Source organism: Gemmatimonadaceae bacterium, from assembly GCA_036496605.1.
Taxonomy (GTDB): Bacteria; Gemmatimonadota; Gemmatimonadetes; order Gemmatimonadales; family Gemmatimonadaceae; genus AG2.
Map to the genome: position 1 here is coordinate 1 of DASXKV010000054.1, position 57,671 is coordinate 57,671.

At 63.7% G+C, this 57,671-nt stretch carries 52 protein-coding genes and 1 other RNA gene (1 of these 53 running past the window's edge); 20 read left to right on the forward strand and 33 right to left on the reverse strand.

All coding sequences use genetic code 11. The features are described from left to right. The 17 genes from VGH98_21250 to VGH98_21330 form a co-directional block, all read right to left on the reverse strand. On the reverse strand, nucleotides 1–605 hold a 605-nt coding region (locus VGH98_21250; protein ID HEY2378521.1), incomplete at its 3' end, for a GTPase domain-containing protein. A 14-nt stretch (nucleotides 606–619) separates the two neighbouring features. Continuing rightward, nucleotides 620–1,105, reverse strand: a complete 486-nt coding sequence (locus VGH98_21255) for a roadblock/LC7 domain-containing protein (protein HEY2378522.1) — start codon at nucleotides 1,103–1,105, stop codon at nucleotides 620–622. Between the two features lie 303 nt (nucleotides 1,106–1,408). After that, nucleotides 1,409–1,996, reverse strand: a complete 588-nt coding sequence (gene recR / locus VGH98_21260) for a recombination mediator RecR (GenBank protein HEY2378523.1) — start codon at nucleotides 1,994–1,996, stop codon at nucleotides 1,409–1,411. 13 nt (nucleotides 1,997–2,009) lie between these two features. Further along, entirely contained in the window at nucleotides 2,010–2,333 is a 324-nt protein-coding gene (locus VGH98_21265; protein ID HEY2378524.1) for a YbaB/EbfC family nucleoid-associated protein, read from the reverse strand. A gap of 90 nt (nucleotides 2,334–2,423) precedes the next feature. After that, nucleotides 2,424–4,187 (reverse strand): DNA polymerase III subunit gamma/tau, encoded by a 1,764-nt coding sequence (gene dnaX, locus VGH98_21270; protein HEY2378525.1) that lies wholly within the window; start codon nucleotides 4,185–4,187, stop codon nucleotides 2,424–2,426. A 116-nt stretch (nucleotides 4,188–4,303) separates the two neighbouring features. Beyond that, an RNA gene (gene ffs / locus VGH98_21275) (signal recognition particle sRNA small type) lies at nucleotides 4,304–4,400 on the reverse strand. Nucleotides 4,401–4,541: 141 nt separating this feature from the next. Further along, nucleotides 4,542–4,808, reverse strand: a complete 267-nt coding sequence (locus VGH98_21280) for a hypothetical protein (GenBank protein HEY2378526.1) — start codon at nucleotides 4,806–4,808, stop codon at nucleotides 4,542–4,544. 90 nt (nucleotides 4,809–4,898) lie between these two features. After that, on the reverse strand, nucleotides 4,899–5,882 hold the full coding sequence (locus VGH98_21285; protein HEY2378527.1) for a YihY/virulence factor BrkB family protein: 984 nt from the start codon (nucleotides 5,880–5,882) through the stop codon (nucleotides 4,899–4,901). Next, the gene (locus VGH98_21290; GenBank protein HEY2378528.1) at nucleotides 5,879–6,379 is read right to left on the reverse strand and encodes a YtxH domain-containing protein; all 501 of its coding nucleotides are present in this window, start codon (nucleotides 6,377–6,379) and stop codon (nucleotides 5,879–5,881) included. The genes VGH98_21285 and VGH98_21290 overlap by 4 nt, the downstream gene beginning before the upstream one ends. A 24-nt stretch (nucleotides 6,380–6,403) precedes the next feature. Then, nucleotides 6,404–7,888 (reverse strand): sigma-54 dependent transcriptional regulator, encoded by a 1,485-nt coding sequence (locus tag VGH98_21295; GenBank protein ID HEY2378529.1) that lies wholly within the window; start codon nucleotides 7,886–7,888, stop codon nucleotides 6,404–6,406. Continuing rightward, nucleotides 7,885–8,559: a hypothetical protein gene (locus tag VGH98_21300; protein HEY2378530.1), complete on the reverse strand. Its 675-nt coding sequence runs from the start codon at nucleotides 8,557–8,559 to the stop codon at nucleotides 7,885–7,887. The genes VGH98_21295 and VGH98_21300 overlap by 4 nt, the downstream gene beginning before the upstream one ends. A gap of 20 nt (nucleotides 8,560–8,579) precedes the next feature. Then, on the reverse strand, nucleotides 8,580–9,980 hold the full coding sequence (locus VGH98_21305) for a class II fructose-bisphosphate aldolase (protein ID HEY2378531.1): 1,401 nt from the start codon (nucleotides 9,978–9,980) through the stop codon (nucleotides 8,580–8,582). Nucleotides 9,981–10,077: 97 nt separating this feature from the next. Next, nucleotides 10,078–11,466 (reverse strand): glucose-6-phosphate isomerase, encoded by a 1,389-nt coding sequence (locus VGH98_21310; protein ID HEY2378532.1) that lies wholly within the window; start codon nucleotides 11,464–11,466, stop codon nucleotides 10,078–10,080. 16 nt (nucleotides 11,467–11,482) lie between these two features. After that, entirely contained in the window at nucleotides 11,483–12,259 is a 777-nt protein-coding gene (locus tag VGH98_21315) for an MBL fold metallo-hydrolase (GenBank protein ID HEY2378533.1), read from the reverse strand. Between the two features lie 75 nt (nucleotides 12,260–12,334). Next, complete coding sequence (pyk, locus tag VGH98_21320; protein ID HEY2378534.1) at nucleotides 12,335–13,738, reverse strand: pyruvate kinase; 1,404 nt, start codon at nucleotides 13,736–13,738, stop codon at nucleotides 12,335–12,337. Nucleotides 13,739–13,765: 27 nt separating this feature from the next. After that, nucleotides 13,766–14,914 carry a transaldolase gene (gene tal, locus VGH98_21325; GenBank protein HEY2378535.1) on the reverse strand — a complete coding sequence of 383 codons (1,149 nt, stop codon included), beginning with the start codon at nucleotides 14,912–14,914 and terminating at the stop codon, nucleotides 13,766–13,768. A gap of 45 nt (nucleotides 14,915–14,959) precedes the next feature. After that, the gene (locus VGH98_21330) at nucleotides 14,960–16,240 is read right to left on the reverse strand and encodes a PQQ-dependent sugar dehydrogenase (protein HEY2378536.1); all 1,281 of its coding nucleotides are present in this window, start codon (nucleotides 16,238–16,240) and stop codon (nucleotides 14,960–14,962) included. A 200-nt stretch (nucleotides 16,241–16,440) separates the two neighbouring features. Between VGH98_21330 and VGH98_21335 the strand changes: the two genes are divergently transcribed. From VGH98_21335 to VGH98_21345, 3 genes are all read left to right on the forward strand, one after another. Beyond that, entirely contained in the window at nucleotides 16,441–17,286 is an 846-nt protein-coding gene (locus VGH98_21335; GenBank protein ID HEY2378537.1) for a DUF4097 family beta strand repeat-containing protein, read from the forward strand. Nucleotides 17,287–17,359: 73 nt separating this feature from the next. Beyond that, entirely contained in the window at nucleotides 17,360–17,776 is a 417-nt protein-coding gene (locus VGH98_21340) for a hypothetical protein (GenBank protein ID HEY2378538.1), read from the forward strand. 2 nt (nucleotides 17,777–17,778) lie between these two features. Beyond that, complete coding sequence (locus VGH98_21345) at nucleotides 17,779–18,174, forward strand: hypothetical protein (protein ID HEY2378539.1); 396 nt, start codon at nucleotides 17,779–17,781, stop codon at nucleotides 18,172–18,174. Between the two features lie 7 nt (nucleotides 18,175–18,181). On the opposite strand, the gene VGH98_21350 is transcribed toward VGH98_21345, so the two are convergent. The 5 genes from VGH98_21350 to VGH98_21370 form a co-directional block, all read right to left on the reverse strand. Further along, nucleotides 18,182–18,649 carry a hypothetical protein gene (locus VGH98_21350; protein ID HEY2378540.1) on the reverse strand — a complete coding sequence of 156 codons (468 nt, stop codon included), beginning with the start codon at nucleotides 18,647–18,649 and terminating at the stop codon, nucleotides 18,182–18,184. Between the two features lie 84 nt (nucleotides 18,650–18,733). Then, nucleotides 18,734–20,089, reverse strand: a complete 1,356-nt coding sequence (locus VGH98_21355; GenBank protein ID HEY2378541.1) for a SusD/RagB family nutrient-binding outer membrane lipoprotein — start codon at nucleotides 20,087–20,089, stop codon at nucleotides 18,734–18,736. A 16-nt stretch (nucleotides 20,090–20,105) separates the two neighbouring features. Next, a complete protein-coding gene (locus VGH98_21360) occupies nucleotides 20,106–23,402 on the reverse strand; it encodes a SusC/RagA family TonB-linked outer membrane protein (GenBank protein HEY2378542.1) in 3,297 nt (1,098 codons plus the stop codon). A gap of 275 nt (nucleotides 23,403–23,677) precedes the next feature. Then, nucleotides 23,678–24,121 (reverse strand): nuclear transport factor 2 family protein, encoded by a 444-nt coding sequence (locus tag VGH98_21365; GenBank protein HEY2378543.1) that lies wholly within the window; start codon nucleotides 24,119–24,121, stop codon nucleotides 23,678–23,680. Beyond that, on the reverse strand, nucleotides 24,122–25,648 hold the full coding sequence (locus VGH98_21370; GenBank protein ID HEY2378544.1) for an alpha/beta hydrolase-fold protein: 1,527 nt from the start codon (nucleotides 25,646–25,648) through the stop codon (nucleotides 24,122–24,124). It abuts the gene before it with no gap. 294 nt (nucleotides 25,649–25,942) lie between these two features. Between VGH98_21370 and VGH98_21375 the strand changes: the two genes are divergently transcribed. Continuing rightward, entirely contained in the window at nucleotides 25,943–26,425 is a 483-nt protein-coding gene (locus VGH98_21375) for a hypothetical protein (protein ID HEY2378545.1), read from the forward strand. Between the two features lie 90 nt (nucleotides 26,426–26,515). Here the strand turns inward: VGH98_21375 and VGH98_21380 are convergent, their stop codons facing one another. After that, complete coding sequence (locus VGH98_21380; protein HEY2378546.1) at nucleotides 26,516–28,327, reverse strand: glycoside hydrolase family 3 N-terminal domain-containing protein; 1,812 nt, start codon at nucleotides 28,325–28,327, stop codon at nucleotides 26,516–26,518. A 136-nt stretch (nucleotides 28,328–28,463) separates the two neighbouring features. Here VGH98_21380 and VGH98_21385 point away from each other — a divergent pair, with 136 nt between their 5' ends. Next, a complete protein-coding gene (locus VGH98_21385) occupies nucleotides 28,464–30,029 on the forward strand; it encodes a glycosyltransferase family 39 protein (protein ID HEY2378547.1) in 1,566 nt (521 codons plus the stop codon). On the opposite strand, the gene VGH98_21390 is transcribed toward VGH98_21385, so the two are convergent. Both VGH98_21390 and VGH98_21395 read right to left on the reverse strand, forming a co-directional pair. After that, a complete protein-coding gene (locus VGH98_21390; protein HEY2378548.1) occupies nucleotides 30,017–31,054 on the reverse strand; it encodes a Gfo/Idh/MocA family oxidoreductase in 1,038 nt (345 codons plus the stop codon). The genes VGH98_21385 and VGH98_21390 overlap by 13 nt on opposite strands. A gap of 155 nt (nucleotides 31,055–31,209) precedes the next feature. Then, nucleotides 31,210–34,314 (reverse strand): hypothetical protein, encoded by a 3,105-nt coding sequence (locus VGH98_21395; protein ID HEY2378549.1) that lies wholly within the window; start codon nucleotides 34,312–34,314, stop codon nucleotides 31,210–31,212. A 165-nt stretch (nucleotides 34,315–34,479) separates the two neighbouring features. Here VGH98_21395 and VGH98_21400 point away from each other — a divergent pair, with 165 nt between their 5' ends. The 6 genes from VGH98_21400 to VGH98_21425 all read left to right on the forward strand — a co-directional run bounded on the left by VGH98_21400 (nucleotide 34,480) and on the right by VGH98_21425 (nucleotide 39,816). Then, the gene (locus VGH98_21400) at nucleotides 34,480–35,082 is read left to right on the forward strand and encodes a hypothetical protein (protein ID HEY2378550.1); all 603 of its coding nucleotides are present in this window, start codon (nucleotides 34,480–34,482) and stop codon (nucleotides 35,080–35,082) included. 45 nt (nucleotides 35,083–35,127) lie between these two features. Then, nucleotides 35,128–35,463 (forward strand): hypothetical protein, encoded by a 336-nt coding sequence (locus VGH98_21405; protein ID HEY2378551.1) that lies wholly within the window; start codon nucleotides 35,128–35,130, stop codon nucleotides 35,461–35,463. Between the two features lie 360 nt (nucleotides 35,464–35,823). Continuing rightward, nucleotides 35,824–36,171: a hypothetical protein gene (locus VGH98_21410; protein HEY2378552.1), complete on the forward strand. Its 348-nt coding sequence runs from the start codon at nucleotides 35,824–35,826 to the stop codon at nucleotides 36,169–36,171. Between the two features lie 69 nt (nucleotides 36,172–36,240). After that, on the forward strand, nucleotides 36,241–36,591 hold the full coding sequence (locus tag VGH98_21415; GenBank protein HEY2378553.1) for a hypothetical protein: 351 nt from the start codon (nucleotides 36,241–36,243) through the stop codon (nucleotides 36,589–36,591). A gap of 464 nt (nucleotides 36,592–37,055) precedes the next feature. Continuing rightward, on the forward strand, nucleotides 37,056–37,334 hold the full coding sequence (locus VGH98_21420) for a hypothetical protein (GenBank protein ID HEY2378554.1): 279 nt from the start codon (nucleotides 37,056–37,058) through the stop codon (nucleotides 37,332–37,334). Between the two features lie 145 nt (nucleotides 37,335–37,479). Continuing rightward, nucleotides 37,480–39,816 (forward strand): M14 family zinc carboxypeptidase, encoded by a 2,337-nt coding sequence (locus VGH98_21425; GenBank protein HEY2378555.1) that lies wholly within the window; start codon nucleotides 37,480–37,482, stop codon nucleotides 39,814–39,816. A 69-nt stretch (nucleotides 39,817–39,885) separates the two neighbouring features. On the opposite strand, the gene VGH98_21430 is transcribed toward VGH98_21425, so the two are convergent. Further along, nucleotides 39,886–41,331, reverse strand: a complete 1,446-nt coding sequence (locus tag VGH98_21430) for a carboxylesterase family protein (protein ID HEY2378556.1) — start codon at nucleotides 41,329–41,331, stop codon at nucleotides 39,886–39,888. Nucleotides 41,332–41,491: 160 nt separating this feature from the next. On the opposite strand from VGH98_21430, the gene VGH98_21435 reads away from it, so the two are divergent. Next, nucleotides 41,492–41,719, forward strand: a complete 228-nt coding sequence (locus VGH98_21435) for a hypothetical protein (GenBank protein HEY2378557.1) — start codon at nucleotides 41,492–41,494, stop codon at nucleotides 41,717–41,719. A 9-nt stretch (nucleotides 41,720–41,728) separates the two neighbouring features. On the opposite strand, the gene VGH98_21440 is transcribed toward VGH98_21435, so the two are convergent. Next, nucleotides 41,729–42,355, reverse strand: coding sequence for a hypothetical protein (locus VGH98_21440; GenBank protein HEY2378558.1), 627 nt, complete (start codon nucleotides 42,353–42,355; stop codon nucleotides 41,729–41,731). Here VGH98_21440 and VGH98_21445 point away from each other — a divergent pair. Further along, nucleotides 42,338–42,556 carry a hypothetical protein gene (locus VGH98_21445; protein HEY2378559.1) on the forward strand — a complete coding sequence of 73 codons (219 nt, stop codon included), beginning with the start codon at nucleotides 42,338–42,340 and terminating at the stop codon, nucleotides 42,554–42,556. The two genes, VGH98_21440 and VGH98_21445, sit on opposite strands and share 18 nt — an antisense overlap. A gap of 10 nt (nucleotides 42,557–42,566) precedes the next feature. Continuing rightward, nucleotides 42,567–45,053 (forward strand): ATP-dependent helicase HrpB, encoded by a 2,487-nt coding sequence (gene hrpB, locus VGH98_21450; GenBank protein ID HEY2378560.1) that lies wholly within the window; start codon nucleotides 42,567–42,569, stop codon nucleotides 45,051–45,053. Between the two features lie 7 nt (nucleotides 45,054–45,060). Here the strand turns inward: hrpB and VGH98_21455 are convergent, their stop codons facing one another. The 4 genes from VGH98_21455 to VGH98_21470 form a co-directional block, all read right to left on the reverse strand. Continuing rightward, nucleotides 45,061–46,044 carry a hypothetical protein gene (locus VGH98_21455; GenBank protein ID HEY2378561.1) on the reverse strand — a complete coding sequence of 328 codons (984 nt, stop codon included), beginning with the start codon at nucleotides 46,042–46,044 and terminating at the stop codon, nucleotides 45,061–45,063. A gap of 109 nt (nucleotides 46,045–46,153) precedes the next feature. Next, nucleotides 46,154–46,675, reverse strand: coding sequence for a plastocyanin/azurin family copper-binding protein (locus tag VGH98_21460; protein HEY2378562.1), 522 nt, complete (start codon nucleotides 46,673–46,675; stop codon nucleotides 46,154–46,156). A 107-nt stretch (nucleotides 46,676–46,782) separates the two neighbouring features. Continuing rightward, nucleotides 46,783–47,028, reverse strand: coding sequence for a hypothetical protein (locus VGH98_21465; GenBank protein HEY2378563.1), 246 nt, complete (start codon nucleotides 47,026–47,028; stop codon nucleotides 46,783–46,785). Nucleotides 47,029–47,046: 18 nt separating this feature from the next. Then, nucleotides 47,047–48,192, reverse strand: a complete 1,146-nt coding sequence (locus VGH98_21470) for an FAD-dependent oxidoreductase (protein ID HEY2378564.1) — start codon at nucleotides 48,190–48,192, stop codon at nucleotides 47,047–47,049. Nucleotides 48,193–48,295: 103 nt separating this feature from the next. Between VGH98_21470 and VGH98_21475 the strand changes: the two genes are divergently transcribed. After that, nucleotides 48,296–50,710: an ABC transporter permease gene (locus VGH98_21475; protein HEY2378565.1), complete on the forward strand. Its 2,415-nt coding sequence runs from the start codon at nucleotides 48,296–48,298 to the stop codon at nucleotides 50,708–50,710. Between the two features lie 12 nt (nucleotides 50,711–50,722). Here VGH98_21475 and VGH98_21480 read toward each other — a convergent pair whose 3' ends face one another. Further along, the gene (locus tag VGH98_21480) at nucleotides 50,723–51,328 is read right to left on the reverse strand and encodes a hypothetical protein (protein ID HEY2378566.1); all 606 of its coding nucleotides are present in this window, start codon (nucleotides 51,326–51,328) and stop codon (nucleotides 50,723–50,725) included. 264 nt (nucleotides 51,329–51,592) lie between these two features. Between VGH98_21480 and VGH98_21485 the strand changes: the two genes are divergently transcribed. Continuing rightward, nucleotides 51,593–51,937, forward strand: a complete 345-nt coding sequence (locus VGH98_21485) for a PadR family transcriptional regulator (GenBank protein HEY2378567.1) — start codon at nucleotides 51,593–51,595, stop codon at nucleotides 51,935–51,937. Further along, nucleotides 51,934–54,648 (forward strand): ABC transporter permease, encoded by a 2,715-nt coding sequence (locus VGH98_21490; GenBank protein ID HEY2378568.1) that lies wholly within the window; start codon nucleotides 51,934–51,936, stop codon nucleotides 54,646–54,648. The genes VGH98_21485 and VGH98_21490 overlap by 4 nt, the downstream gene beginning before the upstream one ends. A gap of 185 nt (nucleotides 54,649–54,833) precedes the next feature. Here the strand turns inward: VGH98_21490 and VGH98_21495 are convergent, their stop codons facing one another. Next, a complete protein-coding gene (locus VGH98_21495; GenBank protein ID HEY2378569.1) occupies nucleotides 54,834–55,391 on the reverse strand; it encodes a YceI family protein in 558 nt (185 codons plus the stop codon). A 119-nt stretch (nucleotides 55,392–55,510) separates the two neighbouring features. Here VGH98_21495 and VGH98_21500 point away from each other — a divergent pair, with 119 nt between their 5' ends. From VGH98_21500 to VGH98_21510, 3 genes are all read left to right on the forward strand, one after another. Beyond that, nucleotides 55,511–55,945, forward strand: a complete 435-nt coding sequence (locus tag VGH98_21500; GenBank protein HEY2378570.1) for a helix-turn-helix domain-containing protein — start codon at nucleotides 55,511–55,513, stop codon at nucleotides 55,943–55,945. 174 nt (nucleotides 55,946–56,119) lie between these two features. Beyond that, nucleotides 56,120–56,650 carry a (2Fe-2S)-binding protein gene (locus VGH98_21505; protein ID HEY2378571.1) on the forward strand — a complete coding sequence of 177 codons (531 nt, stop codon included), beginning with the start codon at nucleotides 56,120–56,122 and terminating at the stop codon, nucleotides 56,648–56,650. A gap of 9 nt (nucleotides 56,651–56,659) precedes the next feature. Continuing rightward, nucleotides 56,660–57,671 carry the 5' portion of a molybdopterin cofactor-binding domain-containing protein gene (locus tag VGH98_21510; GenBank protein HEY2378572.1) on the forward strand. The gene runs 1,358 nt beyond the window's last position, so the window shows 1,012 of its 2,370 coding nt (coding positions 1–1,012); its start codon is at nucleotides 56,660–56,662; its stop codon lies off the right edge, out of view.

Consider the following 57,671-nt stretch of genomic DNA (forward strand, 5'->3'; position numbering starts at 1 on the left):
ACCGCCTCGAAGTACTGCGCGCGCTCGATCCATTCGCCGGTAGCCAGCTGTTCGACCAGGTTCTCGCCGGCGTGATACGGATCGGGCGTGACCCGCATTTTCGCCGAATCGGCGACTTCCCAACCAGGATTCAGCGCCGCCTGAAGATCTCGGATCGGCGACGCATTGGGCAGATCACGTTTGTTGTACTGAATCACGAACGGCATCTTCGTGAGGTCGTAACCGTACTCGGCCATGTTGTCATAGAGGTTCTGCATGGCCTCCTGATTCGCTTCCATGCGCTCGATCTGCGAATCGGCGACAAACACGATGCCGTCGACGCCCTTGAGAATCAACTTGCGGCTCGCGTTGTAGTAAACCTGACCGGGAACCGTATAAAGGTGAAAGCGTGTCTTGAATCCGCGAATGGTGCCGAGATCGACAGGTAGGAAATCAAAGAACAGCGTCCGTTCGGTCTCCGTCGCGAGCGAGATGAGCTTTCCTCTCGTGTCGGGTGAGACTTTTCCGTAGACGTGCTCGAGGTTCGTGGTCTTGCCGCCGAGGCCCGGCCCGTAATACACGATTTTGCAGTTGATCTCGCGCGAGGCGTAATTGATCATCGACATGCTGTCATTCTCCCTTACTGAAACAGCTTGTCGATCTCGTCGTCCGCGCCGGCGAGAATGTTGGGTTGCGAGCCGTCGCGGCCTGCGCGCTTGAATACTTCCTCGAACAGTTTCGAGAGCTCGTCCACCGTCGCCTTCATCTTGAGCCGTACGAGGCCTAACGTCGTGCGATTGTCGAACAGGACGACGAGAATGACGCGTCGCGCAACATCGGCGAGGTACATCGATTCCTTCTCGCCCTGGTGAAAGAGCGAGTTGAAATCGTTCTCGCCGATCAACTTGGCGAGTTGATCGTTGGCACTGAAGTCGGCGGCGGTGAGGGTCGCGAACGCTGTCGGATCGAACTTGGGTTGTTCCCCGACGGTGGCGACGAGCTGGCCTGTTCTATCCACCAGCAATGCGCAACGGGCATTGCTGTCGAATAGAAATCGCTCGAGCGATTTGGTTATGGCACCGAAGTCATCCTCGGTGAACGACCAGCTTCCTGCGCCAACGGGCATTTCGTCCCTGTCGTCGGTAAGCTCAAGTAAGATTCGCCTGCATGCGCCTTAACAGCCGCTGAGCACGACGGCGCAACAACGGCCGTCGCTCCCAACTCACGTACTCCGTGAGCAGGCGCGCCGTATCGACGCTGGGGTGCCCGCCGATGTAGCCCAGTGCCGCCAATCGGCGGACGGGGTTCCGGCTAAACAAGTCACGGCGGCTCTGCCGGATTTGGGTGCTCCAAACCAGCAGGCCGATAATAAGACCGCCGAGGAACCCGGCGGTCACCGCTTTGGCGTCTTCCCACTCGGACCGACCCCTCACATGCTCCTCCTTGCAGCCAGGGCCTGCGCAATTGTTACCCCGTCGGCGTACTCGAGGTCGCCGCCCACGGGGAGCCCGCGCGCAATTCGCGATATGGTGATCGGTCGTGAGGCGAGTTGACGTTGAACGTAGAGGGCCGTGGCTTCGCCTTCGAGACTCGGGTTTGTCGCGATGATCACCTCCTTGATCTCGTTCGTCGCAACGCGACGAACGAGTTCGTCGATTTGCAGATTCTCCGGACCGATACCGTCGAGCGGTGAGAGCCGACCACCAAGCACGTGGTACAGCCCACGGAATTCGCCAGCGCGCTCGATGGCGCCGATGTCCGATGCCTCCTCGACAACGCAGATCAGAGACGGGTCACGGCGCGGATCGCTGCAGATCGCGCACAACTCGCCCTCAGTCAGGTTGAAACAGCGTTCGCAAGGGTGAACGCGCTCGCTCAACGTCGCGAGTGCGTCGGCCAGGCGGCGACTCTGCTCAGCAGGCTGCCTGAGCAAATGATAGGTGAGCCGCAGCGCCGTCTTGCGGCCAATGCCTGGTAGCTTGGCGAGCTCGGAAGCGAGATCGTCGATGGCGGACAAAGGGGACCTTTGCCTAGCCTCCAAATGGAAGCTTGAAGGGCAGATTCAGTCCGCCCGTCAGCTTGCCCATCTCCGCCTGCGCCTGATCCTGGGCCTTCTTCTGCGCATCCGCGAGCGCAACGACGATCAGATCCTCGAGCATTTCAGGATCGGATGCGTTGATCACGGACGGATCGAGCTTGATGCGACGAATCTGGCCAGTGCCACTCACCTCGGCGCTGACTAGGCCACCACCGGCGGTACCGGTTATGGTGAGCTGCTGAAGATCTTCCTGGATCTTCTGGAATTTGCCCTGCATCTCCTGCGCTTGCTGCAGGATTTTCATGAAGTCGCGCATGTGGCAGAAGGGGCTAGAGTCCAGAGGCTAGAGCCTAGAGAATTGTTCGAGGTATGCTAGCCCCTAACTCCCTAGTCCCTAGCCCCTCTCTCAGTCGATCACATCCAAATCCAACGCATCGATCGCGGCGCCGAGAGTGGGATCGCGGCGTCGCAGTGCATTCAATCGATCACTGCGGACCATTTCATCGGTGACGCGCGCCGGAGCGACGGCGGCACGCTGGGGATCCTGACGCAGGCGCACCGCACGGGCATCGGGGAATCGTTGACGAACCGCCGCGACGATATCCGCGCGGCCCGATTCGACGGCGGCGGCAAGGTATTCGTGCGACGCATCGAGCTCGATCGTTACGTCGCCGGACGCGGTGACGGTAATCGGCAGCGCATGTTGGAGAGCCGAGGCAAGCATGCGCTTCCCATCGCTGCGGAGCCACGCCACAATCTCGTCCCATCCGCCGGCGAGTCGTGCGACGTCGAGGGGCTCGCGCACCACGCCTAACGGCGAAGCCTGGACGCTCGTCGCTACAGGTGCGACATCGGCAAGCGACGTCGCCGGCTTTGTGAGAACCGGACGCTCGTCAGGCACACCACGGGACGACCGCGCTGTCGGCGGCTCGCCGGCTGGCTTTGGCGCCGAGTCCCGTGAGGGTCGTCTCACGGCACCGGGCGCGGGGCTCACGACCGGGCGGCGCGCAGGCGCTGCCGGTGATTCGCCTCCCTCGCCGCTCAGGCCGCGCAGCAGATCCTCGATTTCCACAGTGCGATCCAGGAGCGCGAAACGAACCAGCAGCGTCTCGACGAGCAATTGCTGCTGGCCGCTCTTGCGGAAGCGCGGTTCCAGCTCGCCAATGGCCGATAGCATTCGCAGCAGGTCCGCAGCGGACCAACGTGCGCGACGCTCGACCAATTGTTCGCGCACCCGCTCGGGAAGCTCGGGAGGATCACCACCGAGCAGAATCGCGAGCTGCGCGCGAAGCATATCGGCGAGTCCGCTCAGAAAGAGCGCGAAGTCGATTCCTGAATCGGCGAGTCGTCCAACGAAGGTGAAGACATCCCCCGCGCGCCGATTGAGGATGAGATCGAGCAGGCCGAGAAACTCATCTTCGGGCACCAAACCCAACGCATCGCGAACACGCTCGGCCGTCACCCGACCGTCACCCATCGCGAGCACTTGATCGGTGAGGCTCAGCGCATCACGCATCGATCCGTCGGCAGCGCGCGCGATGGTGGCGAGCGCTTGCGGTTCGGCCTCGATCGCCTCATGAGCGAGAACGGTCATGAGTCGATCCTTGATTTCGCCGGGCCCAATGCGCTTGAAATCGAAGCGCTGGAGACGGCTCAATACCGGCGCCGCCGACTGGGCGATCTTCTGCGGCTCCGTGGTGGCGAAGACAAAGACGACACGCGGCGGCGGCTCCTCGAGAATCTTGAGAAGCGCGTTCCATGCCTCACGAGTGAGCATGTGCGCTTCGTCGACGATGTAGACCTTGTAACGCTGGTCGCCGGAGGGCGCGTACATCGCACGCTCACGCAACTCGCGTGCGTCATCGACGCCGCGATTCGACGCGGCATCGATTTCGACGACGTCGAGACTCGAGGCGCCGCTCCAGATTCGCTCGCAGGACGTACAGACGCCGCACGGCTCGCCGTCTTCGCCGCGATGTTCGCAGTTGAGCGCCATCGCGAGCACGCGCGCGAGGGTGGTCTTGCCGACGCCGCGCGGGCCGCAGAGGAGATAGCCGTGCGCGACGCGACCGCGCGCAATCGCCCCCTTCAGCGTCGCCGATACGTGTGACTGTACGGCGACGTCACTGAAGCGCTTCGGGCGGTATTTGCGAGCGAGAGCGAGGGCCATGGGCGTGGGGCGTAGAGCGTGCGGGGAGCCTGGGCGGAATTTACTCCGCGACACGAAGCCCAAGCAAAAAAACTCGCGCGGGGATGTCGCTCAGTGAGCAATCATCCCCGCGCGAATGCCCCAGGCCGACCGAAGCGACAGGAGACACTTCATGCCGCTGCTACCTTCGGGGTCCTGACGGAGTTAGAAGGCTCTCGCCCTCCGGGACCTGGGACCTTGGGAATATAGCGGGAGTTTCCGGTGGCTGGAAGTTGTGGCTGGTGGTTGGTGGTTGGTGGTTGGTGGTTGGTAGCTCGTATCGAATCACCAATCGCCAACAACCAATTCACCAACGACCAACGACCAACGACCAATTCACGGCTTGATGACCGGCTTCGAGATCTCCGTCTTCCTGCTGCCGATCACGGGCCTCTTGACGATCAACGTTTCTTCCTTCACGCCGATCGATGGTGTCGTCACCGTGTCCTTCACCGTGCCCACGCTCGGCAAATGCAGCGTGTCGTTCTTCACTTTCACATCGATTTCGCCAGGCCGCTCGATGACGAGCTTGCCGTCATCCGTCCGCTTGCACGCGGCGACGAAGCCCAGAGTGGTCAGAGCGAGAAAGGCTATGGTCCGCATGGTCATTCTCCGTCGGAGGGAAGGCTCACCTCGCTAGGAGGCAACCTTTGGACCACGATCGACCTGCCGAGTGGTGGGGACTCCAGCCCCTCAGCTGAACACTTCACGCTGAAGACGTCGCATCCGTCGAAGCTCGTACACCTGACCAACCTCGCCACCCAGGATGAAGATCAGAGCGGCGTAGTAGGTCCAGAAAACGATCACGACAATCGCGGTCAGCGTACCTGTGTAGAGGGAACCGGGATTGAACGTGCGGACGTATGCGCTGAAGATCCACCGTGCCGACTCGAAGAGCGCGCTCGTGAACAGTGCCGCCGTCCACGCGCTGCGCCAGCGCACGCGGCGAACGGGTAGGTACTTGTAGAGCGAGAAAAACATCCACGCGATGAACACGAAAGCGAGCGCGCGTCCCGTCCAGTATTCCAGCCCGCCCATGACATCGTGACGCAAGCCGAGGCGGCCGAGGAGCTGGACGCCGCTGCGTGTCACGATCGAGAGATACGTGTTGAGGGCCGTGCTCGCGACGAAGAGCAGCGTCGCCACAATCGTGAGCTGGATGTCGAACAGTTTACCCTGGATGATGCCGCGTTCGTGCTCGATATCGAACACGTCGGCGAGCACGGTACGCAACGAGCCGAAGAGGCGCGTGGAAAACCAGATGAAGCCGATGGCGCCGTAGATCGTGAACGACTTCCGCGTGCGCAGAATATCAGTCACGAGTTTGTGAATCGGCGACGTCGGGGACTCTTCGTGCGCCGGCAGGAGCCGATCGATGAAGAACGACACCGCGCCCGACGAATCGACCTGGCCGCGATACAGAATCGGCAGCAGGTACGTCACGCCCGCGATGAGGAGTAGAAAAAACGGTACGGCCGCGAGCAGAATGTTGAATGCAATTCCGCCAGCGAGGAATAGCACGTTATCCTCCGAGGCGTTGTCCCAGACCCGTTTCGCGTAGTCACGAAACGTCCAGGCGAAGCTGACGATGGCGGGCCGCTTGCGCGATCTTGCGCTGGCCCGTGACGCGCGCGGTGAGGGCGTGCCCGCGTCAGCGGGAACGCCAGCGCTGCTCACGCGTCCTCTGTCTCCTCGTCCGTCCGCGGCGCGGTGGCCGTCGCCTTCGACCGGCGCGCCGACATCGAACGGGGCGGTGGCGCAGCATCGGCGCCTGCCTGATACGACGCCTTCGTCTCGGCAATCCGGCGCTCCAGCTCCTCACGCGCCTGGTGCGCGGCAGCGCGTCCCGCCTCCATCGCGCGATGCACCTGCTCCTTCTTCACCTCGATTGCCTCACGAGCAGAGTCGATGCGTTCCTCGACGCGCCGGCGCGCATCCCGAAACGTGTCGACGACCGTGTCGGTGACGTCGTTCGCCACGTGTCGCGCCGCGCGCTGCGCGCGTCGTGCGCGACGCTGCAGGCCATGTCGCGTTTGCGCGCCGCTCTGCGGAGCAAGGAGCAACGCCAGCCCCGCGCCAATCGCTAGCCCGACGAAGAACGAGCTCAGTGTTCCCGACTGCTTCTCGATGATGACGTATGGTTCGTCTTCATCGAAGTCGTACGACCGCGACATGAGTGATCTCGCGCTGGTGATCGTTTACTTCTTCTTCGGCGGTTTGCCTTTCGCTGCGCCGCGAGCTGCGGCGATAGTGTCATTCTTCCGCGCGATTCGTGCCTCGGCATCGGAAGATGACGCTCCATTGTCGGACCCACCCATGTCGAGCAGCGCGAGGACCTCGCGGCGCACCTCATCGACCGAAAGGCCGACAAGTTTTGCCGTGCGCGCGACATCTCCATCCGCCGACGCGAATGTCTTGAGAATGAGCTGACGCCGGGCATCGGCGACCGTTGTCTGCCCAACCGGAATCGTCAGCGCCGAGGGCTCCGGCGCCGAGCGCAGATGACGCTGCATCATGTCGCCAAGTGCAATCTTGTCGCCGCGCGACATGATGACGCCGCGCTGCACGGCGTTCTTCAATTCACGCACGTTGCCTGGCCACGCGAATGAGTGAATCCACTCCCATGCGTCATCGGTGAAGTTCACGATGTTCTTGCCGTTCTGCGACGACTCGCGCGCAAGGAATTCCTTGGCCAGCAGTTGAATGTCGTCGGCGCGCTCGCGCAACGGCGGCAGATAGATCTCAACGACGGCGAGTCGATAGTACAGATCCTCGCGCAGCTCGCCCTCGCTGAGTGCCTTTTGCAGATCCTTGTTCGTGGCCGCCACAACGCGAATGTCGACCAGAATTTCTTTCTTCCCGCCGAGTCGTCGGACCATTCGCGACTCGAGAGCGCGCAGCAGCTTCACCTGAATGTCCGTCGCCATTTCGGCGACTTCGTCGAGGAAGAGCGTGCCACCGCTCGCCATCTCGAACGCCCCAGGCTTCTCGTTCGTCGAACCCGTGAACGCGCCTTTCTCGTGGCCGAACAACTCGTTCTCGAGAATCTCTTTCGGGAGCGCCGCGCAGTTGAGCGCGAAAAACGGCCCCTTGGAGCGTTCGCTCTTCTGGTGGATGGCGCGAGCCACCAGCTCTTTGCCCGTTCCCGACTCACCGAGGATCAGCACGCTGGCGCTCGACGTCGCGACGGCGTCGATCACGTTGTACACGCTACGCATCGATTCCGATTGACCCGTGAGCTCGCCATAATGCGTGAGCCCCTCGAGCTTCGCGGTCAACTCGCGATTCTTCTCCTGCAACGCGAACTGATCGAGCAGCTTCGGAATCTGCGCTTTGAGCTTATTGAGTCGCTCGGTGTTTAGCGGCTTCTCAATGTAGTCGACTGCGCCCTGCTTGATCGCCTCGATCGCGAGCTCGGTCGATCCCTGACCCGTAATCATGATGAACTCGGTGGGGATCTTTCGTTCGCGAATGGCCTTGAGCAGTGCAATGCCGTCGAGCTTGGGCATCTTCAAATCGGCGAGCACGACACCGAACTTCTCGCTCGCCAGGCGGTCGAGCGCCTTCTGCCCGTCCTCGGCGATCTCGATGCCGTAGCCTTCGTCGCCAAGTATCGCGCCGAGGCCGGTCGTAATGGCCTTCTCGTCGTCCGCGATGAGAATTTTTGCATTTGCGTGCTTCATGCTCTCTCGTGTGTGCGCGTACGTGCCGATGTCGTCGCCGCGCGCGGAAATGTCAACGACATGCTCTGCCCTTCACCGTGCACGCGGATGCCCGCCGCGTCAGCCGCTGCCGACACCTCGCTCGAGACCTCGAGCGGACCCTCGGCGTCAGCGGATTCGATGTGCACGACTATCTCCTGGCCAACGTCCACCTTCCAACGAATGTCCCCCTTGCGCGCAAGCGCGGCGAGTAGCGCCGCGCCAAGAACGAGCCGCACGACATTTCCACTGGCTCGAACGGCTCCGGAGACCACCTCGCGTGAGGCGCCTTCGATGCGCAGCGAGCCGCCATCGGCACTTGCTGACGGAGACAACAGCGACGCGAAGCAATGCATCGTCTCGCCGATCTCGAGCGGATCACGTGGGGCACGAGCGAGCGTGAGCAGTGCCTCGGACATTCCAACAACGGCATCGAGCTGGTCGGCCGCCGATGATGCGAATGACGCAACCGACGCGGCCGCCGCATCGGAACGCGACGATCGCGATCGGACGACTTCCAGGTTGACGGCGACGCCGTTCAGCGCGCCCTTGAGCTCGTGCGCCGTGCGCGCGCTAATCTGCTGCAGTACGTCGAGCCAGAGCTCGTCGACCGATCGCGTCAACGGTGGATTGCTTTGTGCTGCGCTCGTCACGTCCTTCTCCACACCAAGGCTTATTCGCCAGCGTCCGCGTCGTCAGGCGCCGCCGCAACGCCCACTGTCGCTTCGCTGGGCGCGGGTCGGTGCTGCACGGGAGCGTTCACGTACCGCGCAACCGCGGCAGCCGTTCCCGTAACAGCAAGCTGCTCGAAGAGAAATCCGAACTTCTCGTCATAGGCGCTCGCGAGACGTGCCTTTGCATCGTCCGGCAAATCCCAGAATTTCTTTTTGAATGGGCCGAGCGCCTTCTTGCGCGTCTTGTAGAAAAACTGTTCATCCGAGTCGGACGGCTTCCGCTCGTCTTTCGCGTTCACCCGCAGCCAGTTGTAGATCTCGTCGCGCAACGCGGCCGGCAGATGATCGAAGAGCATGTTCTGGAAGTTGGTCGCGAGGTGAATCTCCGCCGTCTCACGCTTCGGGAAATTATGAAACGCCGAATCGGGCAGCGTTGACGCGCCGTGTTGCACCGCACCGGCCAGGCCATACTCGTCACGCGCGACCCTCGACAAGCGCTCGAGCGTGTCGAGATCGAGCTTGACATCGGCAATGGAGCCATCGGCGAGAACGACACCACCGTGCGACGTTCCGGATTGGACCGAGATCTTCGAGACGCCCGCCTTCCCGCGAGGGAGATTTCGCAACAGCCCGTCCATGTACGCCCGCAGCTCCTCGACCGTGCTGTTGTGCGAGCCAACCTCGCCGATCTCGCCACCGACGGAAATCGTCACGTCCTCCGGCTCGACCTCTCGAACCGTCTCGAGAATATCGATTCCAACTTCGTAATTGAGCTTTTGTTGCTGGTCCAGATCGGGCTTCGAGATATCGACGAGCGTCGACGTGTCGATATCGATGTTGTAGAAGCCGGCATGAATCGCCTCGCGAGCCAGCGCCTTCACCGCGTCGACCTCGGTGCGCGCATCGGCGGCGAACTTCTTCGCGTTCACCTGGAAGTGATCACCCTGAATGAACACCGGCCCGCGGAAACCCTCGCGCATTGCCGCGGCCAGCATCACGGCCACGTACTCGGCGGGTCGCTGATCCGTGTAGGCGATCTCCGACCGCGCGATCTCCAGCAGAAATGCTCCCGCTTTGAGACGAATCGCCGTCCGGAAGATCGAGCGCGCGGTGTCGTAGGCCATTCCGCGAACGTTGATCGCGGGAACGGTGAACCCGTGAACGTCGCCTCTTCCACGAGCCATGTAGAGCTCCTGGATGGAAGCGGGGCGAACGCCGACTGCTTGCCCAAGCTCCCAGATCAACCAGCGCGCCGAGTCGCGTTCCTCGGTGTCGCCGAACACGGCGAGGCGAGCAAGCTTGTCCATGCCTGGGCCGGCGAGTGCCGAGTCGCGCGCGACCTCGACACCCCCGTCGTGAACCGAAATAGATGAACCGAAGACAGAAAAAGCGGATGACAATGGGTCTGGGGCTAGGGACCAGGAGGGCCTAGGATTCAGAATTCAGAAGGTGTCAGAGCCTCCGAGGTGGTGCAAGGTGTCGACGATGCGACGAGGCTCAAATCGCGAACCGCTCGTCCGGCTTCGGGAGCATGTTCCATTCCCGTCGGGCTTGCTCGGCGTCCGCTCGACCGAGCATGGCGTACGTAAACTGCTTCCCCAGCTCGACGCCTGGCTGGTCGAGCGGATTGATGCCGTACAACTCACCGGCGTAGATCGTCGCGATTTCCAGGAACATGAACAGCGCACCGAGATTGTGCGCGTCTGCCCTGTCGACCTGTATCGTGAGGTTCGGCCGCCCGCGGCGAGCCAGCGCCCCTGCAGTCGCCCGGCGCTCGATGTCGAGCAGCTCGCCCAGACGATGTCCGCCAAGGTATCCAAGCTCCTTCACGTCCGAGTGCAGCTTCGGTATCTCGAGCTTGACAGGTTCTTCCTCAACGGCGATGAAGCTCACGGTCTTGTCGGGCGGGCCCTCCATGAAAAGCTGCACCTTGCTGTGCTGATCGGTCGCGCCGAGCGCAGCGAGAGGCGTTGGGCCGACGCCAGCATCTCCGGACGTCCGATGCTTGCCGAGGCTCTCCGCCCAGAGCTGGACGAACCAGTCGGCGATATCGCGGAGCGGATCCGAGTACGGCATCAACACGTGGATGTGACGCCCCAGCTTCGTGTCCGCGAGGAACTGAAGCATCGCGAAAGTTCCAGACGGGTTTTTTGTGAGCGCGTCCGTCTCGCACCGCGTCGCGATCTCGACAGCGCCAGAGAGGAGCGCGGCGGTATCCATTCCGGTGAGCGCCGCCGGCAAAACGCCGACCGGTGTGAGCACACTGTAACGACCACCAACGTTCGGTGGGATGTCGAGCGCGGGAATGTTCTCCTGGCGCGCGATGGTGCGCAACGCACCCTTCTGCGGATCCGTGACGAAGACGAGATGGCGCGCCGTGTCTTTTCCGACTGCGCTCTGGAGACGTCCGCGCACGACGAGATACTGCGCCATCGTCTCCGCCGTGCCACCTGACTTGGAGATGACGATGAACAGCGCACGCGCGAGATCGAGACGATCGAGAAGCGCTGCAATCGTTCGCGGGTCCACGTTGTCGAGCACGTGAAGGCGAGGCCAACCACCGCGTTCATCTTTGGTGAGCGCGTTCCACTGCGGTTTGAGCAACGCGGTTCTCAGCGCGATTGGTCCCAGCGCGGAGCCACCGATGCCGAGGACGACGACGTCGTCGAATTGACCGCGAACCCGTTCCGCGAAATCGGTCGATTGGCGATGGAGCGCAGCATTCCCCGGCAAGTCCAGAAAGCCCAACTCGTCCGCCGAACGCCGGCGACGAAAGCCTTCGTTTGCTCGGGCGAAAGCCGCAGAGGCGTCACGCCAGTCGGCGGAGGAGATTCCGCCGGAGACGACGTCGGCCATGAAGTTGGTGTAGTCCAAGCGCAGAGTCATGGGTCAGGTGCAGGGGCTAGGCGATTCGTACCGTCAGTCCGTCGAATGCTGGGGCAACTCCTCTGGGAAGTTCGGCTTCGAGATCGGCGTGAAAGTTGTCGTGCGTCAGGTGAATGAGATACGTTCGCTCGGCACCGATCTCGTCAGCGACGCGCAACGATTCAGGAATGCTCAAGTGTGTCGGGTGTTCGGTGCGAAATAGGGCGTTGATCACGAGCACTTCGACGCCGCGAAAGCGTTCGAGCGCGTCACGCGGGACGCTCTTGGCATCGGTGATGTACGCCAGTGCGCCGATGCGATATGCAAAAACAGTGACGGGGCCGTGCGGAATCGGGACGGGGACGACTTCGACGTCGCCGACCATGAAAGGCCGGTTGGGCTCGATGGCGTGCGCGCGGCCCTCGGGCTTTGACGTCCCTGCGACGGGCCGGCGGTCATCGAAGATGTAGGCGAACTTGCGGCGAAGGCTGTCGAGCGTTTCCGCGGAGCCGTACATCGGGAGCGGCGCGTCACGTCGAACGGTGAAAGCGCGGAGGTCGTCAATGCCGTGTGTGTGGTCGGCGTGATCGTGCGTGAAGAGCACCGCATCGACGCGATCAATTCCTGCGGCGATCAACTGCAACCGCAGCTCCGGCGGCGTGTCGATGAGTATTCTCGTACCAACATCCGTTTCGACGAGCGCGCCCACGCGTGTGCGCTTGTCGCGCGGGTCCGGCGAGCGGCAGACGGCGCAGCCGCAGCCGAGCATGGGGACGCCGAAGCTGGTGCCGGTTCCGAGAAAGAGTAAGCGCATGGAGAAAAGGGCCTAGGGTTAGGGGCGAGGGGCTGGCTGACCCTACTCCCTAGACCCTGGCCGCTGCCTTCGATCTCACACGGTTTCCACTTTCATCATGTTCGTCGTCCCCGGCACATCGAACGGCACACCGGCGGTAACGATTACGCGATCACCCGTTCGCGCGAGTGCTCGTTTGCGGACAGCCTCGAGGGCGAGGCGAACCATCTGTTCGTACGTGTCACAGTGCGGCACGAGCTCCGGGACGACGCCCCATACGAGCGCGAGCTGCCGATAGGTGCGCGGTTGATCAGTGAGCACGAGAATGGGCACCGAAGGCCGCTGCGACGCAACCACGCGCGAGCTGAAGCCGCTCTTGGTGAACACGATGAGACACGGCGCGCGCAGCATGCGCGACGCCGCGTTGCAGGCTGCAGCGATCGCGAACTCCGTCGACATCGCCGTCTCGTCGCTCCGCTGGCCATCGCGCTCGAAGGTCGTTTCGTGCTTCTCGACCTCGGCGATGATGCGATTCATGGCTTCGACCGCGAGGCGAGGATACTGGCCAGCGGCCGTCTCGGCGGAGAGCATCACGGCGTCCGTGCCGTCGAGGATCGCGTTCGCGACGTCGCTGGCTTCGGCGCGCGTCGGGCGCGGATGCGTGATCATCGACTCGAGCATCTGCGTCGCTGTGATCACCGGACGCCCGAGCCGGTTGCACAATGAGATGATGCGCTTCTGTGCGAGCGGCACCTCCTCGAAGGGCAGCTCGACGCCAAGGTCGCCGCGCGCGACCATGACGCTGTCCGATGCGCGAATGATGCTCTCGATATTCTCGAGCGCGGAGTCTTTCTCGATCTTGGCGACGACGAGAATCTCACGCGGAATCATCGCTCTCAGCTCGGCGATGTCCTGGGCGCGGCGAACGAAACTCAAGGCGACGTAGTCGATCCCCTGCTCGGCGGCGAAGGCGACGTCTTCGCGGTCCTTGTCGGTGATGGACGGCGCGGAGACCGACACGCCAGGCAGATTGATCCCTTTGTGACTCGAGAGAACGCCGCCGTGGAGCACGCGCGCGGTAACGCGCGGCTTGGCGACGTCGAGTACCACGAGCTCCAGCAGGCCGTCGTTGATCAAGACGCGATCGCCGACGTGGACGTCCGTTGCGAGATTCTCGTACGTCACCGGAACCTCGCCACGCCTAACGGCACCCTCTGGCGCGAGCACGAGGTCCGAGCCATCGTCGAGGGAAAGCGGAGCGGCGAGCTCTCCGACGCGAATACGCGGACCCTGCAAGTCGCCGAGAATAGCAACCGGACGCTCCAGAGCCTGCGCCGTGTCGCGGACCAATTTGATGGTCGCGGCGTGCTGCTCGTGCGTGCTGTGCGAAAAATTGATGCGGGCGACACTGAGCCCGGCATCCATCAAGCTACGCAACGCTTCGGGCGAACAGCTCGACGGCCCGAGCGTGCAGACGATTTTCGTGCGGCAGAATGGCAAAATCGAGGGCGGTGCGGGAGGCGGTCGTTACCTCGAAGCGACGAGTTCGCGTCCAAGCGCCTTCGTCTTTTTCGCGAGTCCGGCGATGAGAGTGTCGAACGATTTCTGAAAGCTGGCAAGGCCGTCGACGAGCAATTTCTCCGTGACGTCATCGATGGAGATGCCGAGTTGCGCGAGATCGGCAATGACCCGTTCGGCACCCGGCACATCCTGATCGACCGTCTGTTTCACTTCACCGTGATCACGGAAGGCGTCGACGGTTGCCGGAGGCATGGTGTTCACCGTGTGCGGACCGATGAGCTGCTCGACATACATCACGTCACGGTATGCCGGATTCTTGGTGCTCGTACTCGCCCACAAGACGCGCTGAACACCCGCGCCCTTGTCCGCGAGCTTCTTCCAGCGCGGCGAGGAGAACTCCTTCTGGAAGATCTTGTAGGCGAGCTTCGCATTCGCGATCGCTGCCTTGCCTCGCAGCGCGTCGATCTTTTTGCGCTGGTCGGGCGTCGCACTCTTGGCCACCGCGTCGAGCCGCTTGTCGACTTCGGTATCGACGCGGCTGACGAAGAAACTGGCGACAGACGCGATGTTGTGAATGTCCTTCCCTGCCTTGACGCGGTCCTCGAGGCCAGCCAGGTACGCCTCGATGACGCGTCGATACGCGTCGAGCGAGAAGAGCAAGGTGATGTTGATGTTGATCCCACTCGCGATGAGCCGGCGCACCGCGTCCGCTCCCTCGACCGTGCCTGGGACTTTGACGAATGCGTTAGGCCTGTCAACGGTCGACCAGAGACGTGTCGCCTCGCTCACGGTCGCCTCCAACTCGTGCGCGGCGGTTGGCGAGACTTCGATCGAGACGTAGCCGTCGGCTCCCTTCTCTTTGTCGTAGACGGGCCGGAAGATGTCGCACGCGTCGCGCACGTCGGTCGTCGAGACGAGCTCGAACAATTCCATCGCCGTGAAGTCGCCCGGCGCGGTGCGGATCTGATCGTCGTACGCCGTCCCCTCCGCAAGCGCCTTCTCGAAGATGGTCGGATTCGACGTCATCCCGCTAACGACATCATCGCGGATGCGTCGGGCGAGCTCGCCGTTGCGCAGGATCGTTCGCTCGATGAAGTCGAGCCAAATGGAAACGCCGGCATCGTGCAGGCGTTGAAGGCGTTCGGAGACGGACATGGACGGCTCGTGAAAAGGGTACGAATGGAAAATAAAGCAAAGGGGCTACTGCCTCACCACCTTCCAAATCCGCCCGCCGTTGTCGTCCGTGATGTAGAGCGCGCCATCAGGGCCTTGAGCGAGACCAGTTGGACGACGATCGCCAGAGCCTGCCGTGGCGCGTTGGACCGTCAGGTTCGGTGCAAAGTTGTCCGGGAAGATCTCGTACGCACCGTCAGCGCGACCGTTTTTCAGTGGCTGGAAGACGATCTTGAACCCGGCCTGTGGCAGCGGAGCGCGATTCCACGAGCCGTGAAAGGCGATGAACGCTCCTTCGCGGTAATGCTCCGGGAACATCGACCCGGTATAGAACAGCAACCCGTTCGGTGCCCAGTGCGCCGGGAAGTAGGCCACGTCTCCCTTCTTGGTCTCGCAGCGTCCCACTTTGCTGCCGTCGCCGCCGTACTCGGGCGCGAGCACCTTTTTCTTCAGTTCCGGATCGAAGTAGCAATATGGCCAACCGAAGTCATCGCCGCGCTGAACGTGAAACAACTCTTCCGCCGGCTTCTCCGCCCCTTGCTCAGCATTGAAGAGCTTGGGCCAGTCGGCGCCGCCGCCGCCGAGCTGATCGCGGCCGTGTTGCATGACCCAGAGATCGCCGTCGTGCGGATTGATCGTGATCGCGACCGAATTGCGAATGCCACGCGCGAAGTGCTCGCCCTGCGCCTCGGTCTGATGCAACTTGCTCGCATCGAAACGCCAGATTCCCGCGCGAGTCTCGAGCTCGGTGCACGGATCGACGCCCGGCACCTCGAGCTTCCGATCTTCGCTCTGACAGGCATTCGTTCGCGAACCGATGTTGACGTACAGCGAGCCGTTGCGCGTGATCGTGAAGGTCTTGGCGCTGTGGCCTTGCGTCGGCAGCCCGGTGACGACCTCCTCTGCTTCACCAGTGGGCTCGAGCGAGCCCGTGGCCAAACGAGAGCGTCGAATGTCGGTGCCGTTCTCGGTGTAGAGATATCCGTCGAAGAGGGCGACCTCGGTGTCATCGCCGTTGCCGAATTTGTGTCGTTCGTCGGCGACACCGTCTCCGTCGCGGTCGCGCAACGACATCACTCCCCCACTCTTCAGGCCGACAAAGACGTCGCCGTTAGGCGTCACGAGGATGTGTCGAGGTCCGGGAACACCATCGGCGAAGACGCTCGCGCAGAAGCCTTTCGGCAGGGTGATGCCGCCGTTATCCGGCGCGCAGCGAGCCCTGCCGCGGACCGGGTGGGCGGCCTGGCCCTGCGCCAAAACCGGGAGCGTTGCCGCGATCAGCGTAAGAAGGGGGAATCGAATCCGCATGTGGTCTCCAAGCGCGCTTACGTCGGAAGGGGATCGGCGCGGAATATACCGGCGACGGGGCTGTCCAACCATCGAGGTCCCGAGAGTGTCTAGGAGAGTGAAGATCGAAACCGGTTTCAGGCAGGACTCGTCATTGATCGGCGAGCCCCCGGCCCATGCGTCACTCGTATTAGCAAACTCGTAATTGTGGAGGCCCCCCCATGCGCAGGATGTGGCTGATCTCCCGAGGCGTGCCGATGCTGATCGTCCTCAGCGCCGCGACTCCCGCTCCGTCGATCGCCCAGCGATCAGCGCGCGACCCGAGTGCGGCCGGCGACGACTGGCTCGATCGCTGCCGTGACGGGCGAAACGGAAACGGCGACCGAGAGCGTTTCTGCGAGGTCCGCGACCGAAGGCTTTCGCCATCCCGGACGCTGGACATAGACGGGGAGCAGAACGGCAGCGTGAGCGTGCACGGGTGGGATCGATCGGAGGTCTACGTCCTCGCGAAGATTCAAACGGACGGCGACGACATGGACGAAGCGAGGGATATCGCCTCTCGGATCACGATCGACGCAGACGGAGGGCGGATTCGCGCGGAAGGTCCCTCGATGCGGGGAAACCGGTCGTGGTCGGTGAGCTTCGAGGTCTGGGCGCCGCGACAGACGGACATTCGTGCCTCCACGCAGAATGGCGGCGTCAGCGTCGACAATCTGGATGCGCGGCTCGAGCTCAGCGCCGTGAATGGTGGCCTTACACTCCGGGGAATCTCTGGCACCGTTCGCGGAGAGACGACAAATGGGCCGCTGAACGTCGACCTCGACGGTGATCGGTGGCGAGGCGAGGGACTGGATCTGCGCACGACGAACGGGCCGGTGAATCTCCAGATTCCCGACGGATACTCGGCGCGGCTGGAGACGGGAACCACGAACGGGGGGATGCGAATTGATTTCCCGGTCACGTTGCAGGGTGTCATTGGGCGGCGCATTACGACGACCCTCGGCAATGGAGGTGCGTCGATCCGCGCAGTGACGACGAACGGGCCGGTGGAGGTTCGCCGCAAATAGCGCGTCGAAACAAAGCTCTTGACCGGCCCGCTTCCCCGTCGCTACGTGTTTCGCATCCGCGTCAGGGAACTGGATGAAAAAAGTGGCGAAGCATCGTGAAGTCGGACGTCGCACTCGCTGGCGTGCGTGGGCGATTGCCTCGCTCATGCTCGTCGCATCATCGAGCTGCTTCAAGCGCTCGCTGATGCCGGACGATGAGCCGGACACCATCACGGTCACGATCTCGAACAACAATCCGCTGGACATAACCGTGTACGCGGTGAACCAGAGCATGCGCATTCGCCTCGGCACTGTGACGACGGCGTCGACGCAGCACTTCACGCTCGCGCTGCACCAGATCAGCCCGACGGGCGAGTTGCAGCTCATGGCCGATCCGGTCGGCACGTCGCGGACACTGACGTCAGAAGCGATCCACGTCTCGGGGGGCCAGGAAGTGGAGTGGATGCTTCAGGCGAACCTCCGGCAGTCGTCGCTCGTCATTCGGAGCTGACCATGCGCCTACGAGGATCGCGGTGGCTCGCCGTCGTCACGACTATTGCGTGCCTAACGGTTGGCGCGTGCCACCATGGCGTGGGCCAGGAAGCAGCCGAGACAGGCTACAATGGCGAGGTCACGCTGCGCGTCGTCAATCACAGCTATCTCGATGTGACCGTGTATCTGCAGCAGGGGACGCGGCGCGACCGCATCGGAACGGCGACGGCGACGACGACCACCGAGTTTCGTGTCGCGCTGCGACGCTTAACGAGCGGCGGTGATTACCGGCTCTTGGGTGACCCGATCGGCTCGCGTCAGGCCGTTCGCAGCGAATCGCTCCACGCGCAGGATGGCGACGTCGTGATCTGGACGTTGGAGGATGATCTCGCGCGCTCGTTCGTCGAGGTGCGCTGAGCTCTATCTATTTGCCGCCCTGAGGGCCACCAGGCGTCCCGCCTGGTACAGTCGCGCCGCCGCCGCCCGCGAATGCCTCCGCGATGCCGATGAGCGCACCGGTCGTGAGCGCACCAAAGAGGAATGTCCGTCCGCGCGAAAACTGCTTCGTCGCGACTCCAGTGATCAACACGCGCGGCACGGCGAGGCGCTCACCCCGCCACTCCATCTGCGAGCCGTCGCGCCGGTCGGTCTGTGTCACGCTGAGTAAATACACATCATCCGAATCCCGGATAAAGCGACCGTCCAGGGACGCGATCTGCGGCCCCACCTGTGCCGCGAGCACGACGGCGCCGGAATCACTCAGCGTCAAGTGCACCTCTCGATCGGTGAGTGACGCATCCGACCTGGCCGGCACATAGGCGTAGCAAGCGGCCGAGGCCACGAGCCCCGTCAACGTCAAGGCGCGAGTCAATCGACGAGACACGACCGGCATTTACGCGGATTAAAGGATTCTCAGAAAGATACGGGGCGGGAGAGCAACAGGCCCTCCCGCCCCGCGAGAGTTGAAAAATCTTTACTACGGCGGACAGGCCGCTGGGTCGTTCGCATTGCGGAACGTGAAGAGATTCTGCGAGTCGCTCGACGGCGTGTTGGAGTTCGTTTGTTCCTCGGTCTGACCGTAGAAGAGTCGCCCCGGTATCGCCGGCTTCGAGCGCGCCGGATGCATCAGCGGCAGGCACGTTCGCTTGTAATCGTTCCACGACTCGATGTTCTGGAACAGCGCGATGTATTTCTCGTTCATGATGTCGGCGAGCGTCGGTGCGGCAATCGCGCCCTTGCCGTATTCCGCGCGCACCGTATTGAGGAAGGGCGCCGCCGCCGCCGATCCCGTGAGGACGAACGTCGCCTCGGCCATGATGAGTTGATTCTCATCATATGTGATGAGCGGCTGCGCGAAGCTTTCGTTGTCCGTGCGGCCGGAGCCGATGATAGGAGAGATGTCTGGCACCTGTGTCGCTGCGGTCGTGACGTTGTACCCCCCATAGACGCCATTCGGATCCTTGGCGAAGTATTGCGGCAAGCGCTGATCGCCTTGCGCGTTCATGAGGTCGACGAGAGTCGAACCGGCAACGAGATCGTTGCCGAACGACGTCGTCTGGAACTGCGCCCACATGTTCCGCTCGGACGTGGCCGACGAATGCTGCGTCTTCCAATCGTTGGCCGGCGCCGAGATACCGAGTTGCGCCTCGGTCAGTGCCTGCGAATACTGCGTGTTGCCGAGCTTCTCGACCTGGTGCAGGTAGATGCGCGCTTTCAGCGTGTGCGCCGCCTGCGTCCATTTCACCTTGTCGCCGTTGTACACCAGATCGTATGTCCCCGGCCCCGTCCCGCCCGCACCCATGTCCGCGATCGCCTTGTCGAGCAATGCGAGCAGATTGGTGTAGATGGTCATCTGCGCGTCGAACTTCGGCGTCGTCGACGTCCCGACGGCATCGCTGTACGGCACGTCGCCCCAGATGTCCGTGGCGAACATCATGTTCATCACCTCGAGCACCTCGGAGATGCCCAGGTACAGCTTGTCACTCGCTGCAAGCGCTTCGACGCGCTTTATCTGGTTCAGACCGCCGCCGTCGTAGATCGAGGAGAACGAACCGTCGAAGCTGCCGGCGCTGATGCTGTAGACGCCCTGCTGATCGACGAAGCGGCCATTGACGCCCGCGCACTGCTGCATCCATTCGCAGACGATCATGGCCACTGGGCCTTCCTGCTGACCGAAGATGTTGGCCTCGACGCCAACGAAAAGCTGGTTGACGTTTGCCGCCGTGGGGTTGTTCGGATCGGCGACCGATTTCGGCGCGTCGAGAAACTTCGAACAGGCGGCGAGCCCCACGGACAGCCCCAGGGCCGCCGAGACAATTCGCATATATCGCATCGTATGCTCCTTGTAGTTAGCGGTTGAGACCGATGGTGATGACGAACGAGCGAGTGAGCGGCAGGTTGAAGTAGTCCGCCGCGCCAATCTGCTCATACGGTCCGGCGACGTTCGTCTCCGGATCGAGGCCGGTATACTTGGTCCACGTATGCAGGTTGCGACCGGAGAGGCGGACGTCGACGCTCGACATGCCTAACGTGCGGCCCACCCACGGCTGATCGAACGTGTAGGCGACCGACAACTCACGCAGCTTTACAAAGCCGGAGTTCTCCAGGCAGGGCTCGTCGATGCCGGTGAACGGACAGGCCGCGATATTGCTCGCGAAGTACCAGTTATAGCCGATCGGGATCTTCTGGCCAGCACCGGGACCCGTCACCGGACCCGCGTACCAGTTGGCGTCGCCAAATGCCCGGAGATTACCCGTGCAATCGCTGTTGTTTGGACCAGTGCACACCGCACGGATTTCGGTGTCCTTGTGCGTTCCATAGCTCCACAACGCGCCCTTGGTGCCGTTCCACATCAGGCCACCGTGACGGATGTCGACGAGCGCCGACAACTCGAATTTGTGGAAACGGAAGCTCGTGTGCGCGTTGCCAGTCCACTTCGGGTTCGGATCGCCGAGGATTCGCAAGTTCGTATCCTCGCACGGCATCCCAGGATCGGGACTGCAGTTGCTGCCGTCGTCGATATAGAGCGTGCCCTTCGGTTTTCCCGAGCATACCGCGGAGAGATCGACTCCGGGGATTACGTCATTCGGGCTGATACCGCAGCGTACCCAGCCTTCTCCACGAATGACTCCTAACGGGTACCCGACCTGAGCGACCGTACCAACGAACGCCGAACCAGTGAAGAGGAACTGCGCGCCGGCGATGTTCTGCACGAGCGACTGGTTCCGTCCCCAGCCGAGACCGATGTCCCATGCGTAGTTCGGGCGGGTGAGTGGTCGCAAATTCAGCGACAGCTCGGTCCCGCTGTTTCGGAATTGGCCGGCGTTCTTCGCCTCACTCGAAAAGCCCGTCGATGGCGCAATGGGCGTGATGAGAATGACGTCACTCGTCTTCGAGCTGTACCAGGTGGCGCTGACGTCGGCCTTCTCGCCCCAGAAGCCAACGTCGAAGCCGCCCTCGAGCTCCTTCGTCCGCTCGGGATGCAGCGAGGTTGCCGGCTTGGTGAAGTTGACGAACAGACCACCGCGACCGCTCTGCGTCGGCGTGAAACCGGTGCCCTGCGCGATGCCGCCGACGAGGTTCGTGCCGCTGAACGTCTGCGACGTGAGGTACGGCTGCGGCTCGTTGCCCGCCTCGCCGTACGAGAGACGCAGCTTGCCGAAGGTGAGCCCCTTCGGCTTGTACGCGTTCGTAAACGTCCACGCCGCGCTCGCTTTCGGGAACAGCGCCGAGCGGTTCTGTCGTCCGAAGGTCGTCGAACCGTCGTCACGGATGGCGCCCGTGAGATAAAGCTGGCTGAACATGTCGAACGTGGCCTGTCCGAAATACGACGCGTTGTGAATCTCCGTCTGGTAATCGCTCGGCGGGTCACGCGAGAGCGTGTTCAGAATGCTGAACGGCTGCGGCGCGATGAGTCCGCGGCCGACGACGGAGAAGCTGCGATAGTTCCGGGCGTTCAGGTTCTGCCCCACCGTGAACGTTCCGCCGAACGCGTCACTGAGGTGATACTGCGCCGTCGCGGTGAGGTTGTGGTCGATCTGGTAGTTCACGACCTTGCCTTCCGTGATGCGGCCGCCCGCGGCGACGTCGGAACACTCCGCCGGACACCCCTCGAGACGCTCGTCGTTCGAGTAGTCGGCGCCGAGAGTGTAGTCGAACTTGAGCCAGCTATTCGCGATATAGTCGGCGTTGACGTTGCCGAACGAGCGCGCCGCCTGCATCTGGTTCAGCTCTTCGTACAGCGTGTAGAACGGATTATTGAAGATTCGTGTCTCGCCAGCCGTGGACGGATCGGGATCCGGCACCATGTACGAGCGGTGCAAACCCGTCACTGGGTCGAGCCAGGGCAGGTTGTTGAAATCGGGCGGTGTGCGGAACAACCCAAGCAGAAGGCCGTTGACGTTGTTGCCGCGCTGCGTCAGGTGGCCGCGCGTGTCCGCATACGAGAAGTTGCCGCCGAGCGTAAATCCGTCGGTGAGCTTGTGATTCGCGTTGAGGCGAACGGTCGAACGGTCGAAGTAGTTGTTCGGACCGACGAAGACGCCATGATTGATGTTCGAGCTTCCGGAGAGGAAGAATGTCGTGCGCTCGTTGCCGCCAGACACGTTGACCGTGTTGTCGCCGACGTGACCGCTGGTGAATGCCTCAGTGGCGTGATCGTACGACGGACCCGTGATCTGCGGCCCCCAGCTTCGCGTATAGAGCGATGCCTGGTTGAAGCGGCCCTGTCCCCACGTGCGCTGGAGCGGGTACGTGCGAGAGACCTCGTCGTCGGAGTACGAGCTTTTCAGGCCGTAGCGCGTTGCGCCCGCGTGACCCTTCTTCGTCGTGATGAGAATGACGCCGTTCGCCGCACGCGCTCCATAGATCGCCGCGGCCGCCGCGCCCTTCAGAATCTCGACGTTTTCGATGTCACTCGGGTTGATGTCGATCATCCGGTTCGGCGCCGAAGTTCCCTCGAACTCGCCGCCGTTGTCCTGACCACCGACGCCACCGCCACCCGCGTCGATCGGGTTGAAGTTCGTCGTCGACGTCGTCGAGTTGTCGACGGGCACGCCGTCCACAACGAAGAGTGGTTGCGTATTGCCGTTGAGCGTTCGCAAACCACGAATCTGAATCTTCGACGCGGCACCGGGATCTCCGGCTTCCTGCGACACGACGACGTTAGGCGCCTTGCCGGCCAACGCCTGCACGACGTTCGACTCGTTGGACTTCTGCACGAGCTCCGCCGACACCTGGTTGCGTACGTTGCCGAGCTTCTCGACTTCCGTCTGCGTGCCGGCGCCGGTGACGACGACTTCACCCAGTTGCAGTGGATTCGCCTCGAGAAGGAAATCCTGAGTGACCGAACCGGGGACGATTGTGACCCGCGCGAGCTTTGGCTTGTAGCCGACGCGCCGGGCGCTGAGCGTCACGGATTGCCCGGCGACGCGAGCACCGGGAATCGTGAGCGAGTACCGTCCATCGTCTCGCGTGAGAGTACCGATGCCCAACTCGGGGATCGTGATGGTCACAGCCGAAAGCGGCGCTCCGGCGTCACCAGTTGCTCGTCCGGTGATCGTTGACGTTTGCTGCGCGATTGCCAACGCGGGACTGAGAAGCAACACACCTACCAGAGCAGACCAACGGCGTTTCGTCGCTGCCATGCTTTCCTCCAGCGGTTGTCGTGATGGGACGACCAGCCGACTGTCTTCGCGCCCCTCGAAGAGGGCGTGCGCGCAGTCTTGTGTTCACGAGCGCGAGAACCGAGTGCGCGTGATGCGCGGCTAGTTTGGTAGCCGGTTCGCACCTTGTCAAATCCGGCTCGTCCCTGTGACGTTCCGCCTAATGACGGGGTTAGGGGAGAGGGCTTTTGACCGTCACGAGTCGAGAAGCGTGAAGCACCGCGTCGAGCGCCTGCCTCGTGGTGGGTGGGAGTCGCCTATCGCCGCGGGATCTCGTAGTCCTGGGAGGCGATCATCAGCCAGCCCTGTTTGCCGGCGACCCAGGTATCGGTGTAGCGATAGCGATGCTCGAACCGGCCGCCCTTCCCGCGGCCCCGCACGATGAGTATTCCCGTAACGACCGCGGCGTCGCCATGCACGTGGGCACGCATGTCCTCGTTCGCCGCATACGTCACGGTGTCGGTGCCACCGACCTGCTCGGCGATGACCTGGGCCTTGCTGAACGTGCCGCGCTCGTCCGAGTAGACGTAGTCGGGATGCAGCGTCCGGCGAAAGAATCCGGAATCGCGGGACACGAGCGCGGACGCCCATTGGTCCTCGAGGCGAAGCAGCGTCCGAGCCGCGCGTGAGGTTTGTGCACCGGCGTGTGCGATCGGGGACGCCGCGAGCGCAATGACGAAAGCCAGCCTTTCGAGTCGCATCTAGTATCTCCAGCTCTCGCCAGCGCCTGCAGGCGCATGTCGTTCCACTTGCGCCGCCATCTTCGGTAACAGCTCCTCGAGGCCAGGTCCCCAGCAGTGGGGCGCCATCGGTTGATAGACGATCTCTCCCGTCCACTTGGGGCTCGTCGTGTGACGCAGGAAGTTATCGAGTAAGTGCACGCCCATGTTCAGGAAATACGAATCAGCGTCGCCGACGTAGACGTTGATCTTGTCGGCAAGCTTGGGGCCGAGGGTCTGCCAGTCGCGCTCGAGGATGAAGCGCAGGTCATAGTGATCACGCCAGTACGTGGCAACCGTCTTGTCGACCACGCCCGTTCGCTTGTCCCAGATGCGCTCCGGATAGCCGTCCGCGCCCACCGGTCCATACGTCGCCTCCCAGATGTCCCACTGACCGCCGGAGCGAGACCGATCGCCTTGCACGAGCTCGGACCAGTTCTCGTCCTTCATCATCGCCTCGATGTTGCCATCGGGATGTCGCTGCGTTGGACGCTCCACGCGCATCCAGCCGTGATCGATCCAATATGCGTTCGCGTCGTCGTAGATGTTGACGATCTGGTGATACCGGAAATCGACGCCGTCGGGACAAAGCGACCAAGTGCCACCGTAGAAGTCGGGATACAGCACCTGGTGCGCGAGCGAGATCCACCCGCCAGTCGAACCACCGGTGAGGAGTCGCGCCCACGGCTCGCCTAACGCGCGGAACCTGGTTTCGACCGCGGGGATGAGCTCTTTCGTAATCGCGTCGCCATATGGGCCATTGTTTGCCGAGTTCACGCCATACGAATCATCGTAGTAGGGCGACGGATGCTGGAGCGTGACGAGAATCATCCGCGGCGCACTGTCGCTCAGCCAGTATTTCGTAAAGCTCGCGCCGCGCCCCGTGCTGTCGCCGAAGCCGCCGGGCGCACGCAGCGAGAAGTGGCCTTCATCGTACACGATCGGATAGCGGACACCGGGATGCTTGTCGTAGTCCTTCGGCAAGAGGACGGCGGCGCCGAGATAGATCGGATGTCCCCACCATTTCGTGAGCGTGGCGCTCTCGATCTTGATCCGGCGTACGTACTCGTTGTCGCTAGGCACCGACACCGGCGGGATGACTTTGTCGGCAACGAGGCGGATCGCGGCGTGGGTCGTGGGATCCCACCTGACCTTGACTGGATCGCCGTAGAGGTTACCCGGCGACCGCTGCCAGTGCTGACCCTCCCACTGATCCATATGCAGCCAGACCGTGTGGCCGTCGGCGCGCGCGAAGCGCGTATAGACGTTCACGAAGGGCTGCACCCAGTATTCGCCTCGCGGCAAGTTGCTCAGGCTCTGCAGAGGGAAGCCGAAGGTAGTGGAGTCGATCACCGCGCTCGCGCCCGGTGTCAGCGCGTCAACATTCACCCCGAAGAGTGGGACGCCGGTCTCGCCGGTCTGCTCGATAGGCGTTCTCGGCCCCGCCGTGCGACTGATGGCGACGAAGACGCGTCCGGTGATCGGCTCGGCGTGTGCCGCGCGACTCACGACTACCTCGAAGCGCTGTGCTAGCAGCGTCGCAAGAGGCGCCGCTACGAGAGAGGATACGGCGAGCGCGATAAGCGTGGGTCGACGGCGGGGCTGATTCATTGACGCTTCCGATCTCAGGAGATTCATGCAGGAGCAATAAGGTGCAATCGCCTGGCGAGCGTGCACAACCGCTCACTAGAGATTGGCCGAGTCCGTCGAGGGATGGTTCTTAGTGGGCACCGGCGCACGCCGAGGAACGATTCCCGCTAGTGGATGTTGGGGAATGACCAATCGCTCGAGGAGGAAGCGAACATGAGGATACGTAGCGTTCTATCAATGGTAGCCGTCGCTTGCCTGGTGCCGGCGCTTGCCCGCGCACAGGAGAAGAAGGTCACCTGCGCCGATAACACGATCGTCACGTCGGACGCAGCCTGCGCGCGTCACGGCGGCGTGCAGAAGCCGGGTGGCGTGAACAAGGTCGGCAAGGAGCTCAACAAGGCGGCGATCGACGTGAAAGACGAAGCGAAGCGTACGCCGAAAAATGTCGAGACGGGTGCCAAGACCATGGGGCACAACGTCACCGAGGCAGCGGGTGACGTCGGCAGCGGCACCAAGAAGACAGCGAAGAAGGTTGGTCACGGCACCAAGGAAGCAGCCGGTGACGTGAGCAAAGGCACGCAGAAGGCGGTGCACCCGCGCACATACAAGGCGCACTGCACCGACGGTACCGCGTGGACCGGCCACTCGAAGTCGAGCGCCTGTAAAGGTCACGGCGGAGTTTCGAACTGGTCGTGAACTGACCGAGGGGCTAGAGCATAGGGGCTAGGGTCTTCGCACTGATGTTTCGTTCCGAATTGCCCTAGCTCCGCCCTAGACCCCAGCTCTTCATTTCGTCAGTCCGTCACCCGCGTTGAAGAATCCCGGCAGCGAGATCGGCGCGCGGCCGGTAATCCGCGCGCTGCCTAACAACGCTTGGGCGGCGGCGCGTTCGAGGTCGTCCGACACGCCGTAGGTGACGACGTACGTGCCTACATTCGGGAATTGACGGATCAGATAGGGATTTCCGAACGCGACCACGACGAGCTTCGGTCCTGTTGGCGATTTCGCGAGCGAGTCGATCCACGATGCCACGTGCTGGGGAACCGCGAAGCGGCCCTGGCCCTCGATGCGCCGCACGTAGGCGGCGACGACGATGCGATCCATTCCCTGCCCCAGCACGGCGATCGAATCGAGCTGCGCGCGGCTCACCGACGGCGAGATGTCAAGGACGCGGGATTGTGGCAGCGCGGCCAGGAACGTGGGGCCGAATACGCGCCCGGCCTTGAGCTCGGTCTCGGGTGCGTACTGAACCACGAGCGCACGTCCGGTGCGCATCGGCACGAGCGCATCCTTGTCGCGGAGCAACGTGATCGCCCGCTGTGCGACATCGGCCGCGAGCGCGCGATGCGCGGGCGAACCGACGACGTCGCGCAGCGCCTCGAGGTCCACGTAGCGATCGCGATCGAGTCCTACGCGCGCCTTGAGCGCGAGGATATGCCGCGCCGCGCTGTCGATGCGAGCGCGCCGAATCTCGCCGCGCTCGACCGCGGCGACCACGGCATTGATGGCGCGCGTCGGATCGCTGGGCTTGAGCAGGACGTCCGCGCCCGCCTGCACCGCGAGCACCGAGCTCTGCTCCGTCGTGTAGCCCTTCCCCACTCCTTCCATCGTCATGGCGTCGGTGATCGCGATGCCGCCGAAGCCTAACGAGTCGCGGAGCAGGCCCGTGATGATGCGCGGCGCCAGCGTCGCCGGTGTCGTGCTGTCGCCGTTGACGGCGGGCAGCGCGATGTGCGCCGTCATCACGAGACCGGCGCCGGCGCGGATCGCGGCACGAAAAGGCACGAGCTCCACGCTGTCGAGGCGCGACATCGTCGCCGTCACGATCGGCAATCCAACGTGTGAGTCGACGTCGGTATCGCCGTGACCGGGAAAATGCTTGGCTGTCGCGACGGCGCCGCTTTCCTCCAATCCGTGCACGAAGAGCTCGGACAATCGCGCGACGCGTGCGGCGTTCTCGCCGAATGAGCGCGTGTTGATGACCGGATTATTCGGATTGTTGTTGACGTCGACGACCGGCGCGAAATCGATCTGGATCCCGACGGCTCTCGCCTCTGCGCCGATCGCGCGCGCGACGTCGTGCGCGTCCTCGTCACGTCCCGTCGCGGCGATGGCCATATTGCTGGGGAAGATCGTCGCGCTTCCCGCGTCCATGAGATAGTGCGTGAACACGCCGCCCTCGAGCCGGCCGAGTCCCGGCTCCAGGTCGGCGGACGTGAGCAGCGGCACGCGCGAAAGGCGCTGCATCGAGTTGATCTTCGCCGCTACTTCGATGGGCGTGCCAAGCGACATGCTTACGCCGCCGACGTGATCCTGCTCGATCCACCGTCGAACTTCGGCGAAGCTCGAATCGCCGTTGCTCGTGTAGTCGCCGAGTACCCAGACCATCACCATCTGGCCGACGCGCTCGCGGAGAGACAGCGAAGCGAGAGTGTTGTCGACCCATCGCTGTTGCGCGCCGGTCAGAGGCTTCGAGGCGTCGAACACCGGAGTGGGCGTTGGAAAGGTGCCCGATGCCTGACTCGTGGAGGTTGACTGAGCCGTCCTGCACGCCCCAGCCAGGGCGATACCCAGTGCGAGAATGATTCGTAGCTTCATGGACCTGAGAATATCCACTAGCACGACGAAACTGAATCTCACGTCTCACGTGGAACGAGGGAATCACATCAGCTCGACGAGGGACTGGCCGCACGACTCACTATGGTCCGGCGGTGCTCGTAAGGCAGCAGTCGTCGTGGCCGTCAGTCTGGTTGCGCGCCTTGTTCTCGCCGCCGTGCTCGGCTTAGGCGTCGACGAATCGTACGAGGTCGTCCTCTCGCGCGTGCCGAGCCTCGGCTACTTCGATCACCCGCCGCTGTCATTCTGGATTCCGGGATTCATGGCCTGGCTGACGGGAAGCGAACAGCGCGTGCTGCTGAGACTTCCTTTCATTCTGATTTTTGCCGCCACGACGATCCTGATGTATCGCCTAACGGCGCGGCTGTACGGCGACCGTGCCGGCTTCTTCGCGTCGATGTTGCTGAACCTCTCTCCGGTTTTCAGCATCAGTACCGGAGGGTGGATTCTGCCGGATGGACCGCTGGCCTGCGCCATCCTCGCCGCCACGCTCTGCCTGACGCGCGTACTGCTCGAGCCGCCGTCACGGGCATGGCCTTGGTGGATCGGTGCTGGAGTAGCAACCGGGCTTGCTCTCCTCTCCAAGTATCATGGGGTGCTTCTGCCTGTCGGCACGCTGCTCTTCATGGTCACGTGCCGGCCTGCGCGATTCTGGTTCCGACGGCCGGAGCCATACGTCGCGGCGGCGATTTCGATCGCGATCGCCATGCCGGTGATCATCTGGAACGCGCAGCATGACTTCGCGTCGCTTCGCTTCCAGGCGGGCCGCGCGACAACGCATGGAGTGCACCTTGCGGCTCTGGCGCAAAACATCGCTGGACAGCTCGGCTATCTGCTGCCGTGGATTGGAGTGCCGTTGCTGTGGCAGCTGATACGAGGCCTGCGCGGCGGACCAGGTGATGGCTCTCGCTGGCTACTTTGCTGTCTCGCCGTTTGGCCGATCGCGCTCTTCACGCTGATCTCGTTGGGCGGAAATCCCGGCCTGCCGCACTGGCCAGCGCCGGGATATCTCCTGCTCTTCCCGCTCGTGGGCGACGCCATCGCACGGTACGAGTCGTGTGGCACGCGCGAACGTATGAGCGTCGTGCGCGGACTCGCTGCCGCCGGAGTGGTGTTCGTGCTGTTCGTCGCCGTCGCCGCGAGTGACGTGTCGACGGGGTGGATTGTGCGCGTGGCCCCGCGCCTGTTCGAGCGCGGCGATCCATCACTCGAGGCGTACGACTGGAGCGACGTCCGCGGCGACCTCACGAGCCGAAAGCTCCTTGCGCCCGGAGACATTGTCGTCGCGACGCACTGGATCGATGCTGCGAAGCTCGGTTATGCCCTCGGGCCCTCTGTGCCGGTGGTGTGCCTGAGCGACGATCCGCGCGGTTTTCAATTTACTTATCCGCCAGAGAGGTTTCTCGGACGCGACGCGATCATTCTCGTGCGCATCCGGAGCGGGGCGCGGTCAATTGATGTTCCAGCGCGCTACGGAACGGGCTTCGCGTCGATCGCACCGCTGGATACGATTTCTCTCGGGCGCGCGGGGCGCGTCGAGATCGAGCTCGCAGCATTCCGTGCCCGAGGCCTTCGCCCGTCACACCTGCGTTTCGACATGCGCGAAGCGAGCTCGCCGACCGTCATCCAAGATGTTCGGTCTGGCACCATGATCGATCTCGATACGATCGCTCACCGCCCGTAAATTCGATCGATCGCCGTCGCGAGATCGACGAGGCGCGCGACCGCCGGATCGAAAGTGACACCGGCGCCGAGACGGCGCGCCCAGTCGACGGCGCCGCGACCCGCCCAGTCGGTGTCCGGCTCGGAAAACGCCTCGCGCGACGCGCCGACGTAGTGCTCGGCGATGAACTCGTAGTACGAGCCATGTACGTTCTTGAACGAGGCGATGCCTCGCATCCCGTGGAACGTCGCGGCGATTACCGCCAGACGACTCGCCGGCTGATTCCACGAGCAGATAAGCTGAACCGTGGCGCCAGTCTCCAGATCGAGGCGGGCGACAGCATAATCCTCGACGTCGTCGTACGACCATCGCAGCGGCTTCCCTACGGCATAGACGCGACTCGTTGCCGCGCGAAGAGCGGGGTAGTCGAGCGTCCAGAGCGCGAGGTCGAGCATGTGGCTGCCGAGGTCGATGATGCAGCCGTCACCGGAGATCGCGACGTCCTGAAACCAGTGCCGGTCCGGACCAATCGACGTATGAAACGCAACATCGACCGCGAAAATCTCACCGAGCTCACCGCGCCTAACGATTTCGCGGATCCCCGTAATGCTCGAGGTGAAGCGGTACGCGAGGTCGGAGCAGAGCAGCCGACGATTGGCGCGCGCAGCGTCGACAACACGCCGCGTTTCCAGCGCCGTTAGGCCGATCGGGTGCTGGCAGAACACGGCGACTCCTCGCTCGAGCGCGGTAATTGCCTGCTCGGCGTGCCCGGCGTTTGGCGTCGAGATGACGACGCCGTCGAGGTCATCGTAGTCGAGGAGTGCTGCGAGCGAGTCGGCCATGCGCGGCGGCGAGGCGAGGCCGCCGACGGCGTCTCGCACCGCCTGTTCGGACAAATCCGCCACCGCCGCTACGGTGCCCGCGCCCCGCGCCGCGATCGCGCGCAGGCGATGGCGACCAATCCAACCGGTTCCCAGAAATCCGATTCGTGGAACAACGGGCGACTGTAGCTCATGCTCGAGCGTTCGTCGGGCGGGTTCTGTCATAGATCGTGAGGGGCACGCGGAGAGGAGAGGTCGTAGCCGAGGTCGGTTGGCAAACCGGGGCGCGCACTCCGTGCAAGCTCCATTCCGCAGCGCTGGGCTCGCCAGCGCTGGCTGCGCCTCTCGCTAACCTTTTTCGCAGAATTGTCGGCGGATGGCTAACGCGCTCGATCAGCGTTCTGGCGATCTGGTCCAAGGAGCTGATTGACCTGCGTGACCAGGCCATCCAGCTCGCGGCGGAGCACCGCGTAGCGCGTCTTCGCATCGCGACCGACACGCTGATCCGCCTGATTGGTCATACTATACAAGTAGGTGATGTGCGCCTGGAGTCCCGGCGTGCTGTACCGAATCGGGGGAGTGACGAGCCCTGCCTCGAGTGCGCGGATCTTCTCGAGCGTATCGGCGGCTGCTCCGCTGGCGTCGCGGAGTCGCGTGCGCGCCTCGCGCAGACGCGCGACGGCGCGGTTCACATCGCTCACCAGATCGCGCACGCGCACGTTGTGATCGAACTGATCCCGCAGATCGGCGAGCGTCACGCCGTCCTTCGCAACGCGCGGATCCTCGCGCACCAGCAGCGGCTGGGTCTGGGTGACTCCGTTTGCCGTTAGGCGCACCTGAAAGCGGCCCGGCACGGCGGTCGGTCCGCCGCCGCCGACGCGGCCTGCGCCGTCGCGGGGACCGGGATATGCGAGATCCCAGGTAAAGCGGTTGAGTCCCTGCTCTTTCGGCACACGCGGCGTCGGACGCGCGCGGCGCGGCGCCTCTTCTTCATCTTCACTGCCGCCGGCGACTGCGTCGGCGGCCGCGCCAGCTTCGCTCGAGAAGCTGCGAACGAGCTTGCCGCTCTCGTCGAGCACGTCGAGCGTGACCGGGCCGGCACTCTGGCCGAGGTAGAAGTCGATCACTGCTCCGGGCGCCGGATACTGTGGCGCCGCGGGACCGCGACCGCGCCCAAATCCGCCGCCGGCTTGATAGCGCATGCGGTAGGCATCGCGCGGCTTGAAGAGCGTGAGCGACGCCGCCGCGACTTGAGCCGTCACCTGATGCAGCGGCGTGAGATCGTCGATGATCCAGAACGCTCGGCCCTGTGTCGCGACGAGCAGGTCCTTGCGGAAGATTTTGATATCGTTAATCGGAACGACGGGGAGGTTCAGCTCGAAAGACTGCCAGTGTGCGCCGTCGTCGAACGAGACATACATGCCGAACTCGGTGCCGGCGTAGAGCAAGCCGGGGCGATCAGGATCCTCGCGGACGACACGCGTCGGGTCGTCGTTCGGAATTCCATTCGTACCAGTCGTTAGGCGCGACCACGTCTTGCCGAAGTCGTCGGTGCGATAGATGTACGGTGCGAAATCGCCGAGGAGGTAGCGATAGACGGCGTAGTAGGCCGTGCCGGCGCGACGCGGCGAGGGCTCGATCATCGCCACGCGGCCGCCCGGCGGCAGATCCCTTGGGGTGACGTTCGTCCATGTCACGCCATTGTCGCGTGTGACGTAGAATGGGCCGTCGTTCGAACCCGTCCAGATCACACCGCGCTGTACCGGCGACTCGCGAATCGAGTAGAGCGTGGGATACACCTCCTCGCCCGTCATGTCGCGCGTGATCGGCTCGCCCGAGATTGCGTTTCGTAACTTTGGATCGTTGGCGGTCAGGTCGGGCGAGATCTTCTCCCACGTCACGCCTTCGTCGCGCGTACGATGCACGAACTGCGAACCGTAGTAGATCGTGCGCGGATCCCAGGGCGAGATCTCCATCGGCGACACGCGCTGAAATCGATAGATGAGATCCGCTGGCACGTTGCCATACAACGACTGCGCGCCAACCCAGTACTGCTTCTCCTGGCCGGTGCGAAGGTTCATGCGGCTGAACTGTCCCTTGCACGAGCCGTAGACCGTATCGGGATTGACCGGATGCGGCATGATCGGACCCGTCTCGCATCCCGGTCCCGTACGCCACTCCTCGGCCTGTCCGGAGTTCAGCGGCAGCGACGGGACGATCACCGTCGTGTTGTCCTGCTGCGCTCCGTACAGGCGATACGGCACCTCACTGTCCGTATAAACTTGATAAATCTCCGCGGTTGGTTGGTTGTACTGCGTGGACCAACTGCGCCCGCCGTTCAGTGACACGTTCGCGCCGCCGTCGTTCGCCTGAATCATGATGCTGTCGTTCCGCGGATTGATCCACATGTCGTGGTTGTCACCGTGCGGCGTGGGAAAATTGCGGAACGTCTTGCCGCCATCGGTGGACTTGAAAAATCCCTCGGCGCCGCCGTATACGACATCAGGATTGGCTGGGTCTGCCGCCAACGTCGTGTAGTAAAATGGACGCGTGATCAGCGAAGCCTGGCTGTTGACCAGCGTCCACGTTTCGCCCGCGTCATCCGACCGATAGAGTCCGCCGCCCGGCTTCGCCTCGTAGAGGAGATACAGTCGATTGGGATTCGCCGGAGTGACCGCGATGTTCCCCTTACCGACCAGCTCGTTAGGCAGACCCGCCGTCAGCTTCGTCCAGTGGTCGCCGCCGTCGATCGTCTTGTACACACCGCCTTCGTGCGCACCGCTGATGATCGTCCACGGCTTGCGCTGCCCGCGCCACATCACCGCGAACAGCACGTTCGGATTCCCCGGCTGCATCTCGACGTCGGAGGCGCCCGTGCTGTCGGATACGAACAACACTTTTTGCCAACTGCGTCCGCCATCGCGCGTGCGATAAATGCCGCGATCGGGCGTCGGCTTGAATGGATCGCCGGTCGCCGAGACATACACGATATCGGGATTCGCCGGATGCACGCGCACCGCGCCGATCTGGCCGACGTCGTGCAAACCGTCGAAGCTCCAGGTCTGTCCGCCGTCGATCGAGCGATACACGCCCCGCCCGATCGAGACATTGCTGCGAATGTCATCGGATCCGGTGCCGACGTACACGACTGTCGGATCGGAAGGCGCCACTTCGATGGCACCGATCGAGCCGACGGGAATCTTCCCATCGGAGATCGGGAACCAGTTTTGTCCGGCGTCGGTCGTCTTCCAGATTCCACCCGAAGCCACGCCCATGTAGAACGTCGCGGGCTCACTCGGAACACCTGTCACGGCGGTGACGCGTCCACCGCGATTGGGTCCGACCATACGATATCGCAGGCCCTTGAACAGGGCCGGATCGACGGCGCTCAGTTGAGCGCTCTGTGCAACCGTGGTTGCAGCGAACACGAACGTGGCGAGCGCTGGCGCGACGACAAGGCGCATGCACGCGCGGCGACGACTCATTGAGACAACCTCGCTCAGATGGTATCGGACGGAACAGGAGGAGGGCGGCGCGCAGCCGCCGACGCACACAATCGAACCGGACGACCGGCCGGATGGAAGGGCCCGGCACGCGCCCTGCGCTCTCGACCGTGCATTTCCGACAACCTTCAGCAGACGAGATCGAACATGCATATCCGATTCTTCACCGCGGCGCTGACCGCAACGGCGCTGTGCGCTGCGTGCGGCCGCAGTCACAATCAGCCGAGCGATAGCCTAGCGAGTGATAGTGCAGCGCGCGCCGCGGCCGTGCCCGCGAGCGATTCTTCGAACGGCGCGATCAGCGCGACGACCGCTGCCATCGGACCCGGAATTCAGGTGACGACGACGGATGCGCACAACGTCAATCGATCGTTCGATCTGAAGCTCGTGGACGACGACTGGGCGAAGTTCCTCAAGGCGGCGGACACCCTCGCTGCGCTACGTGCGCGCGATCCACAGGTGCGCCAACACCTCGACGAGCAGATCGTCGGCGCCCAGACCGATGACGCGGGGCAGAAGTGGCTCGAGTCCGATCCGAAGGTCGCCTCCGCGATCACCAGCTCCGGACTCACGGTGAAGGATTACTATCGGCTCGGTATCGTCACCGCGACGGCTGCGCGATTCATGAACAACCCGAAGTCGGCTCCGCCAACGCCAGCGGGTCGCGCGAACGCCGAGTTCCTTCGGCATCATGAGGCAGACCTCAAGCATTTGCAGGCACTCACACAGGGAATTCCCTCTGTTAGGTAGGCATCTGCTCGGGGACACTCACAGGCTGCCTAACGCGGATGCCGGGTGATCGCGCGATCCATCAAAGAGTTGGACTGGGATGCAGCAAGGCGTCAATCGTCGTCGATGCCGCGACGGGCAAGGTCGTCGCCCAGATCGCGAACGGGGAAGGCGTCGACGCGTTTAGGCTGGGATCAGGCGCAGAATCTGATCTACATTCCTGACGGGCGCGATGGGAACGTTACCGTGATTCACGAGGACTCGCCCGACAAATACACGGTCGTCGCGATGGTGTCGACGATTGGTCGGCGCGAAAACGATCTCGGTCGACGATACGCGTCACGTCGCCTACGCGTTCACACCGGAGTACTGCCCGCCGCCGGCTGGCACGCCAGCGCCTGAACCGGGACGTCGTGGACCGCGGGCCCGATGATTGGGACATGGTTCATCAAGATCGTGCACTAGGAATAGGCCTTCGGAGGGAAGGGGAAACGGGCTCGAGATGAAATCACACTAGGGCTAATACGCTTTGGCCTCTAGCCCCTAGCCCCTAGCCCCTAGCCCCTAGCCCCTAGCCCCTAGCCCCTCTTATCATCTGCCATCCCCCACCGTGAGGCTCTCGATGCCTGCGCGATTCGGCCTTCTCTTCTGTCTCTTCGGTCTGGCGGCGTGTGCGTCGTCTGGAGCAACGAAGGCGACGCAACACGGTAGCACCAACCGTTGGGTGGGCAACTTCCGACCATCGATTCCGCCTCGAGCGCGATGCTGTCGCCAGCAACGCCAAATCGAGGATCGGGCACGATCACCCTTGCCGCGTTAGGAGGAACTCCGGCGCAAACCCGCATCGAAGTTTCGATTACTGGGGCGCCGCCGAACACTGCGGTGGGGTGGGCGGTGTTTGGTGGCCCGTGCGGCTCGCCGGCACCCATAGTCGCGAATCAGGGTCAATTCCCCGCGATCTCAGTCTCGAGCAGCGGCGACGGACGCGCACGGGTCGATATCTCGCTCTCGCTCGATCCGAAAGCGAGCTATCACGCGAATGTGTATTCCACTGATCGCGTGAATGATATGAATGATGTGATCATGTGCGCAGTTGTGAGCCCGGAATGATGCATCGTTAGAGACGACGCGGACCAGCTCGATCGGATCCTTCGCTGTCATCTGCCCGACCTGCCGCCGATGCAGCGTGATGTCGTCTCCCGAACCTTCTTCGAGGGCCGGAAACGGGCCGGAGTCGCGGCGGCCCTTGGCATCAGTGTGAAGACATACGACTGCCATCTCCAGGCCGCCTTCCGCTTCTTGCGGGTGTCGTTACCGCAGGATGCGCTCGCGTTCCCCGAGCTCGATCGCTCCGTCTTGTACGACATGATCGAGGAGCTCTGCGAGCGCTGCGACGCCGCACGCGTGCTGCGCCCCTCCCGCAAAAAAGGGAAACGTTCCAGATCCGAAGGTGACCGTTCCAAATCTGAAGGCGCCCCTTCCAAATCTGAAGGCGCCGGCGGCAAAAACGTCGGCTCCGCTGCCGCATAGGCAGCATCACCTGCCAACTCGTGAGGCGCCGCGCGCAAAATCGAAGGCGCCGCGCGCAAAATCGAACGCGCCGCGTGTAAAATCGAAGGCGACGCGCGCTTCATGTGAGTGCACCGGAGCAGCATCGGACACGCCCGTCGTAAGAATGGCAGTCTCCCTGACTCGTTGACAGGCGACGGCTGCATTTCACGACACGCCCGAAGCAAAACACGACACGCCCGAAGCAAAACACGACACGCCCGAAGCAAAACACGACACGCCCGCGATTGATTCCCTGGCGCACGACGCGCTTCGCGGACCGACTAGGGACTTTTAGCCTCGCCGCGTTCTCTTAGTACAGGGGCACGTCGACGCGCGCGACGCCGGCAGTGAGATGTCCCGAGTCTTTCGCCGCGCGCGGCGAAGGTAGGCCTATCGCATAACGACAGGCCTCCAACGTGGTTCGCACCCCTCGGAGGGAGGCAATGATGATTGCACAACAGATTCGGAAGTTCGAGATGCTGCGGGCGCGTCCAGCAGTTCCTGGACGACTTCGCGATGACGCTGTTCGCCGTGAATGCGGCGCGGGCCCGGAAGGAGCTCGACGAGCTCGTGGAGGAGATGGGGTCAACGAGACCGCGATGGCCGAGGCAGCGAGAGCGTATCAGCAGGTGTTCGTGGAGAACGGCCGTCCGGAGAACTTCGTCGATGCGCTGTTGGCGGCCGCGGCAGCGGTACGCGCGGGGCAAGAGCATCGCGAGTAAGGTCCGTTGCCGGACAGCGACTTAGTCTTAGATCTCGCTGTAGAGCCGCGTCTCCGGCTAAACGCTCTAGAGGTGCCGTTCCCTAGATCCAACCGGCGTCCTAACTTTCGCCTCCCTCGATCCTCGTCCGCGCCGGAGCCGCCGAATGCGACGTCTTACGCTGTTTCTCTCACTGCTCTCCGCTTCTCCGCTGTTCGCTCAACACCCGCAGGGCTCCGCCCGGGACCCAATTCCCTCACCTGCCTCCATTCTCGGCTTCGAGCCCGGCGCCGATCGACATCTGCCGAGCTGGAAGCAGGTCACGGAGTACTTCACCGCTCTGGACAAAGCCAGTCCTCGTGTCTCCGTCCGTACGTTAGGCAAAACGACTCTCGGGCGTCCGTTCCTCGTGGCGTTCATAAGTGACTCGGCGACGCTGCGCAATCTCGAGCACTATCGCCAGGTCCAGCGCAAGCTCATGGATCCGCGCCTCCAGGCGCCCGGTGAGCGGGAGAGGCTCCTCGCCGAGGGGAAGAATATCATTCTCATCACGTCGAGCATTCACTCGACTGAGGCTGGCGGCTTTACGACGCCGATCGTCCTCGCCGACCAGCTCGCGCGGGCCGAAACGCCCGAGGCGAAATCGATTCTCGCCAACACCATCATCATGCTCGTCCCGTCGCAGAACCCCGACGGCGTCGATATCGTCGGCGACTGGTATCGCTCGACGTTAGGCACTCGCGCCGAGGGGACCTCGCCCCCCGAGCTCTATCATCACTACACGGGACACGACAACAACCGCGACTGGTACGCATTCACACAAGTCGAAACGCAGTACACGGTCGACTCGCTCTACACGCCATGGGATCCGGAAATCGTCAACGACATTCATCAACAGGGTTCCAATGCCGGGCGAATCTTCATTCCTCCTTACATGGACCCCGTCGAGCCAAATATCGATCCGATTCTCACCGCTGGTACAAATTCGTTAGGGATGGCGATGAGTTGGAGGATGATTGCGGATGGGTTTACCGGCGTTGCAACAAACGCGTCGTACGACGAATGGTCGCCGGCGCGTCAGTATTCGCTGTACCATCGCGGCGTCCGCATTCTGACCGAAACGGCGAGTGCGCACCTGGCGACCCCACTCGAGCTCGAATTCGATCAGCTCGGACCAGGCCGCGGCTACGACGCGCGTGAGGCAACCTGGAACTATCCGTCGCTCTGGACCGGCGGAAGCTGGCGCTACGGCGACATCGTTCGATACCAGGTGCACGCGACGCGGGTGATGCTCAGCCAGGCCGCGCGCGACCGCCGCGTGTGGCTCGAGAGCTATGCGGACCTCGGCGATCGCGCGCTCGCGGATCAATCCAAGACCCCGGCGTGGGGGCGCGATGCGTGGCCCGCCGCATTCGTCATTCCGAAAACGCAGCCTGACGAGAGCGCGCTCCGACGACTTCTCAGCACGCTGCAGCGCGGCCAGGTCGAGATTCGTGAGGCCACTGCCCCCGTCACGACAGCGGGAACGCGTTACCCGGCTGGAAGCTATGTCGTTCTCACGCGTCAGCCGTATGGTGGCTTCGCCAAGGCGCTACTCGAGCGTCAGCGGTATCCCGACCTGCGCGAGTATCCCAATGGGCCACCGAAACGTCCCTACGATGTCACTGCGCACACGCTGCCACTGCTGTTCGGCGTCGACGTCGCCGAGGTGTCGGGTACCGCGCCCGCAGCGGGCGCGCCGATCGCCCGCGTCAACGAATCGGCCTACAGCGTCGCCGGCCTAACGGGAACGCGTCGGCGCATCGGATTGTATCGCAGCTATAACGCGTCGATGGACGAGGGTTGGACGCGCTTCGTCTTCGATACCTACCACGTGCCATACACGTCGATCGTCGATCGTGACGTGCGCGCCGGCAAGCTCGCCGATCGGTTCGACGTCATTGTCATCCCCGACCAGTCGCCTAACGCGATCGCGCGTGGTTTGGGCGGCAACTATCCGGATTCGTTGCGCGGTGGACTGGGTGAGGAGGGCGCTCGGGCGCTCGCCGAATTCGTACAGACCGGGGGCACGCTCGTCACGTTCAACAACGCATCCGAGTACGCCATCGAGGCGCTCAAACTACCCGTGCGCAATATCCTGGCTGGCGTTCGCAGCACGGATTTCTATGCGCCCGGCTCCATTCTGAGCGTGGAGATCCGACGCGACCAACCGATCGCACGCGGCCTCACGGCACACGTGCCGGCGATCTGGTTCGAGGAGAGCCCGGCGTTCGAAATCACCGACAGCACGCAGGCAACCGCCGTCGCCACATACCCCTCGAGCGGTAATCCATTGCTCTCCGGTTGGTTGTTAGGCGGAACGAAGCTCAACGGAAAGGCAGCGCTCGTCGACGTGAGGCGGGGCAATGGGCACGTGGTCTTGTTCGGTTTTCGGCCACAGTATCGAGGTCAGAGTCTCGCGACATATCCGCTGGTGTGGGGAGCCCTGGGGGGCAGCGGGTAGCGGGTAGCGGGTAGCGGGTAGAGAGCAAAACCCTCGACCCACAACCCTCTGCCCTCTGCCCACAACCCTCTACGGTCTGATTTCCCCTTTCGCACGCGCAATCACGTCGAGCGAATCATATAACGAACGCTTAACCATCGTCCGCGGCCGAATCTCGGGACCGAACTCGAGGAGCGCGTCGTTGGTTGACGTATAGCGCGGCCAGGGCGGCCATTTCCCCTCGGCAGCGCCGTTCGGATCGCCCCGGGATGCAAACTCCAGCCAATAATCGCTCATCGCGTCCGCGAGCACCGCGTCATACGCAGTGTGCCCAGCGCTCGGCAGGATTGGACTCGGGCGTCCGAAGACGAACGTGATCTCGGCGCTGTGATATGCGCCCCGCTTCTGGTTCACGCTATCGTCGCCGACGCGTGAAAACATGTAGAGGTACGTCGGCGCGCCTCGCGCCGAGATGAGACGAGCGAACGTACGGGTCGGCGCGCCCATCCACTCGTCTCCTTCATCGCGATTGCTGCCGACGATGACGGGAACAATGTTGGCGGCCCCAGTCTGCAGCGCGGTGTCCACCGGATGCGGCAATACCCATCCGTCGACGACGGGGAAAAAGCGCGGCGCGGCCGGCTGTCCGATGCGCAGCGCGACCGCGAGCAGCGTGTCGGCGTTGGCCGCACGGAGCTGCTTCAACGCCGCGGCACCAGCACCGCGTACGCCTAACGAGTCGGCGAGCTGCTGGCTGGCGGATCGCGCCATCTCCTGTCGGGCGATGCCGGTTCCCACGCCCGTTCCGCTCTCGAGAATCGCCCGCGCGAATAGCCCCTTCGCCAACGGTGAGGCGATCAGGGAGCCGACACTCATGCCGCCAGCCGACTCACCGAAGATCGTCACACGCGACGGATCGCCACCGAAACGCGCGATGTTACGGCGCACCCACTGCAGTGCGGCGATCTGGTCGAGCAGTCCGTAGTTGCCTGACGAGTGTTGCGGCGATTCGGCAGCCAGCGCCGGATGCGTGAAGAACCCGAAGGGTCCGAGGCGGTAGTTGAGCGTGACGACCACAGCGCCTTTCTGCGCGAGCCGCGCTCCATTGTGACGCTGCTCACCGCCGAAGCCGGCGAAGAAGCCACCGCCGTGAATCCACACCATCACCGGCCGGCGGCCATTCTCGCCTAACGCGGTCGTCCAGACATTCAGATACAGGCAATCTTCGGCAATGCCGGCCGCATAGGGATCGATGTCGCTGTACGGCTGGCCCTGCATGCAGTTGTGGCCGAGTTGGTTCGCGGCGCGAACACCCGTCCACTTCGGCGCCGGGCGCGGCGGACGCCAGCGGAGGGTGCCCACCGGCGGCGCTGCGTACGGAATGCCGCGGAACACGAGCACGCCGCTCACGGAATCGACGACTCCCTCGAGAATGCCGGTGTCGATCGTTACCCGCGGCGGCGCTGCCCGGTGCGCCTGAACGGTTCCGAGGAGGATCGCCGCCACGATGGCAACGCGCGCACATGATGGAATCATCGCGAGCTCGTCCGTTAGTGTTTGCTCACTGAGAGTGCGGTCCGCGGTCGAGGATGTCTTCGAACACGGGCTCAACCTATCGGCCCGAGCGGCGGTGCGCCATCCACGTCGCGGTGCCATCCTTGCGTCCTCAGCGAAGGGTGCTGATCAGGAGCGAGGAATGAGCGGGAGATCGATACATGTCGTCACCGCGCTGGTCGTGATAGCACTCTGCGCGTGTACGGGTGGCAACATGGGCAACACCCGTGGCGGCGGTGCGGCACCCGGCCAGTCTGGCGGCCGCGACACGTCTCATGCGAGCGCAGCCAGTACGCCGGCTCCGAGCAACGCGACCCCTGTTGCGACAACCGACACGACGAAGCCGGCCGCAAAAGCGAAGAAGCCGTAGCCCTGCCTCTTACTTATCGCCTGCGCGCTGCAAGACGAGTTCGAGCGCTCCGATCGTCGGAGGCATCAATAGCGTGTCGAGGTCGTAATCGCTTGCGATCGCGCGCACGCGATCCAGAGCTTCCTGCGTTCCGTAAATGATGACAGAAACCCCTCTCATTGTCGCGCGACCGAAGAACTCGCTACGCCAGGAGAGCGGGTCGTCACAATCGAGAAGACAAATTCGTGGTCTCACGCGACGGACGGAATCTTCCGCCGACTCCGGCGGATGAGCGAAATGAATCTCGTAGCCCAGCGTCTCCACGAGGCCGGCGAGCAAAGCCGCGGCGACGGCATCGTGCGAGAAGATGAGGATGGCTTGTTGGCGCGATGAGGATCGATGGGCGCGGTGAGGGGCGGGCATCGACAAGTGAGGGAGACGTCGCCGCTGTTCCGCAAACGATACACCATCGTGCTTGACGGGCCTGAAATCCGGGGTGAGATTCAGCGCGCTCGATTCCGACATCGCGCTCACCTCGCACAAGTTCGTGCTGCCGTTATGATGGCCTTCGATCGGACGCAATCGCCACGACTCGAGGCCGACACGCTCGAGGCGCTTCGCGACGTTATGGAGCGCGCGATGCGGCGAGGCGATCATGGCCAGGAGCTGCAGGATGTTCTCACGCGCGCAGCCGCGGAGGCGCGCACGAAGGACATTCACGCCGAGCAGCTGCTGGTGATCATGAAGGAGCTCTGGTACTCGCTTCCCGACCTGCGCACCGCGACGGGCGACGATCGTCAATCGGAGCTCCTGCAGCAGCTCATTTCGCGCTGCATCTCTCAGTACTACCCTGAATAGCGCGCTTCCGATCGACGTCGTCCTCGAGGACGTGCGTCGGGCTCTGCAGTCGTCCAGCGGGGCCGTGCTGCAAGCGCCTCCTGGTGCCGGCAAGACGACCCGAGTTCCGCTCGCGCTACTCGACGAACCCTGGCTCGCCGGACGGCGCATCGTTATGCTCGAGCCGCGTCGTCTCGCCGCCCGAGCCGCGGCGCGCCGTCTCGCCGTGTCGTTAGGGGAAACGGTTGGTGGGACCGTTGGATACCGGATGCGACTCGATACGCGCGTCGGCCCGTCGACGCGACTCGAGGTCGTCACGGAAGGCGTGCTGACGCGAATGCTCCAACACGATCCGACGCTCGAGGGCGTCGGCGTGCTCATCTTCGATGAGTTTCACGAACGCAGCCTCCACGCCGACCTGGGTCTCGCCCTGGCGCGACAGGCGCAACTCCTCGTACGGCCCGACCTCCGCATCCTCGTTATGTCGGCGACACTCGACGTCACGCCCGTCGCCCTGATGCTCGGCGACGTGCCCGTAATCGCGAGCGAAGGACGCGAGTTCCCCGTCACCTTGCATTACCTGCCCGAGCCGCTCGCCGACCGCCGCGACGCGCGCTCAGTCGAGACACGCCTCGCGTCGACCATCGAACGCGCCTTACGAGACAATGAAGGCGATCTCCTCGTGTTTCTGCCGGGTGCCGGCGAGATCCGCCGCGTCGGGTCGCGGCTCGCGGAGACGCTCTCGTCTCGCGACATCGTCATCGCGCCACTGCACGGCAGTCTGCCGGGCGACGCGCAGGATCTCGCTATCGCGCCGAGTTCAGCCGGGCGACGTAAGATCGTGCTCGCGACGTCGATCGCCGAGACGAGCCTAACGATCGAAGGTGTTCGCATCGTCGTCGACAGCGGCCTCGCACGCGTGCCGCGGTTCTCGCCGCGATCCGGACTCACGCGTCTGGAGACCGTACGCGTGAATCGCGCGTCGGCGAATCAGCGTTGTGGCCGTGCTGGTCGCGTGGCACCGGGCGTCTGCTACCGGTTGTGGACGGAAATCGAGCACGGGCACCTTCTCCCTCGGGCAACGCCGGAAATTCTCGAGGCCGATCTCGCACCCCTCGCATTGGACCTCGCAATCGCCGGCATTACCGATCCACTGGAGCTGAGCTGGTTGGATCCACCGCCGAGCGCGTCGCTCGCTCAGGCGCGCGAGCTGCTGCGCGAGCTCGAGGCAATCGGCCACGAGGGACGCTGCACCGAGCATGGCCGGGCGATGGCAGGCCTCGCGCTTCACCCGCGGCTCGCACACATGATCCTGCGCGCTAAACCTCTGCAGTTTGGCCTAACGGCATGCCACGTCGCGGCACTCCTCGGCGAGCGCGATCCGCTTCGCGGCGAAGGGGCGCCGCTCGACGTCGATCTTCGCCCGCGACTCGACCTGCTGACACGCGGCACGCACGATTCCCGCGCGGACCAGGCGATCCTGCGACGCATTCGAATGGAAGCGGATCATCTGGCGGGGCAGCTCGGTATTCGCCGCGACGATACGGTCAGAGATCCTGGCGTGCTCGTCGCGTTCGCGTATCCCGATCGAATCGCGCAGCGGCGCCGCGGTGGTTCGCGGGGCCGGTTCCTCCTGCGCAATGGACGTGGCGTCGCTCTCGAGAAGGACGACCCGTTAGGTGACGAGGAGTTTCTGGCCGTGGCGGCGGTAGACGACCGGCAGCCCGAGAGTCGCGTCTTCCTCGCGGCTGCGCTCGGGCGGGAGGACGTCGAGACGCATTTCGCTTCGCAGATCGTCGAAGACCGGCTGGTGGAATGGGACGACCGGACCGAGAGTGTCGTCGCGCACCGACGAACGCGTCTCGGCGCCCTCGTTCTTTCGCAGGAGCCGCTCCGCGACGTCGATGCGGCCGACGTTGCTCACGCCCTGGCAACGGCGCTGGCCGCCGCCGGCGTGGATTCATTGCCGTGGAGCGACGGTGCCCGGCGTCTTCGCGAGCGGCTCGCCTTTCTGCATAACGTGGATGCGTCCTGGCCCGATGTGAGCGACGCCGCGCTGTCAGACACGATGGATGCGTGGCTCGCACCGCGAATCGTGGGCATGCGTCGTCTGCGGGATGTCGCTCAGCTCGACCTCGGCCAGGCATTGCTCGATGGACTGACCCGGAATCAGCGCGCAACGCTCGACGATCTCGCGCCGACACACTTCGTCGCGCCGAGCGGCTCCAGGCTTCCGATCGACTACGGTGACCCCGCCGCGCCAGTGCTTGCCGTTAGGCTGCAGGAGATGTTCGGACTCGCCGATACGCCACGCATCGCGGCGGGACGCGTTGCGCTCACGTTGCATCTGCTTTCACCAGCGCAGCGCCCGATTCAAGTGACGCGCGATCTCGCCGGTTTCTGGCGTGGCGGCTATCTGGACGTGCGGCGCGAGATGCGCGGGCGCTATCCGAAACACCACTGGCCAGAGGAACCACTCCGGGCGACTCCGACGTCGCGAGCCAAGCGGAGGAGATAGGAGACGCTCACCACGGGTGCCGCAGCGGCGCCGAGTAGCTCAATCCGGCCGTGATGCTCGTCGACTGCGTGGTGCCTGCGAAGCGACGCGATAGGCCGAGATCAAACACGAGTTGCGGAGCAACTTGACGGCGAAGACCCAGCTCCGCCGTCCAGTCGTCGAGCGGGTAGAGGCCCACGAAACGATCCACGACGACGTCGGCGACGCCGAGCGCCGAGATCAGCGGCCAGGTGTGATCGATACCTAACGATGCCATCCAGTGCGCGCCCGTCGTTGGTGACGTCGCGGCGGCAATGGCGCTCGTCGTTGCGGTGGATGGCATGCAGGACGGTGACGGCCCATCGATCGCAGTCGGAACGACGTTGCACGGCAAATCAGGAATCAGACACGGCGGCACGCCAGGCGCATTGCCGCACAACGTTCCTCCTCCCGAAAGTGGCGCGACCGGTGTCGGCCTCACGCTCCACGTTCCGCCGGCGACGTTCAGCTGGAGCCGCAGGAACGGAAACGTCTTCGTCATCAGCCCCTTCGCGGAATAGGACGCGGTATTTGCCGAAAGCGAGCCGACAGGAAGTACCGCCTCGCCGGCGAGCGCGAATGCTGGCCAGCGCGTCTCGACGTTGAACGCGTGAAGCCCACCGATCGCGGCGCTCGCAATACCGGTCGATGGCGGCGCCGCCGCCGAACGCGTGTGGACGATCGGCAGCCGAATCTCGATCTCCGTGAGCGGTAACACGCCGAACGATAGCTTCGGTTCGTAGCGCAGACGTTGCGTGCCGTCGCTCACCCATTCGCCGCGCAGCGGGAGAAGCTGCGCTTCGAGCTCGCCCAGGGGCGTGGGGACGGCGTCCTCGATGCGTGTCGGCCGGCCGGAATCGAGATTGTAGTATCCGGTCTGCGCAACGGCGACACGAGTGTCCGCGATGAGGAAAGCGAGCAGAATCGTCGAGCGACGCACCGGCGTTTTCATGCGCGACCTGGCGAGGGACACGAGTTGAACTCCGGGCCGCAGGATTCGGTTCCGTCGCATATGGCCACAAGCAGGAAAAGCTCCGACTCGATGAAGCGAGCGGAGCTCTCCTGTGTGAAGAGTTTCGAACTTACTGAACGGTCAGTTGCCCGTGCATCCCGAGGGCCTGGTGCGGCGTACAGAAGAACTTGTACGTGCCCTTCGGGACACCGGCGAACGAAATCGTGTACGACTCGCCTGGATTATTGAACAGCGGACTGGTGAGCGGCGACATCGGGTTCGGCATGTTCGCGCTGAGCTGCGCGCTGGCCCCTGCCGGTATGCTGTCCGCGTAGAACGAGACGTTGTGCGGGGGACCCGACACGACGGTGAACTTCACCGCATCGCCCTGCTTGATGGTGATACTGGCCGGATCGTACCGATAGCCGCTCGCGTCACCAATCATCTTTACTTCGACCGTCTTCCCGGTCGGCGCCATCGCCGTCGCGGTGCCTGAAACGGCTCCGCCCGCCGGCGCGCTCGCGCTCGCTCCGGCAGCTGGCTGGCCAGCCGGCGGCGCCGCGGCGCCCGTCGTATCAGCCTTCTTTTCGCCCCCTCCACATGCAGCCACAAATACCACACCCACGATCACCCCACGCCCCAGATTTCGCATTGCACTTGCCTCCTGGCATTAATTCCTCGCGTCGATCGAAGTTCGCGCGCCTCGCGAGGTGCATGGCGCGCGCCAACCCGTACGAAAAACGGCCGTTGATGGCCGGCTCACGGGCGTGCCGGGCGACGCCGCCCAATGGCGGCGTCGCGAAGCCGACGAATGCGTTTCATGTACACGAGCACAATGCCCAAAGTAGCGAGAACCCAGATCGCAACGTAGCCCGTCTGCACCCGATACGCGCGGTGCGTGATATCGAGCGCGTAATAGATCGCGATCGCCGCCACGTCCAACCCAACGACGAGTGCGACCATCGTCAACAGCAGCTTGCGACTCGCGTGCGATCCGAATGCCACGGTCAGTCGATCCTCCTTTCAGACAGCGAGCAAATCACACAGGCCGTCTCGCTCGCCTAACGCGAGACGAGCCGCGGCCCGACCACACAAAGCGCCGAGCACGTTGCCCGTGCCCGAGTACGCCCCGGTTGCGATGACGCCCGGCCGCACCTCGTCGAACACCGGCAACCCGCTATTGGAATACGATACTGTCGCCGCCCAACGATGCGTAATCGCTGCGCGCACACACAGGCGGTTACGCAGGAAATGCTCGAGCTCACCCTGCACGCGCGCCGACGGCGTCGCGTCGTCCGTCCATTCGTCCTCGCCGCCAACGTCGCGAAATCCACCGAGCAGCAGGCGGCCATCGTCGAGCTGCTGCCAATAGTCGTAGCCCCACCGCGCATAGACGGGACGGGGCACGGTGATCTCACGAGTCGGCGCAGTGCCAATCATCTGCAAACGGACGGGGCGAACACGCGGGGCGAGCTCGGGAAGGATATCGGCGAGTCGTCCATCGACAGCGACGATCACCCGATCACAACGCACGCGACACGCACCGGCGGCGACCTCGCCCGACCGAATCTGCGTGACTGACGAGTGCTCAAAGAGCCGAGCGCCAGCTTCAGCGACACGACGGGCGATGGACCGACAACGGCGCAGCGGATCGAAAGCGCAGTCCGTGGGAACGAGCAAGCCGACACCCTCCGGACCGGCGTAGGACTCGCCCGGAAAGCCGTCGGCGCGCAGCGCTGCGAGGTGCTCCGCGCAGTCGCCTTGCTCTTCATCGGATGGCGCAATACGCAGCGACCCGGTTCGTCGAACGTTCTCCGGCATCTCGCTCGCCATCGCTTCGATCTGCTCGACAGTGAGCTCGTACAATCGACGCGCCCGCTCGCGGCCGAATTGCCTCACCGCGTCGTGATAAAAGTCCGCTGTACCGGCGAGGAGGAAGCCACCGTTGCGGCCCGCCGCGCCCGATCCGACCGCGCCCGCGTCGACGCCGACGACGCGCTCGGGCGAGGTACCCGCGGCAATGAGCTCGGCGATGCACGCGAGCCCCGATCCGCCGAGACCGATGACGCATACGTCAGCGTCGATCGTCGTCGTAAGGCGCGCGAAGCTCGGTGCGCTCGACACGGCTTCGCTTCCCCACACGGGCATGTTGTCAGTTCGCACGTCCATCGCCATGGACGAAATATGTCGAAGTGAAAGCCCTCTGAAACCCCGTTTCGAGGGCTGGCGTAAGCCGGAAGAACGAAGGTTCCACCCTTTTCTCCAGCGAGTCATGTCCGTCATCGCCCGCGACATCCGCTTCGGCAGCCGCTCCCTGCGCAAACATCTCGGCCTCAGCGCCATTGCCGTGTTCGCGCTCACGCTCGGCATCGGTCTCACGACGACGATGTTCAGCATCGTCTATAGTGTGATGATGCACGGCCTGCCTTACCGCGATGCCGATCGCATCGTCTCCGTGTTCGAGCAGAATCTCGCGCAGCATGCGCAGCGAATGGATATGTCCGTGCACGATTACGCGGACTTTCGCAGCCAGCAGCGCAGCTTCTCCGAGATTGGCGCCTTCTACTCGGGAACGGTGAACGTGAGCGGCACGGAGAAAGCCGAGCGGTACATGGGAACGTGGACCACCGCGTCGATGTTCGAGATTGCGGGCGTGGCGCCCCTGCTTGGCCGAACCTTCCGAGCGGGTGAGGACACGCCCGGTGCCGATCACGTGGTCATACTGAGTTTTGCAACGTGGAAGAACCGATTCGCGGGGGACGCGAACGTCATCGGAAAGACGCTCCGCGCCAACGGATTGCCCTACACCATCGTCGGCGTGATGCCGGATCGCTACGGTTTTCCGGACGACGGCGCGCTCTGGCTTCCCTTGCAGCTCGATCCGCTCGCGCTGAAGCGGGGCGACGGGCAGCATCTGCAGATCGTAGCGAAGCTCAAGCCGGGCGTATCGATCGATGTCGCCAATACTGACGCGAACGCCATCGCGCGGCGCATCGCGGTCGAGCACAAGGAGCTCAACGAGGGCGTGAGCGCCAGCGTGATGAAATTCATCGATGGTCAGCTTGGACCGGAACCGCGTCAACTGCTCCTCACCATGCTCGGCGCGGTGTTTTTCGTGCTCCTGATTGCGTGCGCGAACGTTGCCAATTTGCTGCTCGACCGAGCGGCCCACCGCACCAAGGAAGTTGGGATTCGCACGGCGCTGGGGGCCTCACGAGCAGCCGTCGTGAGGCAATTCCTCACCGAGGCGTTCGTGCTTGCCGTCGTCGGCACTGGGTTCGGCATCGCCGCCGCGTATTTCGGCGTGCGTACGTTCAACCGTGCGATCGCGGGCACAGAGCCTCCGTTCTGGCTCGACATCCGGCTGTATCCGCCCGTGCTGCTCTTCGCGATTGGCACGTCGGTGCTGGCGACGTTCGCGTCGGGACTCTTACCGGCACTGCAGGCCTCGCGTACGGACATCGGCGAAATCCTGAAGGACGACTCCCGCGGCGCGTCGAGCTTCCGAATCGGCCGGTTGAGCCGCGCGCTCGTCGTGTTCGAGATTGCGCTCTCGTGCGCCCTGCTCGTCGCGGCGGGGTTGATGATCAAGAGTGTTACGAAGATACGCAACATCGAGCCTGGCTTCACGACGAAGAACATCTTCACCGCGCGCGTCGGCTTTCCCGATGCCTATACCGATACGATCGGCCAGCGCCAGTTCTTCGAGCAGCTCGAGTCGCGCCTAACGAGCATACCCGGCGTCGACGGTGTGGCCTTGACGAACGAGCTGCCAGGGCTCGGCATGGGCAGCGGCAATTTCGCGATCGAGGGCGCGAGTTACACGAAGGATGCCGACTATCCGCGCGCCGGGTCGTACGCGGTGACGGCCGGGTTCTTCCCAACGTTCGGTATGGCTGCCGTGCGAGGACGGAGCTTCACGTCCGCCGACCGGCGCGACGCACTGCCAACGGCAATCGTGAATCAGGCGTTCGTCGCAAAGTACTTCCCGGGAGGCGATCCCATCGGTCGTCGAATCCGGCTCGGCGCGTCGCGCAGCACCGATACATGGATGACGATCGTCGGAGTCGTGCCGAACACGTACTCGGGCAACCCCGACCAGATGCGTCCGCCGTTCATCTTCATGCCGGTGTCACAGCACCCTAACCGCTTCCTGAGCATGGCGGTGCGGACCGCAGCGGCACCGATGGCGATCACGCCGCAAGTGCGCGACGTCGTCGGCTCGATCAATCGTGACATTCCGATCTACTACGTGTATTCGATGACGGAGGCGATCACGCGCAATCTCTGGTTCGTTCGTGTGTTCGGCACGATGTTCATGATTTTCGGTGCGATCGCGCTGTTCCTGGCAGGCGTTGGTCTCTACGCCGTGATGGCGTTCTCGGTCGGACGTCGCACGCGCGAGGTCGGGATTCGCATGGCACTCGGCGCGAAGGCAGCGGATGTCGTCGGAATGGTGATGCGCCAGGGCCTCTGGCAGCTCGGCGCTGGCATGGCCGCCGGCTTGACACTCGCGTTAGGCGTCGCCCAGCTGATGAAGGTCGTGCTCTTCGACGTGCAGCCGCGCGATCCGGCGATCTTCGGGCTGGTGGTGGCGGTGTTGTCGATCGCGGGACTGCTGGCGTGCTTGATCCCGGCGCAGCGCGCGACTCGTGTCGATCCGCTCGTGGCGCTCAGGAGTGAGTAGTCCTGTGGCAGGCTAGCGTCCGGCGCGCGCGCCCGGGTCACTCGCGGGCAGGCCGCCCCGCGCGCGAACGCCGGCTCGCTCGGCCGTTTCGATGCGTTGCTCGCCGAGGCGCCGTTGCAGCGCGGCAAGCGTGACGCCGAGGATGAAGAAGCTGATCACCTGATCGATCAGGTTCCCGATCGTCCACGCTGTCGCGTAGTTCCACCAGATACCATTTGCGACGTCGATCATGCCCATGAAGGCAAGAGCCAGGGCGCCGAATGTCGCACCCGTTCGAACAATACTCTGCGCGGCGAGGCGATCCATCAGTACCGCGAGAATGAGCACCACGCCGACGTCGAGCACCAACTGCTTCGCCATCATCGAGACGAACTGCTGGCGCTTGTCGGTGTAGTCGCCGGCGATCTCCACGGCGGCAAACACACCGTAGGCGGAGAAGTACATGCCGTTCTGCGGCGCAAGCGCACGAATGCTCTTCGCGGCGACGGCCATGCTGTCGGTGGGAAATGGTCGCAGGCCCTTTTCGGGCAGCCCGAGGGCGGCGTGCGAGACCGCTTGCCACGCGAACAGCACAAGAGCGCCGACGAGTGTACCGATGACAAGGAAACGTGAGCGCATACGAGCCCCGGGTTGGGTGGAGGACCGCCCAGATAGTGCGCAGTGCCGTGTCGTCGCGAAAGGGCGAAGGAGACCAGTCAACCATTTTCGGGGTCGTGACGTCTAAGCCTAAGAACCTTAGGTTGACGGGTGCAGGCTGGTAGAGGGCAGCGGGTAGAGCGTGGAGGGTGGACGGCCCACTGCCGGTAATTCTCCACGCTCTAACCCTCCACCCTCTACCCTCTGCCCGATACCCTCTACCCGCAACCCTCTACGCGGCGCGGCATGGCGTCCATTCCCGACCTCGATCTCTTACGCGGCACGCTCGACCTGCTCGTGCTCAAGACCCTGAGCTGGGGGCCGATGCACGGTCTCGCGGTCCTTCATCAAATCGAGGACGTCACGGGACAGCGGCTCCAGATCGAGGAAGGCGCTCTGTACCCTGCCCTGCATCGGATGGAACAGCGGGGTTGGCTGGACGCCGAGTGGGGATACACGGAGCGCAATCGTAAGGCAAAGTTTTATTGCCTAACGGCTGTCGGTCGCCGGCGGCTCACCGCCGAACTGCTCAAGTGGTCGCGCTATACGGAAGCAGTCGGACTGCTGCTCGCTCATGAGGGCGCGCGATGAAGCGCGATTCCGGGCGCCGACGCGTCTTCCGGATTCCATTCTCGCGGCGCGGGCTCGACCGCGACGTCGACGCCGAGCTCCGGTTCCATCTCGAGGGGCGGATCGAGGAGCTGATGGCGATGGGCATGTCACGCGACGAAGCCAGCGTCGAGGCGCGGCAGCGATTTGGTGACTTGGATTCGCATCGGCGCGAGCTGCGCGCCATCGATGAGGAGATGCAGAAGATGCGACAACGTCTCGAATTCACGGATACCGTTGGCCGGGAGTTGAAGTACGCGGTCCGCACCCTCGGTCGAAGCAGAACTTTTGCGGCGATGGCCTTCGTGACGCTCGCGTTAGGCCTCGGCGCGGCGATGGCGATCTTCACGATTCTCGACGCCGTGGTACTTCGGCCCCTTCCCTACGCGCACGGCGATCGTCTGGTGGCGCTCTCGTCCCCGGTGCCTGGCATCAAAGCGGCACCCGTGTGGGGACTCGCTCGACACGAGATGTACTACTTCAAACGAGAGAGTCACACGCTCGAGGATCTCGGTATCTACCGGACCGAGCTCGCGACGCTGACGGGCGACGGCGGCGCGACACAGCCAGAGCGCGCGCCCGCGGCGTATGTGAGCGCGAGTCTGTTCGGCGTCCTCGGTATAGTGCCGGAACGCGGAAGACTACTGAATCCGGACGACAATCTGCGAGCGACAGACACCCTCGACGCTGCATTGATGAGCCACGGCCTATGGGAGCGTCGGTACGCCGGCGATACGACGATAGTGGGAAAGCGAATCGATCTCGACGGCTACCCGGTCACGGTCGTTGGCGTATTGCCGCCGAGCGCGCAGTTACCGGATTACAAGGTCGACTTGTGGCTGCCGCTCGACATGAATCCGGCTTCGCCGGCGCGCAGCAATCACATCTTCAGCGTGATTGGTCGAATGCGACGGGGAGTGGACATCGCGAACGCGCAACGAGAGCTCACGGCGCTGACCGCACGGTTCCCGACGGCGTTTCCCAACGTCTACACACCGAAAATGATGGAAGGAACGGGCTTCACAACGCTCGTGAAGTCGCTCCGCGACGATGTCGTTGGAAGTTTGGTGACCAAGTCGATCTGGATTCTCTTCGCGGCAGTGATCGTGGTACTCCTCATCGCGGCCGCGAATGTCGCCAACCTTTTTCTCGTTCGCGTGGAGACGCGGCGCCTCGAGGCGGCGGTACGTAGCGCGATCGGCGCGAGTCGCGGCGCTTTGGCGGTACACTCTCTCGCCGAGAGCCTGGTGCTCACCGGAATGGCCGCGTTAGGCGCGATCGGCGTCGCGTGGGCGGGGCTGCACTTTCTCGTCGCGCTCGCGCCATCCGACCTCCCGCGCCTAGACGAAGTTCATCTGGGTTGGACAGGCTTCGCCTTCACCATCGTCTGCGCGCTCGTCGCCGGGATCACTCTCGGGCTTTTGCCCTCGCTCCGCGGTCAGGTCGACCTGGCCATGCTTCGTGAGGGAGGGCGCGGCTCGACGGGTGCGCCGCGGCGGCTCGCCACGCGCAACATACTCGTCACATCGCAGATGGCACTCGCGCTCATCTTGCTGACGGCGGCGGGACTTCTCGTCAGAAGCCTGAGAAACCTGCGTGGCGTTCACCCTGGCTTCGACCCGACGAACGTCATGACGATGTCGCTCTCGTTGCCTAACGGGCGCTATCGCTCGCCCCAGATCGCGAACGCCTTCTTCGAGCAGCTCGCGGCACGCGTTCGCGCACTCCCTGGCGTGCTCTCCGTCGGTTTCGGCGGCGCCCTGCCGCTCGAGAGCTCCGAGCTCTGCACGGGCGCGGTCGTCGACGTTCCCGGACCCTCGGGCGAACGCAGCGATTGCGTGCAGATGATGCAGGTGACCCCCGGTTACTTCGAGACGTTGCGGATTCCGCTCCGCGGCCATGCTCCCGATTGGCCCGAAAATGATCGCGGCGGGGCGAGCGCCGTGGTCAGCGAAGCTTTCGCGAATCGATTCTGGCCTAACGAGGACGCGATCAATCGTGGCGTCAAGTGCTGCAACGGGATGCCGCCGTTCTATCGCATCTCGGGCGTTACGGGACCCGTACGGACGCACGGACTCGACCGATCCCCTGGGCAAGTCGTGTACTTCCCGATGATTCCTTTCGCCAGGAATCCCGGCATCGAAGGCCTTCCGCTGTTCATGCGATTGGTCGTACGGACGGCAGCTGGCATGTCGAACAGTGTGCTGCCGGCTATTCGCCGTGCCGTGAATGAGATCGATCCGCAGGTTCCGATCAGCGACATCGCGCCGATGGAGCAGTTGCTTGCCCAATCGCTGGCGCGGCGCTCGTTCACGATGATGCTCCTTGCAGCCGCCGCCGCGCTGGCCCTCGTGCTGAGCGCCGTGGGCATCTACGGCGTCATCTCGTACGTCGTCGCGCAGCGGCGCAGCGAGATCGGCATCCGCATGGCGCTCGGGGCGCGCGCCGAGGACGTGCGGGGGATGGTCGTCAGGCAATCGCTCGTGCTGGCGGGCATCGGCGTGTTGATTGGACTCGCCTGTGCGTTGGCGACGACGCGCGTGCTGGGTGCGCTGCTTTTCGGCGTCAGCCCGAACGACCCGCTGGTCCTGATCTGCGCGACGCTGCTGCTGGTGATACTTGCAACGGTTGCGAGCTACGCCCCCGCCGTGCGCGCGTCACGTGTCGATCCCGTGGAAGCGCTTCGAGGTTGAGCGCGGACGAGAAGAGCGCAAACGATTTTTTTCAAAGAGTCGTCAACGACTTCTCGTCCGGCAGTGTCCGCGCTTGTCCGGCCTTGTCTGTGTTAAGATGGTTGATCGTCGCTGCCGCGAGGAACTCGCGATTGTCTCGATCTGGAAGAGCAGATCCTCATCCCTCGCCCCTCCCCGGTTGAGTGTTACGCCTGCTTCACCAACTCGACCTCTATCGACATCTTGATGTCGTCGCCGAGCACCCAGCCGCCGGCATCGAGCGCCTGATTCCAGTGCAAGCCAAACTCCTTGCGGTTGATCTTGCCGTTCGCGGCGAAGCCCATGCGCTCCCCGCCCCACGGATCACGGCCCCGCCCCTGGAACTCGGCGTCGAACGTGACTTCGCGCGTGTTCCCACGAATCGTTAGGTCCCCGATGAGCTTGAACTCGCCCTGGAGGTCGCCATCGATACGCTTGCTTTTGAACGTCATCGTGGGGTGATGCTCGGCGTCGAAGAAGTCGGGTGAGCGGAGGTGATTGTCGCGCTGCTCGTTCTGCGTCGTGATCGTCGCGATCGGGATCTCGATCTCGACCCGCGATTGCTTTGGCTCGGATTCGTCGTAGCGGATTGCGCCTTTCACGTCTGCGAAACGGCCCTTCACGGTGGAGATCATCAGATGCTTGACCGCGAACTCGACCAGTGAGTGCGTCGGATCGATCGTCCACGTGGTGACGCCGGTGGCGGGCGTGGCAGTAGTAGTCATTGAAGGAGTCCTCTCAGGCGATGAAATGGTGTTGCACCAGCAATGCTTATGTATGGTGAGAGACTATACTTTGGTAAGTTACTCTTGTCAAGTGACCAACCCGCCATAGATTTGTGGGCATGTCCGATGCCGTCAACCTCTGTCCCCGGTTTCACGTAGCCGTCGAGCTCATCGGCGGGCGCTGGACGGGCGCAATCATCAGCTGTCTACTTGGCGGTCGCGCGCGCTACAACGGGCTCCGGGCGGCGATCCCCGAGATCAGCGACCGGATGCTCTCCGAGCGTCTGCGGGCGCTCGAGTGCGAAGGGCTGCTGACTCGGACGGTCGTTCCCGAGTCGCCGGTGCGAGTTGAGTACGAGCTCACGGCGAAAGGCCGCGCCTTGCAGGACTCGCTCGACGCGATCGGGAAATGGGCGACACGGTGGATTGGCGAGGCCGACCTGAACCGCGCAGCGGGCACCAAGCCGCCCGCACCGCGAGAGCGCGCCCCGGAACGAAGCCGGGCCGCGGCGAGCAAACGCACCACTCGGCCCAAGGCCGCCAAGCGCCGCTGACCGCGTGCGGCCCGACCAGGCCGCACCGATAAGTGTCCTTTGCGCTGCTTGACGGCACCCCAGGTCGCACGCATGCTAGGGGGTCACCCGACGACCGCCAGCGGCGGCCGCCACGACCACACCGAACTGAGGCCACGTCGCGTCGCGGCGCTCGAGTCTCGAGGAGCGAGTGGAATGGTGGACATTCACGTTACGGTGAACGGTGCTCCGCACCACGACGAGGTTGAGCCGCGTCTTCTCCTCGTCCACTACCTTCGCGAGTCGCTCGGCCTAACGGGGACTCACGTCGGGTGCGACACGAGCCAGTGTGGCGCCTGTACCGTGTTGCTCGACGGCAAGTCCGTGAAGTCGTGCACCGTTCTCGCGGCGCAAGCCGACGGTGCCGAGGTCACGACGATCGAAGGGGTCGCGAGCGGCGGTGTCATGCACCCGGTGCAGAATGCCTTCCACCAGGAGCACGGTCTGCAATGCGGCTTCTGCACGCCGGGTATGGTCATGGCGGCGATCGACCTCCTGCAGCGCACGCCGCATCCAACGGATGAGCAGATTCGAATCGGCCTCGGGGGCAACCTCTGCCGTTGCACGGGCTATCACAACATCGTAAAGGCGGTCAAGGCCGCCGCGGAAAAAATGGCGCCCGCCGTTGCGGAGGAGCCGCCGCGCCAAAGCATTCACACGCCAATCGGCGTCCCCATCGTGCACTGAGGAGGACCCATGTCTCAGGCCCATGGTAGTAGCTCGGTGTTCGGCGAGAGCGTCCTGCGGCGCGAGGATGAGCGTTTTCTCACGGGGCGGGGCCGGTACACGGACGACGTGACGCTGCCCGGTACGACGCACGCCGCATTCGTGCGCAGCCCCCACGCACACGCGCGCATCCTCGCGATCGACACGAGCAGAGCACAGGCGCTGCGCGGCGTCCGTGGCGTGTTCACGGGCGCGCAGCTCGCCGGCGCGGGAGTCAACGGGATTCCCACCGCCTGGCTTCTCCCCGACATCAAGACGCCTACCCATCCGCCAATGGCGATCGACCGGGTGCGGTATGTCGGCGAGGCAGTCGCGGTGGTAATCGCCGACAATGCCTACGTCGCGCGAGACGCCGCCGATCTTGTCGTCATCGAGTACGACGTGCTCCCGGCCGTCACGGATACGGCGACCGCGGCCGACAGCGCGACCCTCGTCCACGACGACGCGCCGGCCAACCGATGCTTCCACTGGACGATCGGAGACGCCGGCGCGACGGATGCGGCGTTCGCCAGCGCCTCGCACGTCGTTAGGCAGCGGCTCGTCAACAACCGCCTCGCCGCGGTTGCCATGGAGCCGCGGTCGTCACTCGCGAGCTACGATCGCGGCACGGACGAGCTGACGCTCTGGGTGACGTCGCAGAATCCGCACGTGCACCGATTGATCATGGGTGCGTTCGTCCTCGGCATCCCCGAGCACAAGTTCCGCGTGATCGCGCCCGATGTCGGCGGTGGATTCGGCTCGAAGATCTTCATCTATCCCGAGGAGTGTGTTCTCGCCTGGACGACCAAGCAACTTGGCCGGCCCGTGAAGTGGACCGCGACGCGGAGTGAGAGTTTTCTCACGGACTCCCAGGGTCGAGACCATGTGACCGACGCCGAGCTTGCCCTCGATGCGGAGGGACGCATTCTCGGGTTGCGCGTGCGAACGGTCGCGAACCTGGGCGCGTACCTGACGCTCTTCGCGCCGTGTGTGCCGACCTATT

Coding starts and splice junctions, on each gene's coding strand:
- VGH98_21395 (HEY2378549.1), bottom strand. CDS start 34,314: ATGAGTCGTCGCCGCGCGTGCATGCGCCTTGTCGTCGCGCCAGCGCTC.
- VGH98_21500 (HEY2378570.1), top strand. CDS start 55,511: ATGTCCGATGCCGTCAACCTCTGTCCCCGGTTTCACGTAGCCGTCGAG.
- VGH98_21335 (HEY2378537.1), top strand. CDS start 16,441: ATGCGCAGGATGTGGCTGATCTCCCGAGGCGTGCCGATGCTGATCGTC.
- VGH98_21420 (HEY2378554.1), top strand. CDS start 37,056: ATGATGATTGCACAACAGATTCGGAAGTTCGAGATGCTGCGGGCGCGT.
- VGH98_21495 (HEY2378569.1), bottom strand. CDS start 55,391: ATGACTACTACTGCCACGCCCGCCACCGGCGTCACCACGTGGACGATC.
- VGH98_21350 (HEY2378540.1), bottom strand. CDS start 18,649: ATGCCGGTCGTGTCTCGTCGATTGACTCGCGCCTTGACGTTGACGGGG.
- VGH98_21265 (HEY2378524.1), bottom strand. CDS start 2,333: ATGCGCGACTTCATGAAAATCCTGCAGCAAGCGCAGGAGATGCAGGGC.
- tal (HEY2378535.1), bottom strand. CDS start 14,914: ATGTCCGTCTCCGAACGCCTTCAACGCCTGCACGATGCCGGCGTTTCC.
- VGH98_21435 (HEY2378557.1), top strand. CDS start 41,492: ATGAGCGGGAGATCGATACATGTCGTCACCGCGCTGGTCGTGATAGCA.
- VGH98_21310 (HEY2378532.1), bottom strand. CDS start 11,466: ATGACTCTGCGCTTGGACTACACCAACTTCATGGCCGACGTCGTCTCC.
- VGH98_21460 (HEY2378562.1), bottom strand. CDS start 46,675: ATGCGAAATCTGGGGCGTGGGGTGATCGTGGGTGTGGTATTTGTGGCT.
- VGH98_21365 (HEY2378543.1), bottom strand. CDS start 24,121: ATGCGACTCGAAAGGCTGGCTTTCGTCATTGCGCTCGCGGCGTCCCCG.
- VGH98_21410 (HEY2378552.1), top strand. CDS start 35,824: ATGCTGTCGCCAGCAACGCCAAATCGAGGATCGGGCACGATCACCCTT.
- VGH98_21280 (HEY2378526.1), bottom strand. CDS start 4,808: ATGCGGACCATAGCCTTTCTCGCTCTGACCACTCTGGGCTTCGTCGCC.
- VGH98_21340 (HEY2378538.1), top strand. CDS start 17,360: ATGAAAAAAGTGGCGAAGCATCGTGAAGTCGGACGTCGCACTCGCTGG.
- VGH98_21490 (HEY2378568.1), top strand. CDS start 51,934: ATGAAGCGCGATTCCGGGCGCCGACGCGTCTTCCGGATTCCATTCTCG.
- VGH98_21430 (HEY2378556.1), bottom strand. CDS start 41,331: ATGATTCCATCATGTGCGCGCGTTGCCATCGTGGCGGCGATCCTCCTC.
- VGH98_21290 (HEY2378528.1), bottom strand. CDS start 6,379: ATGTCGCGGTCGTACGACTTCGATGAAGACGAACCATACGTCATCATC.
- VGH98_21355 (HEY2378541.1), bottom strand. CDS start 20,089: ATGCGATATATGCGAATTGTCTCGGCGGCCCTGGGGCTGTCCGTGGGG.
- VGH98_21445 (HEY2378559.1), top strand. CDS start 42,338: ATGCGGCGAGGCGATCATGGCCAGGAGCTGCAGGATGTTCTCACGCGC.
- VGH98_21295 (HEY2378529.1), bottom strand. CDS start 7,888: ATGAAGCACGCAAATGCAAAAATTCTCATCGCGGACGACGAGAAGGCC.
- VGH98_21480 (HEY2378566.1), bottom strand. CDS start 51,328: ATGCGCTCACGTTTCCTTGTCATCGGTACACTCGTCGGCGCTCTTGTG.
- VGH98_21475 (HEY2378565.1), top strand. CDS start 48,296: ATGTCCGTCATCGCCCGCGACATCCGCTTCGGCAGCCGCTCCCTGCGC.
- VGH98_21330 (HEY2378536.1), bottom strand. CDS start 16,240: ATGCGGATTCGATTCCCCCTTCTTACGCTGATCGCGGCAACGCTCCCG.
- VGH98_21390 (HEY2378548.1), bottom strand. CDS start 31,054: ATGACAGAACCCGCCCGACGAACGCTCGAGCATGAGCTACAGTCGCCC.
- VGH98_21375 (HEY2378545.1), top strand. CDS start 25,943: ATGAGGATACGTAGCGTTCTATCAATGGTAGCCGTCGCTTGCCTGGTG.
- dnaX (HEY2378525.1), bottom strand. CDS start 4,187: ATGGCCCTCGCTCTCGCTCGCAAATACCGCCCGAAGCGCTTCAGTGAC.
- VGH98_21345 (HEY2378539.1), top strand. CDS start 17,779: ATGCGCCTACGAGGATCGCGGTGGCTCGCCGTCGTCACGACTATTGCG.
- VGH98_21470 (HEY2378564.1), bottom strand. CDS start 48,192: ATGGACGTGCGAACTGACAACATGCCCGTGTGGGGAAGCGAAGCCGTG.
- VGH98_21485 (HEY2378567.1), top strand. CDS start 51,593: ATGGCGTCCATTCCCGACCTCGATCTCTTACGCGGCACGCTCGACCTG.
- VGH98_21255 (HEY2378522.1), bottom strand. CDS start 1,105: ATGCCCGTTGGCGCAGGAAGCTGGTCGTTCACCGAGGATGACTTCGGT.
- VGH98_21440 (HEY2378558.1), bottom strand. CDS start 42,355: ATGATCGCCTCGCCGCATCGCGCGCTCCATAACGTCGCGAAGCGCCTC.
- VGH98_21505 (HEY2378571.1), top strand. CDS start 56,120: ATGGTGGACATTCACGTTACGGTGAACGGTGCTCCGCACCACGACGAG.
- VGH98_21400 (HEY2378550.1), top strand. CDS start 34,480: ATGCATATCCGATTCTTCACCGCGGCGCTGACCGCAACGGCGCTGTGC.
- VGH98_21360 (HEY2378542.1), bottom strand. CDS start 23,402: ATGGCAGCGACGAAACGCCGTTGGTCTGCTCTGGTAGGTGTGTTGCTT.
- VGH98_21315 (HEY2378533.1), bottom strand. CDS start 12,259: ATGCGCTTACTCTTTCTCGGAACCGGCACCAGCTTCGGCGTCCCCATG.
- VGH98_21425 (HEY2378555.1), top strand. CDS start 37,480: ATGCGACGTCTTACGCTGTTTCTCTCACTGCTCTCCGCTTCTCCGCTG.
- VGH98_21415 (HEY2378553.1), top strand. CDS start 36,241: ATGCAGCGTGATGTCGTCTCCCGAACCTTCTTCGAGGGCCGGAAACGG.
- VGH98_21380 (HEY2378546.1), bottom strand. CDS start 28,327: ATGAAGCTACGAATCATTCTCGCACTGGGTATCGCCCTGGCTGGGGCG.